The sequence below is a fragment of the Kitasatospora arboriphila genome (assembly GCF_039528095.1).
GTDB classification, from domain to species: Bacteria; Actinomycetota; Actinomycetes; order Streptomycetales; family Streptomycetaceae; genus Kitasatospora; species Kitasatospora arboriphila.
Window position 1 is genome coordinate 178997 of the sequence record NZ_BAAALD010000001.1, and the last position, 53478, is coordinate 232474.

The following is a 53478-nucleotide window of genomic DNA, read 5'->3' on the forward strand; positions in this document are numbered from 1 at the left end:
AAGCCGCCGGGGCAGAGCCCCGGCGGCTTCGACCTGTTACGCCTCCTGCAACTGTGCTTCCGGCGCCGCGTCCGCGGCCACATCCCCAGCCTTCCTGCGGCGGTGCAGGAACGGAGGTGTCAGGTTGTCCAGGTTCTTGTCCTTGAGCCGGAGCGTGGGCTGTTCCACCAGGTACCACGAGCAGGCGGCCATGCCGAGGGCAACGGCGGTCGACAGCGCCACGTAGGGCCAGAAGCCCCACCGTGTCCCGTGGAACAGCACGAGGGTCTGCTGCACAGGGAAGGCGTAGATGTAGAGCCCGTACGAGAAGTCGGCCTTCGCCCCGATCCGGGTCAGCGGGGAAGGCGTTCTGACGGCTGTCCAGACGATCAGGTAGGCCAGTGCGGGCAGTCCGATGAGCGTGAAGCCGCCGAACCGCATCGATCCACCGAAGAGCACTGCGCAGACGGCCGCGATCGCCCAGTGAATCGGCAGCCGCTCCCGGTACAGCTCGGCCGCTGCGCCCAGGCCGAACATGAACATCAGCGGAAGCAGGTTGTTCAAGGAGAGCCAGCCGATCAGCGGCAGGATGTAGGCGCCGTGGCCGGTCTCCGCATAGATGTTCGCCCGCAGGTGAGGGGCTTTCACGGCGAGGGACGCCATGAACAGCAAGGCGCCGGCCAGCATCACCAGGACGACGGCCCGGTTGCGGCGCAGAATGCCCAGCGCCGCCAACCCGCCGACCACGAGGTAGCAGAAGACCTCCGACGAGAGGGACCACAGCGAGCCGTCGAACGCCTTCGGATACGGGTTGTCGGCCAGCAGCCCCGACAGCCCGAACTGGTTCATCGCCAGTGCGCAGTTCTTGCGGAGGTACCTCCAAGGTCCCTCCGGGTGCGTGAAGTAGTCGTGCAGCGACATCCCGGAACGCCATGCGACGATCGGGCCGATCACCAGCACGGTCACCAGGAGGCAGGCCCAGAAACCCGGCAGGATCCGGACGGCGCGTGCCCAGAGGAACCGCCGCAGGTCGGTGCGCATGGCGCTGCGGGTGATGAGGAGGCCCGACAACAGGAAGAAGCCGGCGACGCACAGGGCACCCAGGTCCACCTGGTGACGGCTCAGCGACTTCAGCGGTTCGGGCTGATGGAAACCGAGCGGCCTGGCGTGCTCGATGATGACGCCGACCGAGAAGACGAGCCGCAGGAGTCCGAAACCGTTCCGGCGGCCCGACCACACGTCGGCCAGCGTGGGGAGTGACGAGAGGCGCGCTCTCACAGCGAGGGCGGACATGAACAGGTCTCTTCCGATCGTGGGTTGAGGTCGGTCGCGCCGGCGGACTGGCGCGGTGCGTCGTACCGCACAGAGCACCGCGGGGCCGTGCAGGAGCGGGGTCGCCTCACCCCGCCGTCACCGCCGAACCATGAGGGTGACCGTAACATCGCGCAGTTGAACGATTCGTTCGACCTCGTAGGCCTGGTTCAGCGCGTCGATCTCCGGCTTGATCAGCTTGATGTCGGGTCCGTCCAGCCGACGGTCCGTGCGCTCCGGAACCGAGCCCAGGGTGACGACCCACAGCCGGGGCTCGTCGCCGAGACACTCGGCGCTGTTGCTGCACTCCAGCGTCCACAGATCGCGGCGGTGCGCGGCGCTCTCCGCCAGGAAGACGTCGCGCATGTCGAGGGACCGGGGAAGCGCGTACCGCACCCCGGCATCCAGGTAGTGGTCGAACCACGGCCCGCGCGAGTAGACGATTCCGTCTCCGGGGCGCTGGCCCTGCGCGATCACGTCACCTGCCCCCATGAAGTCGGGCGTCGACGGCGACCCGCCGTACGGCACGGCCATCGGATAGCTGTACCAGCTGTGCGAATCCGCCTGCCGCACGAAACGCTGGTCGGGAACTCCCAGCGCGGTGACTAGGACGAGGGCACCCACGGTCAGCAACCGGGGCCTGAGTGCTGCCGCGCCCGCACCGGCCAGCACTGCCCAGGCCGGAACGGTGAAGAAGAGGTACCGGTTCAGCCAGTAGGAGATCTCGCCGTGGGAGACCACCCACAGCACGACCAGCGGGAGGACGGTCAGCAGCGCGGCCTCGACGGCGGGCCTCCGCCGGCGCTGCAGCAGCGGGAGGAGCGCCAGCACCAGCAGGACGAGACTGACCGGCGCGGAGTAGAACAGCTCGGGCCACATCCGCCACGTCTTGGCGAACGTGGGCCGCTCGATCCAGCCCAACTGCCGGTGGAGCTGCCGCTGACCGATCAGAACGAGGGGCAGCAGGCTCGCCGCTGAAGCCGTGACCGAGACCAGCCACCGGAGCGGCAGGCGCCCGTCCCGTCCGTCCCGCCAGCGCAGCAGCACAACGGCCGCATGTCCCGACAGGAAGGTCAGTGAGGCGAGGTGGAACGCCCCGGCGGCGGTGAGGCAGCAGGCGTAGCCGAGCCACCTCGGCCAGGTCGGCCGTTCCAGGGAGCGGAACAGGAACAGCGTGGCGGCCGCGACGGCGCCCGCCACCAGGGCGTACGAGCGAACCTCCTGCGCATATCTGCTGACGGCGGGGACCACCGCGAACAACAGGCCTGCGGTGAGCCCGGAGCGGGGTCCGAAGAGCCGCTGCCCGGTGAGTGCCACGCAGACGGCGGCTCCGGTGACCGCCAGCACTCCCGGCATGCGCATGCTCGTGAGCGAATCGCCGAACACCCGGATCCATTCGTGGATCAGGAGGTAGTACGTGCCGTGGACGGCGTCCACGTTGTGCAGCATGCCGAGCAGGTCCCGGGTGCTGCGCGAGGCCGAGGCCCAGGTCGCCAGCTCGTCCTGCCACATTCCCGGGCGGCTCGCCCCGTACGTACCCAGGGCGAAGGTGAGGAGGGCGGGAACGAACCAGGAGCTCCACAGCAGCCGGGCGGAGCGGGCACGCGCCCCCCGGGAGTTCCTCCGGGACCGTGCGTCGGTGGGATCCGGCGGAGCTGTGCGGACCGGCCCGCGGGCGGCCGCGTGAACAGGGCGAGTCATGGGTGGCCCAACGGTGGGAGCGGGTGTGCGTGCTGCATCGTACCGGTGAGCGAATCTTCTGCAGCAGGGGCGAGCGAGTGGGCCGGGCCGGCTCGGAGCGGCCTCCCGATTGGCGTTCCGCCTGCTCTGTGTGGCAGTATGTCCAAGTTGCTCGGTTGAGTGCCGATGCTGCGCGCCTCCCGCCGGGAGGACCGGAAGCGAGTCCCACGTACTCGTCGTTCCCGTGATGGCCGTTCATGCGTCCGCGTTCACTGCTTCTGCGGTGGGCGTGTGGGCGCAGTGGTGTGTAAGCGACACCGCGGCAGCTGCGGGGCGGACGTACGGGAATCTTCCGGGAAGCGTGGGCGGGGCCTCGACCCGGCGCCTGGTGGGTGCAAGACCTCACCGACCGAGAGCGGAACCGAAGAGGGAGACCTCTTTGGTTTTTTGCAAGCGGTAGGGCGACACGCCCGACCGCGGGGGTCGGAGAGGGTAACCACCCGGAGGCGCCGCCGGACCAGTCCGCTCGGACGAAGCCGGTCGTGGAAGCAGCAGACCACAGAAGGACTACTGAGTAGCCATGGCGGGACAGAAGATCCGCATCCGGCTCAAGGCCTACGACCACGAGGTCATCGACTCCTCGGCGAAGAAGATCGTCGAGACGGTGATCCGTACTGGTGCGCAGGTCGCGGGCCCGGTGCCGCTGCCCACTGAGAAGAACGTGTACTGCGTCATCCGCTCGCCGCACAAGTACAAGGACTCGCGCGAGCACTTCGAGATGCGTACTCACAAGCGTCTGATCGACATCCTCGACCCCACGCCGAAGACGGTTGACTCGCTCATGCGTCTCGACCTGCCGGCCGGTGTCGACATCGAGATCAAGCTCTGAGAGGCACACCGAAGATGGCTAAGCAGATTAAGGGCATCCTGGGCGAGAAGCTCGGCATGACCCAGGTCTGGGACGAGAACAACCGGATCGTTCCGGTGACCGTCGTCAAGGCTGGGCCGAATGTCGTGACCCAGGTCCACACCGCCGACAGCCCGGCCGGCTACGACGCCGTCCAGATCGGCTTCGGCGAGATCGACCCCCGCAAGGTGAACAAGCCCCTCGCGGGTCACTTCGCCAAGGCCGGTGTCACCCCGCGCCGCCACCTGGTCGAGCTGCGTACCTCGGACGCGTCCGAGTACACCCTGGGCCAGGAGATCACCGCCGAGCTGTTCGAGGCGGGTGTCAAGGTCGACGTGACCGGCACCTCCAAGGGCAAGGGCTTCGCCGGTGTCATGAAGCGTCACAACTTCAAGGGCCTCGGCGCCGGTCACGGCACCCAGCGCAAGCACCGCTCGCCCGGTTCCATCGGTGGCTGCGCCACCCCGGGCCGCGTGTTCAAGGGCCTGCGCATGGCGGGTCGGATGGGCCACGAGCGTGTGACCACCCAGAACCTGACCGTGCACGCGGTCGACGCGGAGAAGGGCCTGCTCCTCATCAAGGGCGCCGTCCCGGGCCCGAACGGCGGCCTCGTCCTCGTCCGCACCGCGGCGAAGGGGCTGTGAAGGATATGACCACCATTGACATCCTGTCGCCGGCCGGCGACAAGGCCGGCAGCCTCGAGCTGCCCGCCGAGATCTTCGACGCCAAGGTCAGCATCCCGCTGATGCACCAGGTCGTCGTCGCGCAGCTCGCCGCTGCCCGCCAGGGCACGCACAAGGTGAAGCGCCGCGGCGAGGTCCGTGGTGGCGGCAAGAAGCCGTACCGCCAGAAGGGCACCGGCCGCGCCCGTCAGGGCTCGACCCGTGCGCCGCAGTTCGCCGGCGGTGGCGTCGTGCACGGTCCCGTGCCGCGCGACTACTCGCAGCGGACCCCGAAGAAGATGATCGCCGCCGCCCTCCGCGGTGCGCTCACCGACCGGGCCCGCCACGAGCGCATCCACGTGATCACCGCGGTGACCGCGACCGATGCGCCGTCGACCAAGGCCGCCAAGAGCCTGTTCGGCAAGATCTCCGAGCGCAAGAACGTCCTCCTGGTCGTCGAGCGCGAGGACGAGCTGGGCCTCAAGTCCGCTCGCAACCTGCCGAACGTGCACATCCTGGACGCCGGCCAGCTGAACACCTACGACGTGCTCGTCTCCGACGATGTGGTCTTCACCCAGGCAGCCTTCGAGCGTTTCGTGGCCGGTCCGGTCGCGTCCGCCAAGGCCGTTGCTGCTGAGGGCGAGCTCGAAGGGAGCGCCGCCTGATGGCTGCCGAGATCACGAGCAAGACGTACACGGACCCCCGTGACGTCCTGGTCAAGCCGGTCATCTCCGAGAAGAGCTACTCGCTCCTCGACGAGAACAAGTACACGTTCGTCGTGTCGCCGGACGCCAACAAGACCCAGATCAAGCAGGCCGTCGAGGCGGTCTTCTCGGTCAAGGTCGAGGCCGTCAACACGCTCAACCGTCAGGGCAAGCGCAAGCGCTCCAAGACGGGCTTTGGCAAGCGCAAGGACACCAAGCGCGCCATCGTGACGCTGGCCGAGGGCAACCGCATCGACATCTTCGGTGGTCCGGTCTCCGCCTGACGGAGAACGTGATCGTCGTTAAGGACGAGGACGAAAATGGGTATCCGCAAGTACAAGCCGACTACGCCGGGCCGCCGCGGCTCCAGCGTGGCCGACTTCGTCGAAATCACGCGGTCCACGCCGGAGAAGTCGCTGGTTCGCCCGCTGCACAGCAAGGGCGGCCGTAACAACGCCGGTCGTGTCACCGCCCGCCACCAGGGTGGCGGTCACAAGCGCGCCTACCGCGTGATCGACTTCCGTCGTCACGACAAGGACGGCGTGCCGGCCAAGGTCGCTCACATCGAGTACGACCCCAACCGCACCGCGCGCATCGCGCTCCTGCACTACGCGGACGGCGAGAAGCGCTACATCATCGCCCCCCGCGGCGTCGCGCAGGGTGACCGGATCGAGAACGGCCCCGGGGCCGACATCAAGCCGGGCAACAACCTGCCGCTGCGCAACATCCCGGTCGGTACCACCATCCACGCGGTGGAGCTGCGTCCCGGTGGCGGTGCCAAGATGGCCCGCTCCGCCGGTTCCGGCATCCAGCTGCTCGCCCGTGAGGGCCGCATGGCGCACCTGCGCATGCCCTCCGGTGAGATCCGTCTGGTTGACGCGCGCTGCCGCGCGACCGTCGGCGAGGTCGGCAACGCCGAGCAGTCGAACATCAACTGGGGCAAGGCCGGCCGTATGCGCTGGAAGGGCGTCCGCCCGACCGTGCGTGGTGTCGCCATGAACCCGATCGACCACCCGCACGGTGGTGGTGAGGGTAAGACCTCCGGTGGTCGCCACCCGGTCTCGCCGTGGGGCAAGCCCGAGGGCCGTACCCGTCGCCCGAACAAGGCGTCGGACAAGCTCATCGTGCGCCGCCGCAAGACCAACAAGAAGCGCTAGGAGCAGGTCAGATGCCGCGCAGTCTCAAGAAGGGCCCCTTCATCGACGTCCACCTTCAGAAGAAGGTGGACGTGCAGAACGAGGCGGGCACGCAGAACGTCATCAAGACCTGGTCCCGTCGTTCCGTGATCTCCCCGGCCATGCTCGGCCACACGATCGCGGTTCACGATGGCCGTAAGCACGTCCCGGTGTTCGTCACCGAGTCGATGGTCGGCCACAAGCTCGGCGAGTTCGCTCCCACGCGCACCTTCAAGGGGCACGTGAAGGAAGACCGCAAGTCGAAGCGTCGCTAGTCGCTCCGCGGGCTTGAGCTCAGCGCCAGACAGACTTAAGTGACTTACTCCATTAAGGGGACAACCATGGAAGCCAGGGCCCAGGCGCGGTACATCCGCGTCACGCCCATGAAGGCCCGCCGCGTGGTGGACCTCATCCGCGGCCTTCCGGCCACGGAGGCCCAGGCCGTCCTGCGTTTCGCTCCGCAGGCAGCCACCGTGCCGGTCGGCAAGGTGCTCGACAGCGCCATCGCCAACGCCGCGCACAACTACAACCACTCCAACGTGGACGACCTCTACATCTCCGAGGCGTACGTTGACGAGGGCCCGACCCTGAAGCGGTTCCGTCCGCGCGCCCAGGGCCGTGCCTACCGGATCCGCAAGCGGACCAGCCACATCACCGTGGTCGTCAGCAGCAAGGAAGGGACCCGGTAATGGGCCAGAAGGTTAACCCGCACGGGTTCCGCCTCGGCATCAGCACGGACTTCAAGTCCCGCTGGTACGCCGACAAGCTGTACAAGGACTACGTCAAGGAAGACGTCGCCATTCGTCGCATGATGACGAAGGGCATGGAGCGCGCCGGCATCTCCAAGGTCGAGATCGAGCGCACCCGCGACCGCGTCCGCGTCGACATCCACACCGCTCGCCCCGGCATCGTCATCGGCCGGCGCGGCACCGAGGCCGACCGCATCCGCGGCGACCTCGAGAAGCTGACCGGCAAGCAGGTCCAGCTGAACATCCTCGAGGTCAAGAACCCCGAGCTGGACGCCCAGCTCGTGGCTCAGGGCGTCGCGGAGCAGCTGTCCTCCCGCGTCTCCTTCCGCCGTGCCATGCGCAAGTCGATGCAGGGCACCATGAAGTCCGGCGCCAAGGGCATCAAGGTCCAGTGCTCCGGTCGTCTCGGCGGCGCCGAGATGAGCCGTTCGGAGTTCTACCGCGAGGGTCGCGTGCCGCTGCACACCCTCCGTGCGAACGTCGACTACGGCTTCTTCGAGGCCAAGACCACCTTCGGCCGCATCGGCGTGAAGGTCTGGATCTACAAGGGCGACGTCAAGAACATCGCCGAGGTCCGCGCTGAGAACGCCGCTGCCCGCTCGGGCAACCGCCCGGCCCGTCCCGAGGGTGGTCGTCCCGCCCGCGGTGGCGAGCGCCGTGGTGGCGAGCGCGGTGGCCGCGGCCGTCGTCCCGCCGCTGCTGAGGCCCCCGCGGCCGCTGCGGTCGAGGCTCCGGCTGCCGAGAACACCGGAACGGAGGCCTGACCCCCATGCTGATCCCCCGTAGGGTCAAGCACCGCAAGCAGCACCACCCGAAGCGTCGCGGCGCTTCGAAGGGCGGCACCGAGCTGGCGTTCGGCCAGTTCGGCATCCAGGCCGTGACCCCGGCCTACGTGACGAACCGTCAGATCGAGTCCGCTCGTATCGCGATCACCCGTCACATCCGCCGTGGCGGCAAGGTCTGGATCAACATCTACCCGGACCGCCCGCTCACCAAGAAGCCGGCCGAGACCCGCATGGGTTCCGGTAAGGGTTCGCCGGAGTGGTGGATCGCGAACGTGCACCCGGGTCGGGTCATGTTCGAGCTGTCGTACCCGAACGAGAAGGTTGCTCGCGAGGCGCTCACCCGTGCCGCGCACAAGCTGCCGATGAAGTGCCGGATCGTCCGGCGCGAGGACGGTGAGAGCTGATGTCGGCCGCTACCAAGGCTGCTGAGCTTCGTCAGCTGGACAACGAGGGCCTCGTTGCCAAGCTGCGTGAGGCCAAGGAGGAGCTGTTCAACCTCCGCTTCCAGGCGGCGACCGGGCAGCTCGACAACCACGGCCGGCTGAAGCTGGTCCGTAAGGACATCGCGCGGATCTACACCCTGATGCGCGAGCGCGAGCTGGGCATCGAGACGGTGGAGAACGCCTGATGACTGAGAACACCAACGAGACGCGCGGTTTCCGCAAGACCCGTGAGGGTCTCGTCGTCAGCGACAAGATGGACAAGACCGTCGTCGTCGCCGTCGAGGACCGCGTCAAGCACGCGCTGTACGGCAAGGTCATCCGCCGTACGAACAAGCTGAAGGCGCACGACGAGCAGAACGCGTGCGGTGTCGGCGACCGTGTCCTCCTCATGGAGACCCGGCCGCTGTCCGCGACGAAGCGCTGGCGCGTCGTCGAGATCCTCGAGAAGGCCAAGTAACGAAGCCGATGAGGTACGGCCGTATGTGCACCAGGCCCCGCAGGGGCGCAGGTGTGAGCAGCGGCCGGCCCGTCGACTCTCGTTGACGATCAGGAGAAAGCTGTGATCCAGCAGGAGTCGCGACTGCGTGTCGCCGACAACACGGGTGCCAAGGAGATTCTCTGCATCCGCGTTCTCGGTGGCTCCGGTCGCCGCTACGCCGGTATCGGGGACGTCATCGTCGCCACCGTCAAGGACGCGATCCCCGGCGGTTCGGTGAAGAAGGGTGACGTCGTCAAGTGCGTCATCGTCCGCACCGTGAAGGAGCGCCGTCGTCCGGACGGTTCCTACATCCGGTTCGACGAGAACGCCGCCGTCGTCCTCAAGAACACCGAGGGTGACCCCCGCGGTACCCGCATCTTCGGCCCCGTGGGCCGCGAGCTGCGCGACAAGAAGTTCATGAAGATCATCTCGCTGGCGCCGGAGGTGCTCTAATCTCATGGCGAACAGCATGAAGATCAAGAAGGGTGACCTGGTCCAGGTCATCACCGGCAAGGACAAGGGCAAGCAGGGCAAGGTCATCCAGGCCATCCCCGCTGAGAACAAGGTCCTCGTCGAGGGTGTCAACCGGGTCAAGAAGCACACCAAGCCGGGCCCGGGCACCCAGGGCGGCATCGTGACCGTCGAGGCCCCGGTGCACGTCTCCAACGTCCAGCTGGTCGTGGAGAAGGACGGCAAGAAGGTCGTCACCCGCGTCGGCTACCGCTTCGACGACCAGGGCAACAAGATCCGCGTTGCCAAGCGGACCGGTGAGGACATCTGATGTCTGAGACGACTGTTGAGAAGGTGGCCCCCCGCCTCAAGGAGCGTTACAACTCCGAGGTCAAGGGCCAGCTGCAGGAGCAGTTCTCGTACGAGAACGTCATGCTGATCCCCGGCCTGGTCAAGGTCGTGGTCAACATGGGTGTCGGCGAGGCCGCCCGTGACAGCAAGCTGATCGAGGGCGCGATCAAGGACCTGACCGCGATCACCGGTCAGAAGCCGGCCGTGACCAAGGCCCGCAAGTCGATCGCGCAGTTCAAGCTGCGCGAGGGCCAGCCGATCGGCGCCCACGTCACCCTCCGTGGTGACCGCATGTGGGAGTTCGTGGACCGTCTGGTGTCGCTGGCCCTGCCGCGCATCCGCGACTTCCGCGGCCTCTCCCCGAAGCAGTTCGACGGCCGTGGCAACTACACCTTCGGTCTGACCGAGCAGGTCATGTTCCACGAGATCGACCAGGACAAGGTCGACCGTCAGCGCGGTATGGACATCACCGTCGTGACCACCGCTCAGACCGACGATGAGGGCCGGGCGCTCCTGCGCGCTCTGGGCTTCCCGTTCAAGGAGGCGTGAGCCATGGCGAAGAAGGCCCTGATCGCAAAGGCCGAGCGTAAGCCGAAGTTCGGCGTCCGGGCGTACACCCGGTGCCAGCGCTGCGGTCGTCCGCACTCGGTGTACCGCAAGTTCGGCCTGTGCCGTGTCTGCCTCCGTGAGATGGCACACCGCGGCGAGCTGCCGGGCGTGACCAAGAGCTCCTGGTAGTCCAGGCGCCCTAGGCACACCACTGCGAAGCAGCGTGCCCGACTCCACCGCTTTTTGGGCTTCCGAGAGGATTCCCGTAAGGTGGTGGGGTCGGGCCCCTGCCGCGGCATCTCCACAGGTGCTCGCGGCTCTCTTGTGAGGGCTCGCACCCATGTCTTACTACGTCGCAGGTCCCCTGCGCTTGTGCCCCTTTCGCACTCCCCGGAGTGCGCGGAGGGGGACCTGGCGCGGAGAAACCACGGCGAGAGAGGCCTGAGGCCACCATGACCATGACCGACCCGATCGCAGACATGCTCACTCGTCTGCGTAACGCGAACTCGGCGTACCACGACTCCGTCGTGATGCCGTCGAGCAAGATCAAGGCGCACGTCGCCGAGATCCTGCAGCAGGAGGGTTACATCTCCTCCTACAAGGTTGAGGACCCGACCGAGGGCGAGGTCGGCAAGAAGCTGACCATCGAGCTCAAGTTCGGCCCCAACCGTGAGCGCTCCATCGCCGGCATCAAGCGCATCAGCAAGCCGGGTCTGCGCGTTTACGCAAAGTCCACCAACCTGCCGAAGGTGCTCGGCGGCCTGGGCGTGGCGATCATCTCCACGTCCTCCGGTCTCCTCACCGACAAGCAGGCCGCCAAGAAGGGCGTAGGCGGAGAAGTTCTCGCCTACGTCTGGTAATTCGGGAAACGGAGGTACAGCAATGTCGCGTATTGGACGGCTGCCCATCCCGGTTCCCGCCGGCGTGGACGTCACCATCGATGGCCAGGCGGTCTCGGTGAAGGGCCCCAAGGGCACCCTCACCCACGTCGTCGCCGCGCCGATCGAGATCAGCAAGGGCGAGGACGGCACCCTGGTCGTCTCCCGCCCGAACGACGAGCGTCAGTCGAAGGCCCTGCACGGCCTGTCGCGGACGCTGGTGGCGAACATGATCACCGGCGTGACCGCGGGCTACCGCAAGTCGCTGGAGATCAGCGGTGTTGGTTACCGAGTCGCCGCGAAGGGCTCCGCGATGGAGTTCTCGCTCGGCTACAGCCACCCGATCCTGGTCGAGGCCCCGGAGGGCATCTCCTTCGTGGTCGAGTCGCCCACCAAGTTCCACGTGGACGGCACTGACAAGCAGAAGGTCGGCGAGGTCGCTGCCAAGATCCGCAAGCTGCGCAAGCCCGACCCGTACAAGGCCAAGGGCGTCAAGTACGCGGGCGAGGTCATCCGCCGCAAGGTCGGAAAGAGTGGTAAGTAAGCGATGAGCGTCTCTGTCAAGATCGGCAAGGGCAACGCCTACAAGAACGCCGCCCGCAAGCGCCGCGCCATCCGCGTTCGCAAGCGCGTCACCGGCACCGAGGTGCGTCCGCGCCTCGTCGTGACCCGCTCGAACCGCCACATGGTCGCCCAGGTCATCGACGACGCCAAGGGTCACACCCTGGCGTCGGCGTCCACCCTCGACGTGTCCATCCGCGGCACCGAGGGCGACAAGACCGAGCTGGCCAAGAAGGTCGGAAGCCTGGTCGCCGAGCGCGCCAAGGCCGCCGGCGTCGAGACGGTCGTCTTCGACCGTGCGGGCAACCGGTACGCCGGCCGCATCGCCGCCCTGGCGGACGCGGCCCGCGAGGCCGGGCTCGACTTCTAAGCCCGCTCGTCGACTCTGTCGACGGACGTAAACGAGAGAGGTAATTCCAATGGCTGGACCCCAGCGCCGCGGTAGCGGCGCCGGCGGCGGCACCGGCGGCGAGCGGCGTGACCGTAAGCGTGACGACCGGGGCAACGCCCCCGCCGTCGAGAAGACCGCTTACGTCGAGCGCGTCGTCGCGATCAACCGTGTCGCCAAGGTTGTCAAGGGTGGTCGTCGCTTCAGCTTCACCGCGCTGGTCGTGGTGGGCGACGGTGACGGCACCGTGGGTGTCGGTTACGGCAAGGCGAAGGAGGTTCCGGCCGCCATCGCCAAGGGCGTTGAGGAGGCCAAGAAGAACTTCTTCAAGGTCCCCCGTATCCAGGGCACCATCCCGCACCCCGTCCAGGGCGAGAAGGCCGCCGGCGTCGTGCTGCTGAAGCCGGCGTCCCCCGGTACCGGTGTCATCGCCGGTGGCCCGGTGCGTGCCGTCCTGGAGTGCGCCGGCGTTCACGACATCCTGTCGAAGTCGCTCGGCTCGGACAACGCGATCAACATCGTGCACGCCACCGTGGCCGCTCTGAAGGGCCTCGTGCGCCCCGAGGAGATCGCCGCCCGTCGTGGCCTGCCCCTGGAGGACGTGGCTCCGGCTGCTCTGCTCCGGGCCCGTGCGGCTGGGGTGAGCGCCTGATGGCTCGCCTCAAGGTCACCCAGACCAAGTCGTACATCGGTAGCAAGCAGAACCACCGTGACACCCTGCGTTCGCTCGGCCTCAAGCGGCTGAACGACACCGTGGTGAAGGAGGACCGCCCGGAGATCCGCGGCATGGTCCACACCGTTCGTCACCTCGTCACGGTCGAGGAGGTGGACTGACATGGCGGACTCGCCGATCAAGATCCACAACCTGCGGCCCGCCCCCGGCGCCAAGACCGAGAAGACCCGTGTGGGTCGCGGTGAGGGTTCCAAGGGTAAGACCGCCGGTCGTGGTACCAAGGGCACCAAGGCCCGTTACCAGGTTCCGCAGCGCTTCGAGGGTGGCCAGATGCCGCTCCACATGCGCCTGCCGAAGCTGAAGGGCTTCAAGAACCCGGCCCACAAGCAGTTCCAGGTCGTGAACCTGGACAAGCTGGCCGAGCTCTACCCGCAGGGTGGCGAGGTCACCGTGGCCGACCTGGTCGCCAAGGGTGCCGTCCGCAAGAACGAGCTCGTCAAGGTCCTCGGCCAGGGCGAGGTCTCGGTCGCGCTGCAGGTGACGGTCGACGCCGTCTCCGGCTCGGCCGCCGAGAAGATCGCCGCCGCCGGCGGCTCCGTCACCGAGCTCCTCTGAACTCGTTGACCTAAGTGGGCCCGTACCTCTCTCGGGAGGTGCGGGCCCACTGCTTTTCCCCGTTCGTCCGTCGACCCGCCGGGTCGGCGTGGATCTGACGTGTGCTCAACACCGGCCAAAACCGGGCATCCCGGCCGGTCGGCCGGTACCGGCGCCGGGACTCGCTTCTCGACCGTTGCCGCACACTGTTAGAGTCCGTTGGGTTCCCTTGTAGGCTGCGGGTCAGGCGTGCCTGTGCAGTCGTCCGGCAGCCGACAAGAGCCCCACACCCCCCCCATCAGGACCGACCCTCCCGCCGTCAACGTGCGGGAGGCGCAGGAGGCACCGTGCTCAGTGCGTTCGCGCGGGCGTTCCAGACGCCCGACCTGCGCAAGAAGCTGCTGTTCACGCTGGGCATCATGGTGCTGTTCCGGCTGGGCGCACACGTCCCGATCCCGGGCGTCAACTTCGTCGCCGTCAACCAGTGCATCAAGGACACCTCGTCCAGTGGCATCTTCGGCCTGGTGAACCTGTTCAGCGGCAATGCGCTGCTGCAGCTGACGATCTTCGCGCTCGGCATCATGCCGTACATCACGGCCAGCATCATCCTCCAGCTCCTCACCGTCGTGATCCCGCGGCTCGAGGCGCTGAAGAAGGAGGGCCAGGCGGGTACGGCGAAGATCACGCAGTACACCCGCTACCTGACCATCGCGCTCGCCGTGCTCCAGGGCACCGGCATCGTCGCGACGGCCTCCAGCGGCGCGCTGTTCTCCGGCTGCTCGGTCGCCAACGAGGTCGTGCCGGACACCAGCGTCTTCCGGGTGGCCGTGATGGTCATCACCATGACCGCCGGCACCACGGTGATCATGTGGCTCGGCGAGCTCATCACCGACCGCGGCATCGGCAACGGCATGTCGATCCTGATCTTCACCTCCATCGCGGCCGGCTTCCCCGGCTCGATGTGGGCGATCAAGCAGTCCGGCAAGATCGGCGGCGGCTGGGTCGAGTTCTTCAGCGTCATCGCGATCGGCATCGTGGTGGTCTGCCTGGTCATCTTCGTCGAGCAGGCCCAGCGCCGGATCCCGGTGCAGTACGCCAAGCGCATGATCGGCCGCCGCGCCTTCGGCGGCACCTCGACCTACATCCCGCTCAAGGTCAACCAGGCCGGTGTGATCCCGGTCATCTTCGCCTCGTCGCTGCTCTACATCCCCGCGCTGGTGGTGCAGCTCACCAACAGCAAGTCCGGATGGGCGAACTGGATCAGTGGCCACTTCGTCAAGGGTGACCACCCGATCTACATGGCGACCTACTTCGTCCTGATTGTCTTCTTCGCGTTCTTCTACGTGGCCATCTCCTTCAACCCCGAAGAAGTTGCGGACAACATGAAGAAGTATGGTGGGTTCATCCCGGGCATCCGGGCGGGCCGACCGACGGCCGAGTACCTGAACTACGTGCTCACCCGCATCACGTGGCCGGGATCGTTCTACCTGGGCCTTATCGCGCTGATCCCGATGATCGCCCTGGTTGCCTTCAACGCGAACCAGAACTTCCCGTTCGGCGGCACCAGCGTGCTCATCGTCGTCGGCGTCGGACTCGAAACTGTGAAGCAGATCGAGAGCCAGCTCCAGCAGCGCAATTACGAAGGGTTCCTCCGCTGATGCGTATCGTCCTCGTCGGACCTCCCGGGGCCGGGAAGGGTACTCAGGCGCACGTGCTCGCCAAGACCCTGTCCATCCCGCACATCTCCACTGGCGACCTGTTCCGCGCCAACATCAGCCAGGGCACCCCGCTGGGGCTCGAGGCCAAGGCGTACATGGACGCGGGTCGGCTGGTGCCGGACGAGGTCACCATCGGCATGGCAAAGGACCGGATGCTGCAGCCGGACGCCGCGGGCGGCTTCCTGCTCGACGGCTTCCCGCGCAACCTGGGCCAGGCCAAGGCTCTGGACGAGATCCTCGCCGAGGAGGGCATCGTCCTCAACGGCGTGCTCGACCTGGAGGTCCCCGAGGACGAGGTCGTCAAGCGCATCGCCGGTCGCCGGCTGTGCCGCAACGACGGCAGCCACGTGTTCCACGTGGTGTACAACCCGCCGAAGGCCGAGGACGTCTGCGACGAGTGCGGCGGCGAGCTGTACCAGCGCTCGGACGACACCGAGGAGGCCGTGCGGGTCCGCCTGGAGGAGTACCACTCCAAGACGGAGCCGATCATCGGCTACTACGCCGACCAGGGCCTGCTGGTCACCATCTCCGCCCTCGGCAAGGTGAACGAGGTGACGGAGCGCGCGATCGGCGCCCTGGAGCAGAAGAAGTCCGCCTGAGACGGTCCGCAACGGCCGGGAAGCCCCGCGACGGGGCTTCCCGGCCGTTGCGGCGTCGTACGGTGGTAACGAGTGCACGGCCGCCCGGCAAGGACCGGGCGGCGTCCGACAGTGGAAGGCGTGACCAGATGGTGGAGATCAAGACCCCCGAGCAGATCGCGAAGATGCGGGCGGCCGGGCTGGTCGTCGCCGAGGCGCTCAAGGCCTGCCGGGAGGCGGTCGCCCCGGGCATCACCACCCAGGAGCTGAACGACATCGCCGACAAGGTCATCACCGACCACGGCGCGACCTCCAACTTCCGCGCCCACCACGGCGGCCTCTGGTTCCCCGGTGTGATCTGCGCCTCGGTCAACGACGAGATCGTCCACGGCATCCCGGGGGAGCGGGTGCTGCAGGAGGGCGACCTGATCTCCATCGACTGCGGCGCCATCCTCGACGGCTGGCACGGCGACGCGGCGATCACCGTCGCGGTCGGCGAGACCGCGGCGGAGCACCTCCAGCTGAGCCGGGTCACCGAGGGCTCGATGTGGGCCGGCATCGCCCAGATGAAGAAGGGCAACCGGCTGGTCGACGTCTCCCGCTCGATCGAGTCGTTCATCCGCCGCCAGCCGCTGCCCCCCAAGGGCAAGTGGGGCATCGTCGAGGGCTACGGCGGCCACGGCATCGGCACCGCGATGCACATGGAGCCGCACGTGCTGAACTACGTGGCCGGCCGCGGCAAGGGCCCGAAGCTGATCCCGGGCACCGTGCTGGCGATCGAGCCGATGGTGACGCTCGGCACCCCGCACTCCGCCGTGCTGGAGGACGACTGGACGGTCGTCACCACCGACAAGAGCTGGGCCTCGCACTGGGAGCACTCGGTGGCCGTCACCGAGCAGGGCCCGCTGGTGCTCACCGCCTTCGACGGAGGCCGCGCGGAGCTGGCCAAGTTGGGCGTCACCGCGGCCCCGGACCCGCTGGCCTGACCCGGACGGACAGGAGCGAAGGACCCGGAGGTTTCGCCCTCCGGGTCCTTCGCCCTATTTTTGTCTGCTGACAGCCGTACGAGGAGAAGAGAGAACAGTGCTCAAGGGCTTCCGTGACTTCATGATGCGCGGGAACGTCGTCGACATGGCCGTCGGTGTGGTCATCGGTGCGGCGTTCACCGCCGTCGTGACCGGCTTCGTCACGGCGTTCCTCACCCCGCTGGTGGGCGTGGTGGTCGGCGCCGCGGGCGACTTCGCCAGCTACAGCGCGCACATCGGCGGCGTGACCTTCCCGTACGGGCAGTTCCTCAACGTCCTGATCGCCTTCGTGCTGACCGCCGCCGTGCTGTACTTCTGCGTCGTGCTGCCGGTGACCAAGGCCACCGCCCGCTACATGCCGAAGAAGCCGAAGACCCCGAAGCGTCCCTGCCCCGAGTGCCTGACCGAGATCCCCGAGGCCGCCCGCCGCTGCGCGGCCTGCACCGCGGTGGTCCAGCCGGTCGTTCCGGTGCCCGCCCAGTACTGAGGGTGACCGGCCGAGCCGTTTTGGCGTCCGCTTGGAGCCTGTCGTAGACTGATGCGTCGGCTCACTCGTAGCGTGCTTCGGCACGCCCTCTTCCCAAGCAGGAATCCCGCGAGGGCTCTTTCAGGCAGGGGTGGGGTGGACCCAGGCTCGCACGAGCGTGCCGCATGCGGTAGCCGGCCCCGGAAGGTGGATCTCGCAGTTCATGGCAAAGAAGCAAGGCGCCATTGAGATCGAGGGCACCGTGATCGAGTCTCTTCCGAACGCCATGTTCAAGGTCGAGCTGCAGAACGGTCACAAGGTCCTCGCGCACATCAGCGGCAAGATGCGGATGCACTACATCCGTATCCTCCCGGACGACCGGGTCGTGGTGGAGCTGAGCCCCTACGACCTGACGCGTGGTCGGATCGTCTACCGCTACAAGTAAGCAAACCGTCAGATCTAGACCCGGAGAACCTGAACATGAAGGTCAAGCCGAGCGTCAAGAAGATCTGCGACAAGTGCAAGGTGATCCGCCGCCACGGCCGGGTCATGGTGATCTGCGACAACCTGCGCCACAAGCAGCGCCAGGGCTGATCTCTCCCAGCATTTCTCGTAGTACTTCGCGCGACGCGCACAACGTCATACGCGGGCTGCCCGATCCGACCCCCTGAGGGACGGACTGCCACCCCCGGTCAGAGGCCGGGGCTCCCTCGCCGAGAGGCGACGGAGTAGGCGGCACGCAAGACCTCTGAAGAACCACAGGAGCCATGAATGGCACGCCTCGCCGGCGTTGATCTCCCCCGCGAGAAGCGGATCGAGATCGCCCTCACGTACGTGTACGGCATCGGCCGCACCCGCGCCCAGCAGACCCTCGCCGAGACCGGTGTGAGCCCCGACGTCCGGGTTCGCGACATCTCCGAGGAAGACCTCATCAAGCTGCGCGAGTACATCGACGCCAACTACAAGGTGGAGGGTGACCTCCGCCGTGAGGTCGCCGCCGACATCCGCCGCAAGGTCGAGATCGGCTGCTACGAGGGCCTGCGCCACCGTCGCGGCCTGCCCGTCCGCGGCCAGCGCACCCACACCAACGCGCGTACCCGCAAGGGCCCGCGTCGCGCGATTGCCGGCAAGAAGAAGCCGGGCAAGAAGTAGTCCGTCCCGTAACCGGACATCCCTCCGGCCCGCGGGTTAGCGGACCGACCACCTCATCAGGAGAACAGACTTATGCCCCCCAAGGGTCGTCAGGCTGCCGGCGCGAAGAAGATCCGCCGCAAGGAGAAGAAGAACGTCGCTCACGGGCACGCCCACATCAAGAGCACGTTCAACAACACCATCGTTTCGATCACCGACCCCTCGGGCAACGTGATCTCCTGGGCCTCTGCCGGCCACGTCGGCTTCAAGGGCTCGCGCAAGTCCACCCCGTTCGCCGCGCAGATGGCCGCCGAGGCCGCCGCGCGTCGTGCGCAGGAGCACGGCATGCGCAAGGTCGACGTCTTCGTCAAGGGTCCGGGCTCCGGCCGTGAGACCGCGATCCGCTCCCTCCAGGCCACCGGCCTCGAGGTCGGCTCGATCCAGGACGTCACCCCCACCCCGCACAACGGCTGCCGTCCGCCGAAGCGCCGCCGCGTCTGACGCTGCGCCTTCGGGCACGCCTTCGGGCACACGGCAGGCCCCCACGGGTCCGCAGTAGTACGTGCGTCGGCCTCCCGCCTGGTGCGGGAGGCCGTACGCTTGAGTCCATCGGCATCAAATAGTGGGTGCCGAAGACAACTGGAGGAACACCTCTCATGCTGATCGCTCAGCGTCCCTCGCTGACCGAAGAGGTCGTCGACGAATTCCGCTCGCGGTTCGTGATCGAGCCGCTGGAGCCGGGCTTCGGCTACACCCTCGGCAACTCGCTCCGCCGCACCCTCCTCTCCTCGATCCCCGGTGCCGCTGTCACCAGCATCCGGATCGACGGCGTCCTGCACGAGTTCACCACCGTGCCTGGCGTCAAGGAGGACGTGACCGACCTCATCCTCAACATCAAGCAGCTGGTCGTCTCCTCGGAGCACGACGAGCCGGTCGTGATGTACCTGCGCAAGCAGGGCCCGGGTGTGGTCACCGCCGCCGACATCGCCCCGCCGGCGGGTGTCGAGGTGCACAACCCCGAGCTCGTCCTCGCCACGCTCAACGGCAAGGGCAAGCTGGAGATGGAGCTGACCGTCGAGCGCGGTCGCGGCTACGTCTCCGCCGTCCAGAACAAGGCCTCCGGCCAGGAGATCGGCCGCATCCCGGTCGACTCGATCTACAGCCCCGTGCTGAAGGTCACCTACAAGGTCGAGGCCACCCGAGTCGAGCAGCGGACCGACTTCGACAAGCTCATCGTCGACGTCGAGACCAAGCCCGCCATGCGTCCCCGCGACGCCATGGCCTCGGCCGGCAAGACCCTGGTGGAGCTGTTCGGCCTCGCCCGCGAGCTGAACATCGACGCCGAGGGCATCGACATGGGCCCGTCCCCGACGGACGCCGCCCTGGCCGCCGACCTGGCGCTGCCGATCGAGGAGCTGGAGCTCACCGTCCGCTCCTACAACTGCCTCAAGCGCGAGGGCATCCACACCGTGGGTGAGCTCGTCGCCCGCTCGGAGGCCGACCTGCTCGACATCCGCAACTTCGGTGCGAAGTCGATCGACGAGGTCAAGGCGAAGCTGGCCGGCATGGGCCTGGCCCTCAAGGACAGCCCGCCCGGGTTCGACCCGACCGCCGCCGCCGACGCCTTCGGCGCCGACGACCTGGACGACCAGGGCTACGCGGAGACCGAGCAGTACTAAGAAGAATTCGGGACGGGGGCGGCCCTTCGCGGACCGCCCCCGCCACCGTGCAAGTCGTACGGGCACGGTGCCCGTACGCCCGCTGCGGTACCTGGTACGGCCGCAGTCGGAGATACGAGGAGTCATTCCATGCCGCGTCCCACCAAGGGTGCCCGCCTCGGCGGCGGTCCGCACCACGAGCCCCTGCTGCTCGCCGGTCTGGCCCGTGAGCTGTTCCAGTACGGCCGCATCACCACCACCGAGGCCAAGGCCCGCCGCCTGCGCCCGCTGGCGGAGAAGCTGATCACCAAGGCGAAGAAGGGCGACATCCACAACCGTCGCCTGGTGCGCAAGACCATCACCGACGTCTCGGTGCTGCACACCCTCTTCACCGAGATCGCGCCGCGCTTCGAGAACCGTCCCGGCGGTTACACCCGCATCACCAAGATCGGCACCCGTCGCGGCGACAACGCCCCGATGGCCGTGATCGAGCTGGTCGAGGGCGAGATCGCCACCAAGGCCACCGTCGCCGAGGCCGAGGCCGCCGCCAAGCGCGCGGTCAAGGAGGCCGAGGAGGCCAAGGTCGAGGAGACCAAGGCCGACGAGGCCGAGGCCGCGGAGACCACCGAGGCCTGACGCCCCCAAGGTGTCACCCGGGCCCGCCCTCCCCATCCGTGGGGAGGGCGGGCCCGAGCACTTCCCGCAGGCAGCCCTCCCAGGAGAACGAAGTGGCCAACGACTGTGCCGAGCAGCCCCCCGTCAAGGACGGCCCGGCCGAGGGCTTCCGCCGGATCCGGCTCGACCTCGCCTACCACGGCGCGGACTTCTCCGGCTGGGCCCGCCAGCGGGGGCGGCGCACCGTCCAGGAGGAGATCGAGAACGCCCTGCAGATCGTCACCCGCAGCGCCATCGGCTTCCCGCTGACCGTGGCCGGCCGCACCGACGCCGGTGTGCACGCCCGCGGCCAGGTCGCCCACGTCGACCTCCCCGAACAGCTGTGGGCCGAGCACGGCGAGAAGCTGCTCCGCCGCCTCGCCGGCCGGCTCCCCGCCGACGTCCGCGTCTACCGGATCTCCGAGGCCCCGCACGGCTTCGACGCCCGCTTCGCCGCGGTCTGGCGCCGCTACGCCTACCGGGTCGCCGACCACCCCGGCGGCGTCGACCCGCTGCTGCGCGGCCACGTCCTGTGGCACGACCGCCCGGTCGACGTCGACAGGATGAACGAGGCCGCCCGGCTGCTGCTCGGCGAGCACGACTTCGCCGCGTACTGCAAGAAGCGCGAGGGCGCCACCACCATCCGCACCCTGCTCGAACTCCACTGGGAGCGGGTGCCGATCGACGCCTACGCCGCCCAGGAGGGCAGCCTCGCCGTCGCGACGGTGCGCGCCGACGCCTTCTGCCACAACATGGTCCGCTCGCTGGTCGGCGCCATGCTGCTGGTCGGCGACGGCCACCGGCCGGTCGACTTCCCCGGCCAGGTCCTCGCCGGCCGGGTCCGCAACTCCGCGGTCAACGTCGTCCGCCCGCACGGCCTCACCCTGGAGGAGGTCGGCTACCCCGCCGACGGCGAGCTCGCCGAACGCAACCGCCTCGCCCGCCGGATGCGGACCCTGCCCGGCCAGGCGTGACGCCGGTGCGGCGGTGAACGTCACGCCGGCCCGGCGGTAAAACGGTTTGGGGCCCGGCGCGCCCGCTTGGCACAATCCGACGCATGGGACACGTCGAGATTTCGCACCTTGAGTACTACCTGCCGGACGGGCGGGTGCTGTTCGACGACGCGTCCTTCCGGGTCGGCGAGGGCACCGCGGTCGCGCTGGTCGGCGCCAACGGCGCCGGCAAGACCACCCTGCTCCGCATGATCGCCGGCGACGTGCAGCCGCACGGCGGCACCGTCACCGTCACCGGCGGCCTCGGCGTGATGCGCCAGTTCGTCGGCACCACCGGCCGCGAGGACCACCGGGAGACCCCCGGCGCCCTGCCCGCCGACGCCTCCGTCCGCGACCTGCTGGTCTCCGTCGCCCCCGAGCGGATCGCCACCGCCGCCCGCGCGGTGGACGCCGCCGAGCTCGCCATGCTCGCCCAGGACGACGAGAAGACCCAGATGCGCTACGCCCAGGCGCTCGCCGACTGGGCGGACGCCGACGGCTACGACTACGAGACGGTCTGGGACGTCTGCACCGCCGCCGCCCTCGGCATGCCCTTCGACCGCGCCCAGTTCCGCGGCCTGAACACCCTCTCCGGCGGCGAGCAGAAGCGGCTCGTCCTGGAGGCGCTGCTCCGCGGCCCCGAGGAGGTCCTGCTGCTCGACGAGCCGGACAACTACCTCGACGTGCCCGGCAAGCGCTGGCTGGAGGAGGCCATCAAGGCCACCAACAAGACCGTGCTCTTCATCTCGCACGACCGCGAGCTGCTCTCCCGCACCGCCGAGAAGATCATCAGCGTCGAGACCGGCGCGGCCGGCAGCAGCGTCTGGGTGCACGGCGGCGGCTTCGACTCCTTCCACGACGCCCGCCGCGCCCGCTTCGAGCGCTTCGAGGAGCTGCGCCGCCGCTGGGACGAGGAGCACGCCAAGCTCAAGAAGCTCGTCGTCACCCTGCGCCAGGCGGCCGCGGTCAGCCACGAGATGGCCTCCCGGTACGCCGCCGCGCAGACCAGGCTCAAGAAGTTCGAGGACGCCGGCCCGCCCGAGGCGCCGCCGCGCGAGCAGTCGATCACCATGCGCCTCAAGGGCGGCCGCACCGGCGTGCGCGCCTTCACCGTGAAGGGCCTGGAGCTCAGCGGCCTGATGAAGCCCTTCGACCTGGAGGTCTTCTACGGCGAGCGGGTCGCGGTGCTCGGCTCGAACGGCTCCGGCAAGTCGCACTTCCTTCGGCTGCTGGCCGGCGACGGCACGGTGAAGCACGAGGGCGACTGGAAGCTCGGCGCCCGCGTGGTGCCCGGCCACTTCCGGCAGACCCACGCCCACCCGGAGCTGTTCGGCCGCACGATCCGCACCGTCCTGGAGGAGGAGCACGCCCTCGGCCGCGGTGCCGCGATGGCCGCGCTGCGCCGCTACGAGCTCGACCGCCAGGAGGAGCAGAAGTTCGAGTCGCTCTCCGGCGGCCAGCAGGCCCGGCTGATGATCCTCAAGCTGGAGCTGTCCGGCGTGACGGCGCTGCTGCTCGACGAGCCCACCGACAACCTGGACCTGGAGAGCGCCGAGGCGCTGCAGCAGGGCCTGGAGGCGTTCGACGGCACCGTGCTGTGCGTCACCCACGACCGCTGGTTCGCCCGCAGCTTCGACCGCTACCTGGTGTTCGGCTCGGACGGCCGGGTCTACGAGTCGCCGGAGCCGGTCTGGGACGAGACCCGGGTGGTGCGCGACCGCTGAGGCGTTTTGACCCCCCGCGGGGCGCCCGGTAAGCTGGCGACTTGTTGTGCGTATTGGCTCGCTCTATCTCACGTGAGAGGTCGGTACGCCGGAGACATCTGGCCGACGATCAGCGGCTCCCCTTGAATTGCGTCCAAGGTGGGTCGAGCTGTTCTCATCGTCCGGTGCTCCTGTCAGGACCCACTCACTGAAAAGCGAAGGCTACGACCGTGCGTACGTACAGCCCCAAGCCCGGCGACGTCCAGCGTCAGTGGCACGTGATCGACGCGACCGACGTCGTGCTCGGCCGCCTGGCCTCCCAGGCCGCCAACCTCCTGCGGGGCAAGCACAAGGCGATCTACGCGCCGCACGTTGACACTGGTGACTTCGTCATCATCATCAACGCCGACAAGGTGCACCTGTCGGGCAACAAGAAGACCCAGAAGATGGCCTACCGCCACAGCGGCTTCCCGGGCGGTCTCCGCTCGGTGCGCTACGACGACCTCCTGGACAAGAACCCGGAGAAGGCCGTCGAGAAGGCCATCAAGGGCATGATCCCGAAGAACAGCCTCGGCCGTCAGATGCTCTCGAAGCTCAAGGTCTACTCGGGCGACCAGCACCCGCACGCTGCCCAGCAGCCGGTGCCGTTCGAGATCACCCAGGTCGCGCAGTAATTCCGGCCGCAAGACCCCATCACTGAGTAGCGAGAGCTGAGGAACACCGTGGCCGAGACTGCCATCGAGAACACCCTCGAGGTCGACTTCGACGAGAACGTCGAGGAGTACACCTCGGAGACCGAGTACACCACCGAGTCGCTGGCCGGCCGCTTCGGCGAGGCCACCCCCGGCGCCGGCCTCGGCCGCCGCAAGGAGGCGATCGCCCGCGTGCGCATCGTCCCGGGCACCGGCCAGTGGAAGATCAACGGTCGCACCCTGGAGAACTACTTCCCCAACAAGGTGCACCAGCAGACCGTCAACGAGCCGTTCAAGCTCCTGGAGCTCGACGGCCGCTACGACGTCGTGGCCCGCATCGCGGGTGGCGGCGTCTCCGGTCAGGCCTACGCGCTGCGCCTCGGCGTGGCCCGTGCCCTCAACGAGGCGGACGTGGACAACAACCGCGGCCCGCTCAAGAAGGCCGGCTTCCTGACCCGTGACGCCCGCGCCGTCGAGCGCAAGAAGGCCGGTCTCAAGAAGGCCCGCAAGGCGCCGCAGTACAGCAAGCGCTAATTGCACCCCGGGGGTGCGTGCCGCTCCGGTGGTGCGCACCCCCGGTGCAACCCGTACGCCCCGGAGTACCTCGTGTACTCCGGGGCGTCGTGCTCTCCCGCCCGGTGCGGACGGCGGGAGGGTGAAGAAACAACGAGCAGGGCGAAAAGGACGGGAACAGTGGGACGACTCTTCGGTACGGACGGGGTACGCGGCGTGGCCAACGAGGGCCTGACCGCCGAACTGGCCCTCGGCCTGTCGGTCGCTGCGGCACACGTGCTCGGCGACGCCGGCGCCTTCGAGGGACACCGGCCGGTGGCCGTGGTCGGGCGCGACCCGCGCGCCTCCGGAGAGTTCCTGGAGGCCGCCGTCATCGCGGGCCTGGCCAGCGCCGGCGTGGACGTGCTGCGGGTCGGCGTGCTGCCCACCCCGGCCGTCGCCTACCTCACCGGCGCGCTCGGCGCGGACTTCGGCGTCATGCTGTCCGCCAGCCACAACGCCATGCCCGACAACGGCATCAAGTTCCTCGCCCGCGGCGGCCACAAGCTGGACGACGCCATCGAGGACGCCATCGAGGAGCACTACCGCCGCTACGGTGTCGGCGGCAGCGAGGACTGGAAGCGCCCCACCGGCGCCGCCGTCGGCCGCGTCCGCCGGTACACCGAGGGCTTCGACAAGTACGTCGCCCACCTCGTCGCCGTCCTCCCGAACCGGCTCGACGGCGTCCGCGTGGTGATCGACGGCGCCCACGGCGCGGCCGCCCGGGTCGCCCCCGAGGCCTTCGCCCGCGCCGGCGCCGAGGTCGTCTACACCCTGGGCGCCGAGCCCGACGGCCTGAACATCAACGACGGCGTCGGCTCCACCCATCTGGACAAGCTCCGCGCCGCCATGAAGGAGCACCGCGCCGACCTCGGCATCGCCCTGGACGGCGACGCCGACCGCTGCCTGGCCGCCGACGCGGACGGCAACGAGGTCGACGGCGACCAGATCATCGCCGTCCTGGCCGTCGCCATGAAGGAGGCGGGCACGCTGCGCGGCAACACCGCCGTCGTCACGGTGATGTCCAACCTGGGCTTCAAGCTGGCCATGGAGCGCGAGGGCATCGACCTGGTGCAGACCGCGGTCGGCGACCGCTACGTGCTGGAGGCGATGAAGCAGCACGGCTTCGCGCTCGGCGGCGAGCAGTCCGGCCACGTCATCCTGCTCGACCACGCCACGACCGGCGACGGCACCCTCACCGGCCTGATGCTGGGCGCGCGACTGGCCGCCACCAAGCAGCCGCTGGCCGACCTCGCCACCGTGATGACCCGTCTGCCGCAGGTCCTGATCAACGTCAAGGGCGTCGACCGGAGCCGGGTCGCCAGCTGCGCCGAGCTGACCGCCGCGGTCGCCGAGGCCGAGGCCGAACTCGGCACCACCGGCCGGGTGCTGCTGCGCCCGTCCGGCACCGAGCCGCTCGTCCGCGTCATGGTCGAGGCCGCCGACGAGGCCCGCGCGAAGGCCGTCGCCGAGCGGCTCGCCGCAGTGGTGAAGACCCACCTGGGCTGACCGGGCCGTCCCGATCCGGCAAGCGAACGGCCACGGTTCGGTTCCGGTATGACAAATGCTTGATCTGGCGCCGGCTCAGTCGTGGTGTCCGATCACGTTGCCGATATCATCTGCTCGCACGAGTGGAAAGGGGCGGAGGCTCAGATGACCGATGGGGAACAGCAGGCACATGTGGCGGGTGCGCCGCAGACGGGCCAGCCTGTACCGCAGCCCGGCAGTTCGGCACCGGGCTACGGCTACCCACCGGCCCAGCCGGGTGCCGTGCCCTTCCCGCAGCAGCACGGGGCTCCCGGAGTCCCCGGCCCCGCCGCCACTCCGCCGCCCCGTCAGGGCGGCCCGGGCTACGGGCAGTTCCCGACGTTCGCCCAGCCGGGACAGCCACAGGGACGGTACGGGCCGAGCACGTTCCGGGCCTCCGACATAGACGAGCCGGACTGGTCGGCGCTGGCCGAGCAGAACGAGGCGGAGCAGCGCCGTCGCCGCAAGCGGATGTTCGCGATCGGCGGCGGCTCGGCCGCGGTGCTCGTGGTGGGCGGCATCGTGGCCGCCTCGCTCTACCTGACCGACGGGTCGGCGAGGGTGGAGGCCGATCCGTCGGCCTCGCCCTCGGTGTCGTCCAGCGCCTCGGACAAGGCCAGCCCGTCCGCCGGGCAGAGCACCAAGCGTGCGGCCAAGCCCGAGGACATACTCGGCCGGGGCAGCACGGACAAGGCTCCGCTCACCGTCGAGACGCTCTTCCCGAGCGCCACCATCACGGTGCAGGGCCGGTCGTATACCCGCAGCGCGGTGGACTTCAGCGGGGCGTGCGGCGACGTGACGACCAACGGCCTCGGCCCGCTGCTGCGGGACCAGCTGTGCCGCGGTCTCTACCGGGCCACCTACACCTCCGACAAGTCGGTCGTGACCATCGGTGTCGCGGTCTTCGACGACAAGGTGCAGGCGAGCAAGCTCGACGGCGCGTTCAAGGGCAACGTGCAGCCGCTGGTCAAGGACCAGACCCCGAAGTTCTGCTCGGACGCGGGCGCCTGTGCGATCACCCATGACTCGCTCGGGCGCTACCTGCACACCACGATCACCGGAAGCAAGGACGGCAGCCCCGTCTCGGGCACCGACAAGGACGCCAAGCAGGCCGGCGCGGACGTGACCTCCTCGCTCCGGGCCACCCTGCTCGCCCGCGGTGCCGAGGCCGCCAAGAAGGCCGGCTGAAGCCCCGGCTGACGGAGTATTCGATGGAGTGGGGGAGGCGGACGGCCGTCGAGGCCGTCGTCGATCGACTGCGCGGGGTGGCGCCGCCGACCCGGCGGAGGCTGCTGGCCGCCGGTGCGGTGGTGCTGGCGCTGGCCGTGGTCCTCGGGTTGCTCCTGCGCGGCGAGGACCGGTCCGCGGCCGCCTCCGGTTCCGTCGGGGTCGGCCCGCTGCCGACCGCGGCGGACGGGGCGGGCGCCACGGGCTACGGGACGCCCGCCACGATGGCGGGGCTGCGCAAGCCCGACGGGCTGCACTTCGGCGTGAGCACCCCGGGTTCGCCGAACGAACCGGAGACCGAGAACGTCTCCGCCTCGGCCGGCCGCCGGCCCACCGTCCAGGAGTACTTCGTCAACTGGGACGAGGAGTTCTCGGCGGACCGGGTGACCTCCTCGTACCACCTCGGCGCGGTCCCGCTGCTCACCTGGCAGCCGTCGGCGGGCAAGGACCAGGGTGACGACCAGCCCGCCTACGCGCTCCGCAGGATCGCCTCGGGTGCCCACGACGGCTACGTGCGGCGGTTCGCGGACGCCGTGCGGGAGGTCCGCCAGCCCGTCGTCATCCGCTTCGCGCACGAGATGAACGCCGACTGGTACCCCTGGGCCGAGCAGCGCAGCGGGAACCGCCAGGGCGACTACGTCGCCGCCTGGCGCCACGTCCACGACGTCTTCGCGTCCCGGGGGGTCACCAACGTCCTCTGGTTCTGGTGCCCGAACATCCACCGCGGCACGGACAAGCACGAACTCGCCCGCTACTTCCCCGGTGACCAGTACGTGGACTGGATCGGCATGGACGGGTACAGCGAGAGCGAGAAGCGCGCCGACGAGGTCTTCGACGAGACCTACGCCGACCTGGTGTCCCTCTCGCAGAAGCCGATCTTCATCGGCGAGACCGGCGTCCGGCCCAACGTCAACAAGGCCCTGTGGACGGTCGACTTCTTCCGCTGGATCAAGGCCCACCCGCGGGTCGTCGGCTTCTCCTGGTTCCAGCACAGCGACGAGGAGGGCGGCCGCTACGACTGGCGGTTCACCACCTCGCCCGGAAGCGTCAAGGCCTTCCAGGACGGCCTCGCCGACCAGCGGCTGGTGCCCTGGCCGATGCGCTGAGGCCGCGCGGGCGGCCGGGGCCGCCCGCGCCGCCGCTCAGTCGTTGCTCGGAGCGGGCTGGACGCGCTCCAGCAGCAGGACCTTGATCTTGTGGAGCTCCCGGGTGCTGCTGACCTTGAACTGCTCCTGCAGGACGGTCCTGGTACCGGCCGCCATCTGGGCGAACGGGTTCGGCCCCGCGGCGGTGCTGACCAGCCAGAGCCGGTCCGAGTAGCGCGCGCACTCCGACGGGTCGTCGCACTCGGTGCCCTGGAAGCGCCCCAGGTCCTCCGGGTAGTACTGCAGCATCACGTCGGTGGGGGCCGGACGGTCGCGGAGCTCGTAGGCGAAGGCCCGTCGGGCGTTGAGCTGGCTGTTGAAGACCATGCCGTCACCGGGCTTCGCCTCGGCGGCGAGCAGCGCCGCCGCACCGCGGTAGTCGGGCTCGGCGACCGGGTTGTTCCGGATCGCCGCCATGGCCGACCGGTCGAGGACGGTGATGCCGGCCAGCAGGGTGGCCGCCAGGACGACGGCGACACCGCCGAGGGCGGTGTTGCGGCGCAGCGGGGAGAGGATCCAGGCGGTGCCGGCCGCCGCCAGGACCACGACGGGGGCGGCGGTGAAGAGCAGGTAGCGGTCGAGGAACAGGTGCAGCCGGTCGGCGGTGGCGAAGGTCAGCAGCGGCGGCAGCAGCGCCCAGACGGCCAGCAGCCCGACGTGGCGCCGCGCGGCCCAGAGACCGAGCAGGGCGAGGGCCAGGACGACGGCCGCCGCCGGCCAGGAGCCGAGCAGGTCCCTCGGGAGCTGCACGAGGTCGTCGCGGGTGGGGTTGTTCCAGGCGATCTGCTTGCTCTGGCTGTTGCCGCGCAGGACCAGGACGCTGATGCCGGCCAGGCCGAGGAGGGTGGCGAGCAGCCAGTTCAGTGCGACCGCTGCCCGCCGACTGCGGATCCAGGAGGTGAGGACGGCCGCTGCGTGGGCCGGTAGGACGAGCAGGCAGACCAGGTGGGCGGCACCGGCGAGGGTCAGGGTGACGCCGTACCAGGCCCATGCGGCCCCCGACCTGCCGTCGAGGCAGCGCAGCAGCAGGACGCCGGCCAGCAGGGAGAGCAGGACGGCGAAGGCGTAGGGCCTGGCCTCCTGGCCGTAGCGGGCGACCGCGGGCAGCAGCGCGAAGGCGGTGCCCGCACCCGCGCCGGTGAGCGAGGCGGAGAGGTCGGAGCCGCCGGCCGCCCGGTGGACCCGTCGGGCGAGCAGCGCGACGAGCGAGGCCGAGACCGCGATCGCGATGGCGGACGGCGTGCGCAGCGAGGCGGGGGAGTCGCCGAACGCCGGTGTCCACGCCCGCAGTAGCAGGTAGTAGGGCGCGATCACCGCGTCGATGTTGCTGAGCAGGGCGCGGAAGTCCGCGGTGTTCAGGGTGGCGGCCCACCAGCTGGCGTGCTCGTCGCGCCACATCTGCCGCGCGCCGATGCCGTCGAGGCAGCGGTACGAGGCGACGAGCGCGGGGAGGAGGACCGCGAGGACGCCCGCCGCGCGATGTCCCCGGCCCGACGGCCCGGTCTCCTCGTCGGTCGTGGCGGCGGGCCGCTCCGGCCCGGAGGGCGGTAGCGGCCTCTCCGCGGGCCGGAGGGCCGTCCGGAGCTGGTGAGGTTGCGTGCTCACTGTCGTTCCTTGGGTCCGTGGCGGGTGACGCCGGGTCAGTCGAGTCCGTCGGCGAGTTTGATCTGGCGGATGCCGTTGGAGAAGGCCCGCAGGGCCGCGGTGGTCTCGTCGAAACGCCAGTTGGCCTTGGCGCCCTGGTCCGCGTTGCGCTGGAACCAGATGAAGCCGATGACGTCCGGCTGCTTCGCCAGCCAGGCGAAGAAGTCGCTCGTCCAGGCGGGTTTGTAGGCGCTGCTGGTCTCGCGGCCGGTCTCGGTGATGAGGACGGGCTTCTTGGTGACGCCGCGCAGGGCGTCGAGGGTCGGGCCGAACGTCTCGTCCGCGGTGCGCTCGGAGTTCGTCCCGTAGCCCACCATCCCGGCCCAGTCCACGTAGTCGTCGCCCGGATAGAGCGCGGCGAGGTCGACGTCGGGCACCGGACGGAGGATGTTCGGGCTCCACACCCAGATGACGTTGGTCGCGCCCTCCTGGGCGAAGATGTCGTGGACGTGCCGCCAGGCCTGCACGTACTGGCCGCGCCGGTTGCCGTTCTTCTGCTCGGACCAGGGGTACCAGGTGCCGTTCATCTCGTGCGCGAACCGGATGGCGAGGGGCCAGCGCTGCTGGGCGACGCCCCGGGCGAACGCGTGGATGTACGCGTCGTGGGTGCCGTCGATGATCGTGGAGAGGCGGTACTCGGGCTGGTCGTCGCCGCCCGCCTCCTCACCGGCCCAGGGCTCCCACGCGAGGACGGGCAGGGTGCCGTGGTCGTAGGCGGCCTTCACGGCGGCCGGGTCGAAGTCCGCGTTCCACCGCACGAAGTACTCGGACATGGTCGGCCAGGCGCCGGAGGACTGCTTGATCCGCTGCAGCTCGGCCCCGGACCAGGGGGATTCCACGGTGCTGACGCCGAAGTACTTGCCGTTCGGCTTGGCGAAGACGGCGCGGTCCGGCATCGGGTGCGCCTTCTTCTCCGGCCGCAGCAGCTCCTCGAGGGCCGGCACGCCGGCGCTCTGTCCGAGACCCGCGTAGCGCGGCCCCCCGGCCTGCGCCGCGAGGGCGGACATCACGCCGTAGGTGAGCACGCAGAGCAGGGCGAGGTTGCCCGCCATCCACACGCGGAGGCGGATGCCGGAGCCGCGCTGCCACCAGCGGGGCTTCCTGCGGCGAGTAGCGGCCCGCTTAGACACTCATCATCACCGCGCCCACGAGCATGGCACTGCCCAGGAGATAGGGGATCGCGACCTTGGGGCTGCGGGCGCGCTCGCCGGCGAAGCTGTCGTCGCGGGTGCCCCACGAGGCGTTGTGCCCCATGCGGAAGAACCCGAGGAGACGGACCGGAAGCAGCACGAAGGTGTTGATCAGCATGAAGGCCGGAAGGTACAGCATGTCCTTGGACCGGTAGGCGAAGTGCCGGCCGAACCGGACGGCCAGCGACACCGCGGAGAGCAGCGCGGCGAGGACGAGGACGAGGAGCGTGGACTTCCACTGCTCCACCGGCAGGGGCAGGTCGTTGTACAGGCTCGGGCCGCTGCGGTGCCAGGCGGCGACCGCCCAGGACGAGAAGCTGCCGAGCAGGACGAAGGGGATCAGGATGTCCACCAGGTAGAAGAGGGCGAGCATCCGGGCGCGCCGCAGCATCCACGGCAGCATCCGCAGCGTGTTGTACTGCGAACCCCGGGCCCAGCGGTACTGCTGCTTGGCGAGCTTGCGGAGTTCCAACGGAGCGTCGGTGTACACCAGCGAGGTCGACTGGTAGACGGTCCGGTACCCCTGCTTGAGCGTGTAGTTGGTGAGCGTCCGGTCGTCGCTCACCTCCAGGAACACACCGAGGAACTTCTCGCCGAGGAAGTCGTCCATGCAGTCGAGGAGGATCTGCCGCCGGAAGGCGATGGTGCGCCCGGGGAGGCAGCCGACGGTGCCCAGGACGCTCATGGCGGGCAGCGAGTACTGGCAGCGCACGCTCTCCAGCCAGTCGGCCCAGCGGGTGAGCAGGGACCGGCCCGGGTCGAGGATGCGCTGGCGCGTGGTCACGCCGCCGACCTCCGGGTCGCGGAACGGCTTGACCAGCTCGCTGAGCGTGGTGGGCGTCCAGACGGTGTCGGAGTCGACGAGCACGGCGATCTCGCCGGTGCAGACCTCCAGGCCGACCCGCAGCGCGTTCCGCTTCCCGGGGGTCTCGGTCCAGCGCCAGTAGACGCCGAGCTCGTCACAGACCTTTTCGAGCGTTTCGTTGCGCTTCCCGTTGATCACCACGACCATCTCGGTCGGCTGCTGTTCGATGATGCGGTCGAGCACCGAGTAGAAGAGGTCGGCCGGCTCGTCCACCACCGGGATGATCACCGAGGTGGTCGTGGTATGGGGCCTCAGCCAGGGCTGGTAACGACGGGTCAATATCAGCCGGGTGAGCCACAGCAGCCATACCACTGCCATGAAGACGGCGAACGGATAGACCGCTCGGACGGTCCACCACTGCCGGATCTCTAGTAGGAAGGCGAGCATCTGAGGACGGTTCCGTGTCCGATCGGGCGCAGGCGTGGAACAGGGCGCCCTGATACTACGGGTAGCCAGAAGTCGCCATTCCCGGCATATCGCCAGCTAACGGATGCAGGTGCGTCAGATCTCCCACCAATCGCGACACATTCGTGACGCCGGACCGGTCCGAGCGGATCGAACGGGCTCAGAGCTTGCGGAGCCGGGCCCGGCGGACCTTGTGGTCCTGGCCCTTCTGGAGGATCAGGGTGGCCCGGCCGCGGGTGGGCAGCACGTTCTCCAGCAGGTTGGGCTTGTTGATGGTGCGCCAGACCTGGCGGCCGTAGTCCATCGCCTCCTCCTCGGGGACCTCGGTGAAGCGCTGGAAGTAGGAGTTCGGGTCCTGGAAGGCCGTTTCGCGGAGCTTGCGGAAGCGGTCCAGGTACCAGCGTTCGATGTCGTCGGTGCGCGCGTCGACGTAGATGGAGAAGTCGAAGTAGTCGGCGACGGCGAGCCGGGTGCGGCCGTCGGTGCCGGGGAGGGCGGGCTGAAGGACGTTCAGGCCCTCGACGATGAGGATGTCCGGGCGTTCCACCGTCAGCCGCTCGTCCGGCACGATGTCGTACACCAGGTGCGAGTAGACCGGGGCGGTGACCCTGTCCTTGCCCGCCTTCACGTCGGCGACGAACCGCATCAGCGCCCGCCGGTCGTACGACTCGGGGAAGCCCTTGCGGGCCATCAGGCCGCGCCGGCGCAGTTCGGCGTTGGGCAGCAGGAAGCCGTCGGTGGTGACCAGTTCGACCCGCGGGTGCTCGGGCCAGCGGGCCAGCAGCGCCTGCAGCAGCCGGGCGGTCGTCGACTTGCCGACCGCGACCGAGCCGGCCACGCCGATGACGAACGGGGTCCGGGTGCGTTCGGTGTCCGGTGTGTCCAGGAAGGTGCCCACCGCGCCGCGCAGCTCGTGCGTCGCGTGGATGTACAGGTTCAGCAGCCGGGACAGCGGCAGGTAGACGTCCCTGACCTCGTCCAGGTCCAGTGCGGTGCCCAGGCCGCGCAGTCGCTCGACCTCGTCGGCGGTCAGGGGCAGCGGGGTGCGCTCGCGCAGCGCGCTCCACTCGGCCCGGTCCAGATCCACGTACGGGGAGGGGGTGGGCGCCTGGGCGGCGCCCCTCGTACAGAGTTCGGTCAGCACATCCCCCATTGTGGTCCGTCCGGGCGCGGCGGGATGCTGTGGCATCGGTCACGCGCGGTGTCGGCAAGGCGTGACCGGGGTGAGCGGTGAGCGTGACCTGGGTGAACGAAACGCCGCATATGCTGGCACGCATGTGCGGAATCGTTGGATATGTGGGGTCCCAGTCGGCCCTCGACGTAGTGATCGCAGGCCTGCAGCGGCTGGAGTACCGGGGGTACGACTCCGCCGGTGTGGCCGTGCAGACCCAGGGGCTCGACGGGCAGTGGAGCCTCGCCACCGACAAGCGGGCCGGCAAGCTCGCCAACCTCCAGAAGTCCCTTGCCGAGACCCCGCTGCCGGCGGGCACCAGCGGCATCGGCCACACCCGGTGGGCCACCCACGGCGGCCCCACGGACGCCAATGCCCACCCCCACCTCGACGACGACCGCAAGGTCGCCGTCGTCCACAACGGCATCATCGAGAACTTCGCGACCCTGCGGGCGGAGATCGCCGAGCGCGGCCACACCCTGCGCTCCGAGACCGACACCGAGGTCGTCGCCCACCTGCTCGGCGAGGCCTACCAGGGCGACCTCGCCGAGGCCATGCGGACGGTCTGCCGGCAGCTGGACGGCGCCTTCACCCTCGTCGCCACCCACGCCGACGCCCCCGACGTGGTGGTCGGCGCCCGCCGGAACTCCCCGCTGGTCGTCGGCCGCGGCGAGGGCGAGAACTTCCTCGCCTCCGACGTCGCCGCCTTCATCGCGCACACCCGCGAGGCGATCGAGCTCGGCCAGGACCAGGTCGTCGAGCTGCGCCGCGACGGCGTCACGGTGACCGACTTCCACGGCAACCCGGCCGAGGTCCGCGAGTACCACGTGGACTGGGACGCCTCCGCCGCCGAGAAGGGCGGCTACGACTACTTCATGCTCAAGGAGATCGCCGAGCAGCCGAAGGCCGTCGCCGACACCCTCCTCGGCCGGATCGGCACCGACGGCCGGCTGACCCTCGACGAGCTGCGCATCCCCGACCAGGTGCTGCGCGAGGTCGACAAGGTCGTCATCGTGGCCTGCGGCACCGCCTTCCACGCCGGCATGATCGCCAAGTACGCGATCGAGCACTGGACCCGCATCCCCTGCGAGGTCGAGGTCGCCTCGGAGTTCCGCTACCGCGACCCGATCATGGACGACCGCACCCTGGTCATCGCCATCTCGCAGTCCGGCGAGACCATGGACACCCTGATGGCGCTGCGGCACGCCCGCGAGCAGGGCGCCAAGGTGCTGGCGATCTGCAACACCAACGGCTCCACCATCCCGCGCGAGTCCGACGCGGTGCTGTACACCCACGCCGGCCCGGAGGTCGCGGTCGCCTCGACCAAGGCGTTCCTGACCCAGCTGGTCGCCTGCTACCTGGTCGCGCTGTACCTCGGCCAGGTCCGCGGCACCAAGTGGGGCGACGAGATCTTCACCATCATCCGCGAGCTCGGCGACGCGCCGAAGCAGGTGGAGCAGGTGCTGGAGACCATGGAGCCCGTCCGCGAGCTGGCCCGTTCGCTGGCCGACGCCCGCTCGGTGCTCTTCCTCGGCCGCCACGTGGGCTTCCCGGTCGCCCTGGAGGGCGCGCTGAAGCTCAAGGAGCTGGCGTACATGCACGCCGAGGGCTTCGCCGCCGGCGAGCTCAAGCACGGCCCGATCGCGCTGATCGAGGAGGGCCTGCCGGTCGTCGTGGTCGTCCCGTCGCCGCGCGGCCGGTCGATCCTGCACGACAAGATCGTCTCCAACATCCAGGAGATCCGCGCCCGCGGCGCCCGCACCATCGTCATCGCCGAGGAGGGCGACGAGGCCGTCGTCCCGTACGCGGACCACCTGATCCGCATCCCGGCGACCCCGACGCTGCTGCAGCCGCTGGTCTCCACCGTCCCGCTGCAGGTCTTCGCCTGCGAGCTGGCCACCGCCAAGGGCCACGAGGTCGACCAGCCCCGCAACCTGGCGAAGTCGGTCACCGTCGAGTAGCCGGACCCGCTCCGCCCGGAGCCCCTGTGGTGGCGTGCGCTACCGCAGGGGCTCCGTGTCGAGCGCGAACGAGAACGGGGCGGGCAGGTCGAGGGGCTTGCCGAAGGCCGCCTGGGTGTGGACGGTGTAGTCCCCGTCCGCGGGGTCGGTGAACAGGGTGGCGCTTCGGTAGCTGCGGTCGATCAGCAGGTAGCAAGGGATGCCGGAAGCCGCGTAGCCGCGGCGCTTGGCCTCGCGATCCCTGGCCGGGTTGCCGGAGGTGATCTCGAAAACCAGTAGGACCCCTGCCGGCGATGCCCAGGGCTCGGCATCCTCGAAGTGCCCCACCGGGCTGATGGTGCCGTCCGGGATGAACCGGCCGCCGGGTGTGATCAGACCCTTCGTCCCGGCCAGGTCCACGTCGACCGCGGCCTTGCGGATGAACTGCCTGACGAGCAGGGCGAACACGGTTTCGTGGGACCCGTCCGGCGGCGGTGTCACGACGATCTCCCCCCCGATGAGCTCGGCCTTGAAGCCCGGCGGGGTCTCCAGCTCCAGGAACGCACGGAGCAGGTCGTCCGCGGGCGGCGGGTGCTCGACAGCCGGCATGGCGACCATGGCCCTTCTCCCTCCTGCCGATCGGCGCCGGGGCACACGGTAGGCGTACGGATCGGTACCGGAGGGGGCTCGAAGCGGTTCTCACTCGAAAGTGTGCCGTACAGTCCCCGGCAGCGGCCGGTGTCGGAGAAGGAGTCCACGGGTGATCATCGGGGTCGGGATCGACGTCGCGGAGATCGCGCGGTTCGGGGAGTCGCTGGAGCGCACCCCGCACCTCGCGGACCGGCTCTTCACCGAGGCCGAGCTGACGCTGCCGTCCGGGGCACGTCGGGGCACCGCCTCGCTCGCGGCGCGGTTCGCCGCCAAGGAGGCGCTGGCCAAGGCGCTGGGCGCGCCGTCCGGGCTGCGGTGGACGGACGCCGAGGTGCACACCGAGGACTCCGGCCGGCCGGTGCTGAAGGTCACCGGCACGGTCGCCGAGCGGGCCGCCGCCCTCGGCGTCCGGTCGTGGCACGTGTCGCTGAGCCACGACGCGGGCGTAGCGTCGGCGGTAGTGATCGCCGAGGGCTAGCGCGAGCGGCCCCGGGACGCCCCAACGCCACGGGAGGCCGCCGATGCGCCGCGCACACACCGTCGAACAGGTCCGGTCCGCCGAGGCCGACCTGATGGCCCGGCTGCCGGAGGGCACGCTGATGCAGCGCGCCGCCGCCGGCCTCGCCGCGACCTGCGCGCGGCTGCTCCCGCGGGTGTACGGCAGCCGGGTGCTGGTGCTGGCGGGCAGCGGGGACAACGGTGGTGACGCCCTGTACGCCGCTGCCCGGCTGGCCCGCCGCGGCGCCCGGGTGTCCGCGGTGCTGCTCTCGCCGGAGAAGGCGCACGCCGCCGGTCTCGCCGCGCTGCTCGCCGCCGGCGGACGGGTGACGGCGGATCAGGGCGAGTTCGAGCGGGCCGACCTGGTGCTGGACGGCATCGTCGGGATCGGCGGCCGCGGCGGGCTGCGGCCCGAGGCGCAGCCGTTCGCGGCGCTGCCGCGGCGCGGCCGGGTGGTCGCGGTGGACGTGCCGAGCGGCGTCGACCCGGACACCGGCGAGGTGCCGGGCGTGGCCCTGCGGGCGGACGTGACGGTCTGCTTCGGCACCTACAAGCCCGGGTTGCTGATCGACCCCGGCGCGTCGTACGCGGGGGTGCTGCAGCTGGTCGGGATCGGCCTGGAGCTGCCGCCGGCGCCGGTCGCCGTGCTGCAGCACGCGGACGCGGCGGCGCTGCTGCCGCTGCCCGGCGCGGAGAGTGACAAGTACCGGCGCGGCGTGGTCGGCGTCGCGGCCGGTTCGGCGCGCTACCCGGGGGCGGCGGTGCTGGCCGTGGCCGGGGCGCTGCGCGGCGGGGCGGGCGCCGTCCGCTACGCGGGGACGGCCGCGGCCGAGGTGGTGCGGCGCTTCCCGGAGGCGCTGGTGACCGCCGGCGGGCCCGCGGAGGCCGGCCGGGTGCAGGCCTGGGTGGTCGGCCCCGGCTCCGGCGAGGGCGTGCGGGAGCTGCTGCCCGAGGTGCTGGCGGCGGACGTGCCGGTGCTGGTCGACGCGGACGGGCTGGCCGAGCTCGCCCGGCTCGGCCCGGACGCGCTCGCCGGCCGGTCCGCGCCCACCCTGCTCACCCCGCACACCGGGGAGGAGGCCCGGCTGCTGGCCGGCGCGGAGGGCGGTGCGCCGCCCGCCGCGGACGGCCTCGCGGCGGCGCGGCGGGCGACCGCGCGGCGGCTCGCCGCGGCCTACCGGGCGACGGTGCTGCTCAAGGGCTCCACCACGGTGGTCGCCGAGCCGGACGGCACCGTCCGGGTGAATCCGACCGGCACCTCCTGGCTGGCCACGGCGGGCAGCGGCGACGTGCTGTCCGGCCTCGCGGGATCGCTCATGGCGGCCGGCCTCGGCCCGCTGGACGCCGGCGCCGTCGCCGCCCACCTGCACGGGCTGGCCGGCCGGACGGCCGCCGCGGGTGCCCCGGCCGCCGCGCTGGACGTCGCGGAGGCGCTGCCCGAGGCCTGGCGGACGGTGCGTTCGGCGGGCGCCGGGCGCTGACACCGGCCGCGCCGCCCGGGCGGCGGGAGGGTACCGTTCCGCGGAACCGAATGCTCCGTTTCACGCGTCTCCCACTGATGACCGCCGGGCCCGGCCGGGGTCGTGAGCCGGGCAGCGGCGCCGGTCTGGGAGACTGATAGGCGATGACAACTGCGAAGACGACCGGAACTCCCGCCCTCACCCACGGGGTCCGCGCCGAGGCGGCCATCGACCTGGCCGCCCTGCGGGAGAACCTCGCCGCGCTGGGGGCCCGTACCGATGCCGCGCTGATGGCCGTGGTCAAGGCGGACGCCTACGGCCACGGCGCGCTGCCGTGCGCCCGCGAGGCGGTCGCCGCGGGCGTGCGCTGGCTGGGCACCGCCACCCCCGAGGAGGCGCTCGCCCTGCGCGCCGCGGGCATCCGCCCCGAGCAGGCCCGCATCCTGTGCTGGCTGTGGACCCCGGGCGGCCCCTGGGCCCAGGCGCTGCGCTCGCACGTCGACGTCTCCGTCAGCGGCCGCTGGGCACTCGACGAGCTGCTCGCCGCCGTCCGCGAGACGGGCGTGCCCGGCCGCGTCCACCTCAAGGCCGACACCGGCCTCGGCCGCAACGGCTGCCAGCCGCACGACTGGCCCGAGCTGGTCGCCGCCGCCCTGCGCGCCCAGGCCGAGGGCCTGATCGAGGTCGTCGGCCTCTGGTCGCACTTCGCCGCCGCCGACGAGCCCGGCCACCCCTCCGTCCAGGTCCAGCTGGACGGCTTCGCCTCCGCCGTCGCGCACGCCGAGGCGCAGGGCGTGCGGCCCGAGGTCCGGCACCTGGCGAACTCGCCGGCCACCCTGCTGCTGCCGCAGTCGCACTACGACCTCGTCCGGCCCGGCCTCGCCATGTACGGCCTCTCCCCGGTGCCGGACATCGGCACCCCCGCCGACTTCGGGCTGCGCCCCGTGATGTCGCTCACGGCCCGGCTCGCCCTGGTCAAGACCGTCCCCGGCGGGCACGGGGTCAGCTACGGCCACCACTACACGACGCCCGGCGACACCACCCTCGGCCTGGTGCCGGTCGGCTACGCGGACGGCATCCCGCGGCACGCCTCCAACACCGGCCCCGTCCAGATCTCCGGCAAGTGGCACACCGTCGCGGGCCGGGTCGCGATGGACCAGTTCGTCGTCGACCTCGGGGGCGACACCCCGCCGGTCGGCGAGGAGGTCCTGCTCTTCGGCAGCGGCGAGCGCGGCGAGCCCACCGCCGAGGACTGGGGCCGCGCCTGCGGCACCCTCTCGTACGAGATCGTCACCCGGATCGGCTCCCGGGTGCCGCGCCGCTACGTGGGCGCGGGGGACGGGTCGGGCCTCTGATGGCGGAGGGCGCCGACGGGAATCCGGTCGCCGCGGTGGCCAAGGCCGCCGGGGCGGCCTCCGGCGGCGTGAGCAGGGCCGGCCTGATCGGCATATCGCTCGGCGTGGTCGCGGCCGGTGCCGCCGCCGGCGTCGCCGTCGAGCGCCTCACCGTCGGCCGCTCGATGCGCCGCCGCGCCCGCGAGGAGCTGGACGCCGCCGCCCCGTACGGCTCGCTGCGCGGCCGCCCGCGCACCGTCACCGCCCCCGACGGCACCGAGCTGTACGTCGAGCTCGACGGCACCGGCTGGGACGAGGCGGTGCCCGGACCGGCCGGGCGGCCCGAGCAGCCCGAGGACGAGGGCCAGCGCCGCCGCGCCTGGTTCACCCGGCGCAGCGGCGCCGCCGGCGTCGACCGCACCGGACTGCCCGGCCTGCTCGGCGGCACCGGCGCCCTGGCCCGGGCCGGCCGGCCCGCCGAGGCGGCCCCCGCCGACACCCCGACACCGCTGACCGTCGTCTTCTGCCACGGCTACTGCCTCAACCAGGACAGCTGGCACTTCCAGCGCGCCGCGTTCCGCGAGGGCCTGCGGCTGGTCTTCTGGGACCAGCGAAGCCACGGCCGCTCCGAGCGCTCCCGCTCCTACCTGGCCGGCGAGCCCGCCTCCATCGACCAGCTCGGCGGCGACCTCAAGGCCGTCCTCGACGCCGTCGCCCCCGAGGGCCCGGTCGTGCTGGTCGGCCACTCCATGGGCGGCATGACCGTGATGGCCCTCGCCGACCAGCACCCGGAGCTGTTCCGCGAACGGGTCGCCGGGGTCGGCCTGGTCGGCACCCTGGCCGGCGACTGGAACTCCGTCACCCTCGGCCTGCCCGCGGCCGGCGCCCGGCTGCTGCGCAAGCTCGCCCCCGCCACCGTCCGGCTGCTCGGCCGCCAGGTCGAACTCGTCGAGGCCACCCGCCGGATCGGCGCCGACGTCGCCGCGGTCTTCTACCGCCGCTTCTCCTTCGGCTCCAAGGACGTCGACCCGCAGGTCGTCCGGTTCGCCGAACAGCTCCTCGACGCCACCCCGATCGACGTGGTCGCCGAGTTCTACCCGGCCTTCGGCCTGCACGACAAGAAGGCCGCGCTGGCCGCCCTCGACGGCGTCCCCGTCCTCGTCCTGGCCGGGACGGAGGACCTGCTCACCCCGCCCGCGCACAGCGAGGAGATCGCCCGGGCACTGCCCGGCGCTGAGCTGGTCGTCCTCCCCGAGACCGGACACCTGCTGATGCTGGAACGGCCCGCCGAGGTCGACCGGTACCTGGCCGGGCTGCTGCGGCGCGCCGCCGGACACGCCGGCGTCCCCGCCCCGCCCGACCCGAGCCCCCACCCCTGACCGCGGCCCCGCCGCCACCCGGAAGGACACCGACACCCCCATGGGCAACCAGCTCACCCTCACCGTCGCCACCCCCGAGCGGATGGGCCGGCTCGGGAAGGGCCTCGCCGCGCTGCTGCGCCCCGGCGACCTGGTACTGCTGCACGGGGAGCTCGGCGCGGGCAAGACCACGCTCACCCGGGGCCTCGGCGAGGGCCTCGGCGTGCGCGGCGCGGTCACCTCGCCGACCTTCGTGATCGCCCGCGTCCACCCGCCGCTCGGCGGCGGCCCGGCCCTCGTCCACGTGGACGCCTACCGGCTCGGCGGCGGACTGGACGAGATGGAGGACCTCGACCTGGACGTGTCCTTGCCCGAGTCGGTGGTCGTCGTCGAGTGGGGCGAGGGCAAGGTCGAGCAGCTCAGCGAGGACCGCCTGGAGGTCCGGATCCACCGGGCGATCGGCGGCGCCGCGGAGGAGGCCGACGACCTCGACCCGCGCCGGGTCACCGTGACCGGCCTCGGCGGCCGCTGGGACGGCGTCGACCTCGCCGTCCTCGACCGGGGCTGATCCCGCCGGCGCCCCCGCACCTCCCCGCCCGCGACACCCCGACACTTCCCGACACGGCGTCGGGAAGGTGTTGCGGCCCGGCCTGCCCTCGTGATGGGATGGGAACTGCGGTTAGGTCTGCCTAACTAGGGAGGCGCCCCGATGGCGAGCACCACCCCCGCTGCGGCACCCACGCCGCAGGACCGTCCCGACGACACCGCGGCCCGGCCCGGCGAGGTCCCGATGCGCGCCCTGCTGGCCTCCTGCGCGTCCGCCGCCGCCGTCTCCACCCCGCCCGCGCGCCCGCAGCCCGCGGCGCAGGACCACCCGGAGCCCACCGCGCCGCCGCGCGCGGCCTGACACCGCACCGCCGCCCGCGCGGGACGGCACCGGCCGGAGCCCCGGCCCGGGCCGCTGCTCCGCGACGGCGGCTGCTCAGCGACGGCAACTGCTCCGCGAGGGCTGCTACTCCGCGAGGGCTGCTACTCCGCGACGAAGACCCGGGTACCGGTCGGCGCGAAGTCCCACAGCACCTGCCCGTCCGCCCGGGACGAGCGGATCCCGCCGGTGCGCAGGCCCGCGTCCGGCGGCGCCGTCGAGCCGTCCACCGCCGAACCGAAGCCGAACACCACCTCACCCTGCTCGGTGAACCGCACCACGTGCTCGATCTGCCGGTGATCGGTGCCCTTTCCGGTCGCCGTCCGGCTGTACACGCTGTAGCTGCCCGGAGTGGGCTCCACCGAGCCCGGCGTCACCGCGAACGAGGCCTGCAGCTGCGGGTCCTTCCGCGGGTCGACCAGCCACACCCGGTGCTGCGAGACCGAGTACACCACCCGGTAGCCCGTCCCCGACGAGGCGGGCAGCGCCGGCATCGACGCGGTCGGGGCCGGCGCGGTCGGCGACGGGTCGGCGGTCGCGCCGGCCGCCGCCCGGGCCTCCTCGGCCCGCGACTGCGCCCCCTCCGCCTGGACGGCCAGGAGCGCCACCACCGCCACGGCCCCCGCCGTCAGCCCGGCGACCACCAGGCCCGGAACCGTCCTCACCACGCACGCTCCCACCGCTCGCTGCCCGTGTCCGCCCCATCGTGCCAGGTCCGCGCCCGCCCGATGGCGCGATCCGATGGTGTGTTCCCACCCCCGGCCGCCGCCGCAGATACCGCCGCGGCCGTCCACCCCGCACCGCCGGGGCGACGGCCCCGGCCGACCCTCTAACCTTGATGCCGTGCTGCTGCTCGCGTTCGACACCGCAACCCCCGCCGTCACCGCCGCCGTCCACGACGGCACGGCCGTCCTCGCCGAGTCCTACGAGGTCGATGCCAGACGGCACGGCGAGCTGCTCCTGCCCACCATCGGCGACGTGCTGCGCACCGCCGGCGTCGACAAGCGCGAGCTCACCGCGATCGCGGTCGGCGTGGGCCCCGGCCCGTACACCGGCCTGCGGGTCGGCCTGGTCACCGCCGCCGCCCTCGGCCACGCGCTCGGCCTGCCCGTGCACGGCGTCTGCACCCTCGACGCGATCGCCCACCAGGCCCGCCGCGAGGGGCTGACCGGCCCGTTCACCGCCGCCACCGACGCCCGCCGCAAGGAGGTCTACTGGGCCGCCTACGACGAGGACGGCACCCGGACGGAGGGCCCCGCCGTCGACCGCCCCGGCGACCTGACCCCGCCGCAGCGCTCGGTCGGCGCCGGCGCCCTGCTCTACCCCGAGACCTTCCCCGGCGCGACCGGCCCCGAGCACGTCTCGGCCGGCGCCCTCGCCGACTTCGCCGCCGCCGAACTCGCCGCCGGCCGCGACCTGCTGCCCAACGCCCCGCTCTACCTGCGCCGCCCCGACGCCCAGGTCCCGGCCGGGTACAAGGCGGTGCTCCCCGCATGACCCGCCGGCCCGCCGCGGAGAGGGGCGTGGGATGGACGTGATCCTCCGCCCGATGCGGTGGTGGGACATCGAACCGGTCATGGACCTCGAACTGCGGCTGTTCCCCGAGGACGCCTGGTCGCCCGCCATGTACTGGTCCGAACTGGCCGAGGCCCACCCCGGCGGCACCCGCCACTACACCGTCGCCACCACCGAGGACGACCGCATCGTCGGCTACGCCGGCCTGATGGCCGTCGGCACCGAGGGCGACGTCCAGACCATCGCCGTCGACGAGCGCCTGCAGGGCGCCGGCCTCGGCACCGCGCTGCTCACCGACCTCGTCGAGGAGTCCGCCCGCCGCGGCTGCGCCGAACTGCTGCTGGAGGTCCGGGTCGACAACCTGCGCGCCCAGCGGCTGTACGAGCGGTTCGGCTTCCAGCCGGTCGGCGTCCGCCGCGGCTACTACCAGCCCGCGAACGTCGACGCGCTCGTCATGCGCCTCGACCATCCCACGCACGATTCGAAGGACCCGAAGAATGGCTGACGAACCGCTCGTCCTCGGCATCGAGACCTCCTGCGACGAGACCGGCGTCGGCATCGTCCACGGCACCACCCTGCTCGCCGACGCGGTCGCCTCCAGCGTCAACGACCACGCCCGCTACGGCGGCGTCGTCCCCGAGATCGCCAGCCGCGCCCACCTGGAGGCGATGGTCCCGACCATCCAGCGGGCCCTCGACACCGCCGGGATCAAGGCCACCGACCTCGACGGCATCGCCGTCACCGCCGGCCCCGGCCTCGCCGGCGCCCTGCTCGTCGGCGTCTCCGCCGCCAAGGCCTACGCCTGGGCCCTCGACAAGCCGCTGTACGGCGTCAACCACCTCGCCTCGCACATCTGCGTCGACCAGCTGGAGCACGGCCGGCTGCCCGAGCCGACCATGGCGCTGCTGGTCTCCGGCGGCCACTCCTCGCTGCTGCTCTCCTCCGACATCACCAGCGACGTCCGACCGCTCGGCGCCACCATCGACGACGCCGCCGGCGAGGCCTTCGACAAGGTCGCCCGGGTGCTCGGCCTCGGCTTCCCCGGCGGCCCGCACGTCGACCGCACCGCCCGCGACGGCGACGGGAAGGCCATCGCCTTCCCGCGCGGCCTCAGCGCCTCGAACGACCCCGCCTACGACTTCTCCTTCTCCGGTCTGAAGACCGCCGTCGCCCGCTGGGTCGAGGCGAAGCGCCGGGCCGGCGAGGAGGTCCCGGTCGCCGACGTCGCCGCGTCCTTCCAGGAGGCCGTCACCGACGTGCTCACCCGCAAGGCCGTCCGCGCCTGCAAGGACAACGGCGTCGACCACCTCATGATCGGCGGCGGCGTCGCCGCCAACTCCCGGCTGCGGGAGATGGCCCAGCAGCGCTGCGACCGGGCCGGCATCGTGCTCCGGGTGCCCCGCCCGGGCCTGTGCACCGACAACGGCGCCATGGTCGCCGCGCTCGGCTCCGAGATGGTCCGCCGGGACCGCACCCCCTCCGCCTTCGACCTGTCCGCGGACTCCTCGCTGCCGGTCACCGAGGTGCACGTCCCGCACACCGAGTTCCACGCGCACGCGCACGAGTCGCTGCGGTGACCCGCGCCCTCATGTGGGAGGCCCGCGCCGCCGAGGGGCGGGCCGCCGAACTGGAGCGGTGGGTGCGCGAGGAGGTGCTGCCCGGCCTGCGCGCCGCCGCCCCCGACCGCCTCGAACTGCTCACCGCCGAGGGCGACCGGGTGCTGCTCATCACCTGGTGGACGGGCGAGCCGGCGCACCTCCCCGATCCGCCGGACGGGTTGACCGCGCGACCCGTCCACCGCTGGTCGTTCACCCGTGCGCACGTCGAGTAGCGTGCCCTCCTGAGAGAACGCTGGACCCGGTGCGCACCGCCGCCGGGCCGGGTGGGGGGAGCGCACGTTGCCGAAGAGGTCCATGTCCTGTGCCGCGGGGGCGGCCGTCCTGCTGGTGGCACTCACCGCCTGCGGCAGCGGCGCACAGCACCGGGGGGCCCAGGCGCCGCCCTCACGGCCCGCCTCCTCCGCACCCGGCACCACCGCCGCGGCCGCGCCCGCCGCCCAGGACCGGCCGGCCGCGTGGGCCAAGTGGGGCCTCAAGCCGCTGCCCGCGGCCCCGGCCGCCCCCGCCGACAAGCCGGTCAAGCTGACCGCCACCGGGCCCGTCCCGGTCTTCAGCGAGGTGCGGACCACCGACAAGGTCGTCTTCATCACCATCGACGACGGCGCCGAGAAGGACCCGAAGTTCGTCGAGATGGCCACCGACCTCAAGGTGCCGTTCTCGATGTTCCTGACCCGGGACATCGTCCGCGGCGACTACGGCTACTTCAAGCCGCTGCAGGCCCTCGGCAACCGCATCCACAACCACTCCGTCGACCACCCCGCGATGAGCCGGCTCTCGCCCGAGCGCCAGAAGTCCGAGGTCTGCGAGGCCCAGACCGCGCTCACCGAGCAGTACGGCACCGCCCCGACGCTCTTCCGCCCGCCGTACGGCGACGGCGCGCACACCCCGTCGCTGGGCGCCGCCGTCCGCGCCTGCGGCCCGCGCGCCGTGGTGCTCTGGCGCGAGTCCATGCAGATCCACGACATGCAGTACCAGGCCGCCGACAAGAAGCTCCGCCCCGGCGACATCATCCTCGCCCACTTCCGCGGCCCCAAGGACCTCAAGGGCGAGACGATGACCACGATGTTCGGCGAACTGCTGGCCCGCATCCAGGAGCAGGGCTTCGCCGTCGGCCGCCTGGAGGACTACATCGCGGCCGGCTGACCCAGCATCATCAGCGGGCCGTCGTCCGTCCGGCTCAGGATCACCGTCACCTCGTGCGGGCCGCTCGGCTTCAACTGCCGGCGCAGCTCCTCCGGGGTGATGGCGATCCCGCGCTTCTTGATCACGACCGTGCCGGCGCCGCGCTCGCGCAGCAGCGCCTTCAGCCGCTTCACGTTGTACGGCTGCACCTCGCCGATCTCGTACGCGTGGGCGAAGGGGGTCGGCACCAGCTCGTCCGCCGTCACGTACGCGATCTGCGGGTCGACCAGCCGGCCGCCCACGCTGCGCGCCACGTCCGCCACCAGGCCGGCCCGGATCACCGCGCCGTCCGGCTCGTACAGGTAGCGGCCGACCGGGCCGGCCCCGGCCCGGTCACCGGTGCCCGAGAGGCTGCCGCCACCCGGCAGCACCGTCGCCCGGTACGGCGCCGCCGCCCCGGTGCCGAACCAGATCACCGCCTCCTTCACCTCGCCGTGGTCGGAGACCCACTCCGCCTCCGCGCCCTCCGGCACCAGCTCGTGCGGGATCCCCGGGGCGACCTTCAGCGCCCCGAACGGCGTCCGCCGCGCCGCCTCCAGCGCCCAGGACAGCGGCGGGGAGTAGGCCTCCGGGTCGAAGACCCGCCCGCGCGCGGTGCGCCGCGCCGGATCGGTGAACACCGCGTCGAAGCCGTCGGTGTCCACCTCGGTGACGTCCGCGCAGCGCACCTCCACCAGCCCGGCGAGGCCGAGCGCCGCCGCGTTGGCCGCGGCCACCGCGCAGGTCAGCGGATCCCGGTCCACCGCCAGCACCGACACCCCGGCCCGGGCCAGCGCGATCGCGTCCCCGCCGATGCCGCAGCACAGGTCCGCCAGCCGCCGCACGCCCAGACCCGCGAACCGGGCCGCCCGCCACTCGGCGACGCTGCGCCGGGTGGCCTGCTCGACGCCGTTCGGGGTGAAGAACATGAGGTCGGCGTCCGCGCCGAACTTGGCCCGCGCGCGCTGCCGCAGCCGGGCCTGCTCGAAGGCGGCCCGCACCAGCTCCGCCGGGTGGTCCCGGCGCAGCCGGGTGGCCAGCGCCAGCTCCCGGTCGGGGGTGAACTCCCGCAGTTCGGCGAGCAGCGCCCGCCCCTCGTCGGTCAGCAGCGCCCGGAACGATTCGATCTCCACCCGGTCATTCTCTCCCGGGTCTCCCCGGGTCCCGCCGGGTCCCGCCGGGTCCGGGGCGCGGCCGCCGCTCAGTGGCCGAGCACGGACAGCGCGCCGGCGACCAGCGCCGGTCCGACGACCACCAGGGCCACCGGTGCGATCCGGTACCCGCGGCGCACGCTCACCGCGATCGCGGTGAGCGGCACGGCCACCGCGGCGGCCAACACGCCGATGCACGCCGCCACCACGCCGATGCCGCTGTCCGGGGTGGCCAGCGCGAACAGCAGGACGATCAGGGCGTACACCGCGCCGGTGCCGAGCGCCGTCTCGACGGCGAGCAGCCAGGCGGTGTGCAGGAGGTCCCGGGTGACGGAGGGTCGGATCGCGGTCATGCAGCCATCGTCCCAGCCGCGCCGGTGCCGCACATGAGTACGACTACTCACCCGCACCCGGGGACACCGGGCGACTGGCGTTGGCACTCTGGTTGACTGAGTGCTAACGGCGGCCTATGGTCGTTCCTGGCACTCCCCCCGGGGGAGTGCCAACGCGACGGAGCGCGCCTGACCCCCGCGACGGCAGGCCTGCGGACATCGCCCTTCCCTGTTAGACAACCCCGTAATCTCCGAAGGGGAGCTCGGACGTGACCACCAGCAGCAAGGTTGCCATCAAGCCGCTCGAGGACCGCATCGTGGTCCAGCCGCTCGACGCCGAGACCACCACGGCCTCCGGCCTGGTTATCCCGGACACCGCCAAGGAGAAGCCCCAGGAGGGCGTCGTCCTGGCCGTCGGCCCGGGCCGCTTCGAGGACGGCCAGCGCCTGCCGCTCGACGTCGCCGTCGGTGACATCGTCCTGTACTCCAAGTACGGCGGCACCGAGGTCAAGTACCAGGGCGAGGAGTACCTCGTCCTCTCGGCCCGCGACGTTCTCGCCATCATCGAGAAGTAAGCCGTAACGGCCCGCCCCGGAACCGCGTCAGCACTGACCCGGGCCGGGGCGTGCTTGTTGGTCCATACCGTAAGACCCTGAGGAAACGGGAACATGGCGAAGATCCTGCAGTTCGACGAGGACGCCCGCCGCTCGCTGGAGCGCGGTGTCAACAAGCTGGCCGACACGGTCAAGGTGACCATCGGCCCCAAGGGCCGCAACGTCGTCATCGACAAGAAGTTCGGCGCCCCCACCATCACCAACGACGGTGTGACCATCGCCCGCGAGGTCGAGCTCGACGACCCGTACGAGAACCTCGGCGCGCAGCTGGTCAAGGAGGTCGCCACCAAGACCAACGACGTCGCGGGCGACGGCACCACCACCGCCACCGTGCTCGCCCAGGCCCTGGTCAACGAGGGCCTGCGCAACGTCGCCGCCGGCGCCGGCCCGGCCGCCCTGAAGAAGGGCATCGACAAGGCCGTCGCCGCCGTCTCCGAGCACCTGCTCTCGGTGGCCCGCGAGATCGAGGGCAAGGACGACGTCGCCGCCGTCGCGTCCCTCTCCGCCCAGGACACCCAGGTCGGCGAGCTCATCGCCGAGGCGATCGACAAGGTCGGCAAGGACGGTGTCATCACCGTCGAGGAGTCCAACACCTTCGGCGTCGAGCTCGAGTTCACCGAGGGCATGCAGTTCGACAAGGGCTACCTGTCGCCGTACTTCGTGACCGACGCGGAGCGCCAGGAGGCGGTCCTCGACGACCCGTACATCCTGATCAACCAGGGCAAGATCTCCTCCATCCAGGAGCTCCTGCCGCTGCTGGAGAAGATCCTGCAGGGCGGCTCCCGCCCGCTGCTGATCATCGCCGAGGACGTCGACGGCGAGGCGCTGTCCACCCTGGTGGTCAACAAGATCCGCGGCACCTTCAACGCGGTGGCCGTCAAGGCCCCCGGCTTCGGCGACCGCCGCAAGGCGATCCTCGGCGACATCGCCGTCCTCACCGGCGCGACCGTCATCTCCGAGGAGGTCGGCCTCAAGCTCGACCAGGCCGGCCTGGACGTGCTCGGCACCGCCCGCCGCATCACCGTCACCAAGGACGAGACCATCCTCGTCGACGGTGCCGGCGACTCCGAGGCCGTGGCCGGCCGCGTCGGCCAGATCAAGGCCGAGATCGCCTCCACCGACTCCGACTGGGACCGCGAGAAGCTGCAGGAGCGCCTGGCCAAGCTGGCCGGCGGCGTCTGCGTCATCAAGGTCGGCGCCGCCACCGAGGTGGAGCTGAAGGAGCGCAAGCACCGCCTCGAGGACGCCATCTCGGCGACCCGCGCCGCGGTCGAGGAGGGCATCGTCGCCGGTGGCGGCGCCTCCCTCGTGCACGCCGCCAAGGTCCTCGACGGCGGCCTGGGCCTGTCCGGCGACGAGGCCACCGGTGTCGCGGTCGTCCGCAAGGCGCTGGCCGAGCCGCTGCGCTGGATCGCCCAGAACGCCGGCCTGGAGGGCTACGTCATCACCTCCAAGGTCGCCGACCTGGAGACCGGCCACGGCTACAACGCCGCCACCGGCGAGTACGGCGACCTGGTGAAGGCCGGCGTCATCGACCCGGTCAAGGTCACCCGCTCGGCCCTGGAGAACGCCGCCTCCATCGCCTCCCTGCTCCTCACCACCGAGACCCTCGTGGTGGAGAAGAAGGAGGAGGAGGCCGACAACGGTCACGGCCACTCGCACGGCGGCCACGGCCACTCCCACTGACGCGAGTCGCTCCCCGGAGGCCCGGCTCCTCCCGCCCACCCGGCGGGAGGAGCCGGGCCTCCGGCGTTCCCGGGAAGAGCGACCCCTCAGGGGCGCGGGGAACTGTGCGATCCGGGACGGGCCCACCCGGCGCGGACGGGCAAGGACAGCACGGGCGCGCGGGGGCATGCCGGCCGGGGCCGGAGGAGGACCGCGCGAAGGGGCAAGGACCCGTACCCGGGCATCCCTGCCGGGGCCGTGGCGCCGCACGGGGGAAGCGGCGGGGGTGCTGCCCCTGCGCCTCGCGCAGTGCGCCGCGCGCCTGCGGGGGATTCCCCCGGCGTCGGGGGGCGTCCCGGGTGATCCGTTCGCTTCCGGCAGGGTCAAAGGGTGGCTTATAACTGAGCCATGATCGAGGCCCGCCACCTCCGAGTGCTCCGCGCTGTCGCCCGCACCGGTTCCTTCTCCGCCGCCGCGCGCGAGCTGGGCTGCACCCAGCCCGCCGTGAGCCAGCAGATGAAGGCCCTGGAGAAGTCGGTGGCCACCCCGCTGGTGGTCCGCTCCGGCAAGGGCATGCAGCTCAGCGAGGCCGGCGAGGTGCTGCTGAAGCACGCCTCCGGCATCCTGGCGGGCCTGTCCGCCGCGGAGGAGGAGGTCGCGGCGATCGCCGGCCTCCGCTCGGGCCGGGTGCGCCTGGTGTCCTTCCCGACGGCGAGCTCCACGCTGGTGCCGAAGGCGGTGGCCCAGCTCCGGGCGGCGCGCCCGGGCATGCGCGTGTCGCTGGTCGAGGCCGAGCCGCCGGAGTCCCCGGCGATGGTGCGGGCGGGGGAGTGCGAGGTGGCGCTGGCGTTCCGCTACCCGGACTCGCAGGGCGGTGCCGCGGTGGTGCCGTCCCCGCACGCCTCGGCCCGCGAGGCCAGGGCCGAGGCGGCGCTGGAGGCCGCGGCGTCCGCGGCCGCGACCGACTGGTCCGACCTGGTGGTGCAGCCGCTGCTGGACGACCCGATGGTGGTGCTGGTGCCGGCCGGGCACCGGCTCGCGGGCCGGGACGGCGTCCCGGTGGGGGTGGGCGAGCTGGCGGACGAGCAGTGGATCGCGGGCTGTCCGCAGTGCCGGGGCCACCTGGTGGAGCTGTGCGCGGGTGCCGGCTTCCAGCCCCGGATCGACTTCGCGACCGACGACTACCCCGCGGTGGTGGGCCTGGTGGCGGCCGGGCTGGGGGTGGCGGTGCTGCCGGGCATGGCGCTGGACGCGGTGCGGCGCGACGGGGTGGCGGTGGTGCCGCTGGAGACGGCCGCGGGCGAGCCGGTGCGCCGGGAGGTGGTCGCGCTGACCCTGCCGGACCTGGCGGGGGTGCCCGCGGTGGGGCTGATGCTGGATCAGCTGGCGGCAGCGGCCGCCGCCCGCTGATCGGTCGACGGCCGTCCGTCCTGGTCGCCGCTGAAACGTTTCTTCATGGCCGGTCCGGCCGGATCCCGCTGCGCCGAGCCCTGGCCGCGCGTCACTGCCGGACGTTCGCCGGCATCGCCAGCGGCACCTCGGCCAGCTGCCTGTTCCGCGAGCGGCCCAGCAGCTCCTCGCGCTCGTCCTCGGTCAGTCCGCCCCACACGCCGTACGGCTCCCGGACGGCCAGGGCGTGTGCCGCGCACTCGGCCCGCACGGGGCACCGCATGCAGACCTCCTTGGCACTGGCCTCGCGCGAGCTGCGCGCGGCCCCGCGCTCGCCCTCGGGGTGGAAGAAGAGAGAACTGTCGACGCCGCGGCAGGCGGCGGAGAGCTGCCAGTCCCAGAGGTCTGCGTTGGGGCCGGGGAGGCGGGAGAAATCTGCCATGGCTCATTCCCTTCAATGACTCAGGACTCGGGCTCGGATCGACGCGGTTGCAAAAAGGTCTCGGGGCCCGCCCGCTGCGGCGAGGCTGCTCGGGGCCGGTACGGACACCTGGAAATATGACTTACGGCTCCCAACAGGACAAGTCACCCACACACCGACACAACAGTCAATGACCGTATAGAAGCTATAAAAACGGACAAACGGGGCATGGTGGTGGTCAGGCTCCGCGTGGCAATCGGGTGGCAGTGCGCCGGTCGTCCCCGGGTACGGGCCCGGGACGTCGGGTGCGCGCGCCATGCGGACCGCGCGTCCGCTGCACGAATCTGCGGCGTGTGCACCGCGAGGCGCATGATCCGTGATGGGTCGGCCACGTACAGTGGTGGCGATGGCCCCGAAGGCCGTAACTCATTCGAGTGACGGTCGTTGGATGTACGGAGGCGGTTAGCAAGCGCTGGACGTCGGGAACGATCGCGGTGGCATCGGCGATCAGAACGGGGTCCGTCGCCAGTCGGCCGTGTCGGAGAGGTTTCGTACCAGCCAGGAGGCTCAACGTGACGCGGATCAGCTGCGGAGGACGGTCATGACATCCGTACTCGTCTGCGACGATTCCCCGCTCGCCCGGGAGGCGCTTCGCCGAGCGGTCGCGACCGTGCCCGGCGTCGACCGGGTGACCACTGCGACGAACGGTGAGGAGGTCCTCCGCCGCTGGGTGGCCGACCGCTCCGATCTCGTTCTGATGGACGTCCGGATGCCCGGCCTCGGCGGGGTGGAGACGGTCCGGCGGCTGCTGTCCGCCGACCCGGGCGCCCGCATCATCATGCTCACCGTCGCCGAGGACCTGGACGGCGTGGCGCTCGCGGTCGCCGCCGGCGCCCGCGGCTACCTGCACAAGGACGCCTCGCGCGCCGAACTGCGGGCCACCGTCACCCAGGCGCTCGCGGACCCGACGTGGCGGCTCGCGCCGCGTCGGCTGCGCAGCCCCGACATGGGGGCGGCGCCGACGCTGACGGCCCGTGAGATCCAGGTGCTGGAGGGCATGAGCCACGGCCGGAGCAACGCGGAGATCGGCCGCGAGCTGTTCCTCTCCGAGGACACGGTCAAGACGCACGCCCGGCGCCTGTTCAAGAAGCTCGGCGCGTCGGACCGCGCGCACGCCGTGGCGCTCGGCTTCCGCTGGGGCCTGGTCCGCTGACGGGGCGGCCGCGCCGCGGCTCCCCGGGCCCGGACGTGTGACGTCGTGGTCCCGAGGCTGCACCATGGAGGAGTGGAGCACCTCGGGAACCAGCGGACGGGTACTGCGGAGACGAGTGCAGCCGCAGCAGGAACGACGGGCACAGGGGCGGGAGGCGGTGCGGTGGGTACGGCGATCACGCATAACGTTCCGATGCACAACTCCGGACGCGGTGCCGCGTTCGCCGGAACGACCAGGCACCATGGACCGATGCGTGACGACGAGGCCGGCGCCCCCGGCGAGGCCCGGCCCGACCCGGCTCCGCCCAGCGGTCCGGGCGATGCGTCGTACGCGGACACCGGCGCACCGCGCCGGCCCGTGCTCGGCAGCGGGGCGTCGCCCCAGCTGAACGAGGTCGTGGCCGCCGCCGTCGCCGGCGAGGGCCCGGCCGTGGACGCCCTGCTCGCCTACGTCCACCCGCTGGCGCTGCGCTACTGCCGGGGCCGGCTCGTCCGGCTGCCCGGCGGCGCCCGGCACCACGTGGACGACGTGGTGCAGGAGGTCTGCGTGGCGGTGCTCTGCGCACTGCCGCG

General features: G+C 71.1%; 66 protein-coding genes (1 of these 66 running past the window's edge). 55 read left to right on the forward strand and 11 right to left on the reverse strand.

Features of this window, described 5'->3' with window-relative positions; all coding sequences use genetic code 11:
• Positions 1–36: 36 nt before the first annotated feature.
• Both ABD353_RS00815 and ABD353_RS00820 read right to left on the reverse strand, forming a co-directional pair.
• Complete coding sequence (locus ABD353_RS00815; protein WP_344621474.1) at positions 37–1272, reverse strand: acyltransferase family protein; 1236 nt, start codon at positions 1270–1272, stop codon at positions 37–39.
• A 117-nt stretch (positions 1273–1389) separates the two neighbouring features.
• Positions 1390–2802, reverse strand: a complete 1413-nt coding sequence (locus tag ABD353_RS00820) for a glycosyltransferase family 39 protein (protein WP_344621475.1) — start codon at positions 2800–2802, stop codon at positions 1390–1392.
• A 748-nt stretch (positions 2803–3550) separates the two neighbouring features.
• On the opposite strand from ABD353_RS00820, the gene rpsJ reads away from it, so the two are divergent.
• The 38 genes from rpsJ to ABD353_RS01010 all read left to right on the forward strand — a co-directional run bounded on the left by rpsJ (position 3551) and on the right by ABD353_RS01010 (position 28346).
• Positions 3551–3859 carry a 30S ribosomal protein S10 gene (gene rpsJ, locus ABD353_RS00825; protein WP_012785157.1) on the forward strand — a complete coding sequence of 103 codons (309 nt, stop codon included), beginning with the start codon at positions 3551–3553 and terminating at the stop codon, positions 3857–3859.
• Positions 3860–3873: 14 nt separating this feature from the next.
• Positions 3874–4521 (forward strand): 50S ribosomal protein L3, encoded by a 648-nt coding sequence (gene rplC / locus ABD353_RS00830; RefSeq protein WP_030263524.1) that lies wholly within the window; start codon positions 3874–3876, stop codon positions 4519–4521.
• A 5-nt stretch (positions 4522–4526) separates the two neighbouring features.
• Positions 4527–5204, forward strand: coding sequence for a 50S ribosomal protein L4 (rplD, locus tag ABD353_RS00835; protein ID WP_344621476.1), 678 nt, complete (start codon positions 4527–4529; stop codon positions 5202–5204).
• Positions 5204–5527: a 50S ribosomal protein L23 gene (rplW, locus tag ABD353_RS00840; protein ID WP_030263514.1), complete on the forward strand. Its 324-nt coding sequence runs from the start codon at positions 5204–5206 to the stop codon at positions 5525–5527. Before rplD ends, rplW begins: the two co-directional genes overlap by 1 nt.
• A 36-nt stretch (positions 5528–5563) precedes the next feature.
• The gene (gene rplB / locus ABD353_RS00845) at positions 5564–6400 is read left to right on the forward strand and encodes a 50S ribosomal protein L2 (protein WP_030263511.1); all 837 of its coding nucleotides are present in this window, start codon (positions 5564–5566) and stop codon (positions 6398–6400) included.
• 11 nt (positions 6401–6411) lie between these two features.
• Complete coding sequence (gene rpsS, locus ABD353_RS00850; RefSeq protein WP_344621477.1) at positions 6412–6693, forward strand: 30S ribosomal protein S19; 282 nt, start codon at positions 6412–6414, stop codon at positions 6691–6693.
• A gap of 66 nt (positions 6694–6759) precedes the next feature.
• Positions 6760–7107, forward strand: coding sequence for a 50S ribosomal protein L22 (rplV, locus tag ABD353_RS00855; RefSeq protein WP_095874452.1), 348 nt, complete (start codon positions 6760–6762; stop codon positions 7105–7107).
• Positions 7107–7931 carry a 30S ribosomal protein S3 gene (rpsC, locus tag ABD353_RS00860; RefSeq protein ID WP_030280775.1) on the forward strand — a complete coding sequence of 275 codons (825 nt, stop codon included), beginning with the start codon at positions 7107–7109 and terminating at the stop codon, positions 7929–7931. Before rplV ends, rpsC begins: the two co-directional genes overlap by 1 nt.
• Before the next feature lie 5 nt (positions 7932–7936).
• Positions 7937–8356 (forward strand): 50S ribosomal protein L16, encoded by a 420-nt coding sequence (gene rplP, locus ABD353_RS00865; RefSeq protein WP_030300385.1) that lies wholly within the window; start codon positions 7937–7939, stop codon positions 8354–8356.
• A complete protein-coding gene (gene rpmC / locus ABD353_RS00870; RefSeq protein ID WP_030263491.1) occupies positions 8356–8580 on the forward strand; it encodes a 50S ribosomal protein L29 in 225 nt (74 codons plus the stop codon). Before rplP ends, rpmC begins: the two co-directional genes overlap by 1 nt.
• Positions 8580–8852 carry a 30S ribosomal protein S17 gene (gene rpsQ / locus ABD353_RS00875; protein ID WP_014136278.1) on the forward strand — a complete coding sequence of 91 codons (273 nt, stop codon included), beginning with the start codon at positions 8580–8582 and terminating at the stop codon, positions 8850–8852. Before rpmC ends, rpsQ begins: the two co-directional genes overlap by 1 nt.
• 102 nt (positions 8853–8954) lie before the next feature.
• Positions 8955–9326, forward strand: coding sequence for a 50S ribosomal protein L14 (gene rplN / locus ABD353_RS00880; RefSeq protein WP_145790774.1), 372 nt, complete (start codon positions 8955–8957; stop codon positions 9324–9326).
• Between the two features lie 16 nt (positions 9327–9342).
• Complete coding sequence (gene rplX, locus ABD353_RS00885) at positions 9343–9654, forward strand: 50S ribosomal protein L24 (protein ID WP_033214113.1); 312 nt, start codon at positions 9343–9345, stop codon at positions 9652–9654.
• A complete protein-coding gene (rplE, locus tag ABD353_RS00890; RefSeq protein ID WP_030263480.1) occupies positions 9654–10223 on the forward strand; it encodes a 50S ribosomal protein L5 in 570 nt (189 codons plus the stop codon). The genes rplX and rplE overlap by 1 nt, the downstream gene beginning before the upstream one ends.
• Positions 10224–10226: 3 nt before the next feature.
• Positions 10227–10412, forward strand: coding sequence for a type Z 30S ribosomal protein S14 (locus ABD353_RS00895; protein ID WP_030263476.1), 186 nt, complete (start codon positions 10227–10229; stop codon positions 10410–10412).
• A 263-nt stretch (positions 10413–10675) separates the two neighbouring features.
• Positions 10676–11083, forward strand: a complete 408-nt coding sequence (rpsH, locus tag ABD353_RS00900; RefSeq protein WP_030263474.1) for a 30S ribosomal protein S8 — start codon at positions 10676–10678, stop codon at positions 11081–11083.
• Between the two features lie 22 nt (positions 11084–11105).
• Positions 11106–11645 carry a 50S ribosomal protein L6 gene (rplF, locus tag ABD353_RS00905; protein WP_344621478.1) on the forward strand — a complete coding sequence of 180 codons (540 nt, stop codon included), beginning with the start codon at positions 11106–11108 and terminating at the stop codon, positions 11643–11645.
• 3 nt (positions 11646–11648) lie between these two features.
• Positions 11649–12032: a 50S ribosomal protein L18 gene (gene rplR, locus ABD353_RS00910; RefSeq protein ID WP_030263465.1), complete on the forward strand. Its 384-nt coding sequence runs from the start codon at positions 11649–11651 to the stop codon at positions 12030–12032.
• Positions 12033–12081: 49 nt separating this feature from the next.
• Positions 12082–12702, forward strand: coding sequence for a 30S ribosomal protein S5 (rpsE, locus tag ABD353_RS00915; RefSeq protein WP_263104954.1), 621 nt, complete (start codon positions 12082–12084; stop codon positions 12700–12702).
• Entirely contained in the window at positions 12702–12884 is a 183-nt protein-coding gene (gene rpmD, locus ABD353_RS00920) for a 50S ribosomal protein L30 (protein ID WP_014136270.1), read from the forward strand. The genes rpsE and rpmD overlap by 1 nt, the downstream gene beginning before the upstream one ends.
• 1 nt (position 12885) lies before the next feature.
• Positions 12886–13338: a 50S ribosomal protein L15 gene (gene rplO / locus ABD353_RS00925; RefSeq protein WP_095874457.1), complete on the forward strand. Its 453-nt coding sequence runs from the start codon at positions 12886–12888 to the stop codon at positions 13336–13338.
• A gap of 326 nt (positions 13339–13664) precedes the next feature.
• Positions 13665–14975 (forward strand): preprotein translocase subunit SecY, encoded by a 1311-nt coding sequence (secY, locus tag ABD353_RS00930; RefSeq protein ID WP_344621479.1) that lies wholly within the window; start codon positions 13665–13667, stop codon positions 14973–14975.
• A complete protein-coding gene (locus ABD353_RS00935; RefSeq protein ID WP_344621480.1) occupies positions 14975–15634 on the forward strand; it encodes an adenylate kinase in 660 nt (219 codons plus the stop codon). The genes secY and ABD353_RS00935 overlap by 1 nt, the downstream gene beginning before the upstream one ends.
• A 128-nt stretch (positions 15635–15762) precedes the next feature.
• Complete coding sequence (map, locus tag ABD353_RS00940) at positions 15763–16599, forward strand: type I methionyl aminopeptidase (protein WP_344621481.1); 837 nt, start codon at positions 15763–15765, stop codon at positions 16597–16599.
• Positions 16600–16696: 97 nt separating this feature from the next.
• The gene (mscL, locus tag ABD353_RS00945) at positions 16697–17125 is read left to right on the forward strand and encodes a large conductance mechanosensitive channel protein MscL (RefSeq protein WP_344621482.1); all 429 of its coding nucleotides are present in this window, start codon (positions 16697–16699) and stop codon (positions 17123–17125) included.
• A 202-nt stretch (positions 17126–17327) separates the two neighbouring features.
• Positions 17328–17549, forward strand: a complete 222-nt coding sequence (infA, locus tag ABD353_RS00950) for a translation initiation factor IF-1 (RefSeq protein ID WP_003956442.1) — start codon at positions 17328–17330, stop codon at positions 17547–17549.
• A 35-nt stretch (positions 17550–17584) separates the two neighbouring features.
• A complete protein-coding gene (gene rpmJ / locus ABD353_RS00955; RefSeq protein WP_003956441.1) occupies positions 17585–17698 on the forward strand; it encodes a 50S ribosomal protein L36 in 114 nt (37 codons plus the stop codon).
• Positions 17699–17875: 177 nt separating this feature from the next.
• Complete coding sequence (gene rpsM, locus ABD353_RS00960) at positions 17876–18256, forward strand: 30S ribosomal protein S13 (protein WP_030263448.1); 381 nt, start codon at positions 17876–17878, stop codon at positions 18254–18256.
• A gap of 72 nt (positions 18257–18328) precedes the next feature.
• Complete coding sequence (rpsK, locus tag ABD353_RS00965; RefSeq protein ID WP_014136257.1) at positions 18329–18736, forward strand: 30S ribosomal protein S11; 408 nt, start codon at positions 18329–18331, stop codon at positions 18734–18736.
• A 155-nt stretch (positions 18737–18891) separates the two neighbouring features.
• Positions 18892–19914, forward strand: a complete 1023-nt coding sequence (locus ABD353_RS00970) for a DNA-directed RNA polymerase subunit alpha (RefSeq protein WP_030263446.1) — start codon at positions 18892–18894, stop codon at positions 19912–19914.
• Positions 19915–20043: 129 nt separating this feature from the next.
• Positions 20044–20529: a 50S ribosomal protein L17 gene (gene rplQ / locus ABD353_RS00975; RefSeq protein ID WP_263104959.1), complete on the forward strand. Its 486-nt coding sequence runs from the start codon at positions 20044–20046 to the stop codon at positions 20527–20529.
• Positions 20530–20621: 92 nt separating this feature from the next.
• On the forward strand, positions 20622–21521 hold the full coding sequence (truA, locus tag ABD353_RS00980) for a tRNA pseudouridine(38-40) synthase TruA (RefSeq protein ID WP_344621483.1): 900 nt from the start codon (positions 20622–20624) through the stop codon (positions 21519–21521).
• A gap of 83 nt (positions 21522–21604) precedes the next feature.
• A complete protein-coding gene (locus ABD353_RS00985; protein WP_344621484.1) occupies positions 21605–23263 on the forward strand; it encodes an ABC-F family ATP-binding cassette domain-containing protein in 1659 nt (552 codons plus the stop codon).
• A gap of 209 nt (positions 23264–23472) precedes the next feature.
• Positions 23473–23916, forward strand: coding sequence for a 50S ribosomal protein L13 (rplM, locus tag ABD353_RS00990; protein WP_030263432.1), 444 nt, complete (start codon positions 23473–23475; stop codon positions 23914–23916).
• Positions 23917–23964: 48 nt separating this feature from the next.
• Positions 23965–24468, forward strand: a complete 504-nt coding sequence (rpsI, locus tag ABD353_RS00995; protein ID WP_263104963.1) for a 30S ribosomal protein S9 — start codon at positions 23965–23967, stop codon at positions 24466–24468.
• Between the two features lie 159 nt (positions 24469–24627).
• Positions 24628–25995, forward strand: a complete 1368-nt coding sequence (glmM, locus tag ABD353_RS01000; RefSeq protein ID WP_344621485.1) for a phosphoglucosamine mutase — start codon at positions 24628–24630, stop codon at positions 25993–25995.
• A gap of 144 nt (positions 25996–26139) precedes the next feature.
• Positions 26140–27201 (forward strand): hypothetical protein, encoded by a 1062-nt coding sequence (locus ABD353_RS01005; RefSeq protein ID WP_344621486.1) that lies wholly within the window; start codon positions 26140–26142, stop codon positions 27199–27201.
• A gap of 23 nt (positions 27202–27224) precedes the next feature.
• On the forward strand, positions 27225–28346 hold the full coding sequence (locus ABD353_RS01010; RefSeq protein WP_344621487.1) for a glycoside hydrolase family 26 protein: 1122 nt from the start codon (positions 27225–27227) through the stop codon (positions 28344–28346).
• A 36-nt stretch (positions 28347–28382) separates the two neighbouring features.
• Here ABD353_RS01010 and ABD353_RS01015 read toward each other — a convergent pair whose 3' ends face one another.
• From ABD353_RS01015 to coaA, 4 genes are all read right to left on the reverse strand, one after another.
• Positions 28383–29990: a glycosyltransferase family 39 protein gene (locus tag ABD353_RS01015; RefSeq protein ID WP_344621488.1), complete on the reverse strand. Its 1608-nt coding sequence runs from the start codon at positions 29988–29990 to the stop codon at positions 28383–28385.
• Positions 29991–30025: 35 nt separating this feature from the next.
• Entirely contained in the window at positions 30026–31159 is a 1134-nt protein-coding gene (locus ABD353_RS01020; RefSeq protein WP_344621489.1) for a glycoside hydrolase family 26 protein, read from the reverse strand.
• Positions 31152–32471, reverse strand: a complete 1320-nt coding sequence (locus ABD353_RS01025) for a glycosyltransferase family 2 protein (RefSeq protein WP_344621490.1) — start codon at positions 32469–32471, stop codon at positions 31152–31154. Before ABD353_RS01025 ends, ABD353_RS01020 begins: the two co-directional genes overlap by 8 nt.
• 178 nt (positions 32472–32649) lie before the next feature.
• A complete protein-coding gene (gene coaA, locus ABD353_RS01030; RefSeq protein WP_344621491.1) occupies positions 32650–33642 on the reverse strand; it encodes a type I pantothenate kinase in 993 nt (330 codons plus the stop codon).
• A 122-nt stretch (positions 33643–33764) separates the two neighbouring features.
• Here coaA and glmS point away from each other — a divergent pair, with 122 nt between their 5' ends.
• Positions 33765–35621 carry a glutamine--fructose-6-phosphate transaminase (isomerizing) gene (gene glmS / locus ABD353_RS01035; protein ID WP_344621492.1) on the forward strand — a complete coding sequence of 619 codons (1857 nt, stop codon included), beginning with the start codon at positions 33765–33767 and terminating at the stop codon, positions 35619–35621.
• Between the two features lie 39 nt (positions 35622–35660).
• Here glmS and ABD353_RS01040 read toward each other — a convergent pair whose 3' ends face one another.
• The gene (locus ABD353_RS01040) at positions 35661–36218 is read right to left on the reverse strand and encodes a Uma2 family endonuclease (RefSeq protein WP_344621493.1); all 558 of its coding nucleotides are present in this window, start codon (positions 36216–36218) and stop codon (positions 35661–35663) included.
• Positions 36219–36360: 142 nt separating this feature from the next.
• Here ABD353_RS01040 and ABD353_RS01045 point away from each other — a divergent pair, with 142 nt between their 5' ends.
• From ABD353_RS01045 to ABD353_RS01070, 6 genes are all read left to right on the forward strand, one after another.
• On the forward strand, positions 36361–36729 hold the full coding sequence (locus ABD353_RS01045; RefSeq protein WP_344621494.1) for a holo-ACP synthase: 369 nt from the start codon (positions 36361–36363) through the stop codon (positions 36727–36729).
• Positions 36730–36772: 43 nt separating this feature from the next.
• A complete protein-coding gene (locus ABD353_RS01050; RefSeq protein ID WP_344621495.1) occupies positions 36773–38230 on the forward strand; it encodes an NAD(P)H-hydrate dehydratase in 1458 nt (485 codons plus the stop codon).
• A 143-nt stretch (positions 38231–38373) separates the two neighbouring features.
• On the forward strand, positions 38374–39564 hold the full coding sequence (gene alr, locus ABD353_RS01055; protein WP_344621496.1) for an alanine racemase: 1191 nt from the start codon (positions 38374–38376) through the stop codon (positions 39562–39564).
• Positions 39564–40922, forward strand: coding sequence for an alpha/beta fold hydrolase (locus ABD353_RS01060; RefSeq protein ID WP_344621497.1), 1359 nt, complete (start codon positions 39564–39566; stop codon positions 40920–40922). Before alr ends, ABD353_RS01060 begins: the two co-directional genes overlap by 1 nt.
• 40 nt (positions 40923–40962) lie before the next feature.
• Positions 40963–41469, forward strand: a complete 507-nt coding sequence (gene tsaE / locus ABD353_RS01065; RefSeq protein ID WP_344621498.1) for a tRNA (adenosine(37)-N6)-threonylcarbamoyltransferase complex ATPase subunit type 1 TsaE — start codon at positions 40963–40965, stop codon at positions 41467–41469.
• A 141-nt stretch (positions 41470–41610) separates the two neighbouring features.
• A complete protein-coding gene (locus ABD353_RS01070) occupies positions 41611–41808 on the forward strand; it encodes a hypothetical protein (protein ID WP_344621499.1) in 198 nt (65 codons plus the stop codon).
• A 122-nt stretch (positions 41809–41930) separates the two neighbouring features.
• Here the strand turns inward: ABD353_RS01070 and ABD353_RS01075 are convergent, their stop codons facing one another.
• Entirely contained in the window at positions 41931–42491 is a 561-nt protein-coding gene (locus tag ABD353_RS01075; protein WP_344621500.1) for a hypothetical protein, read from the reverse strand.
• A gap of 178 nt (positions 42492–42669) precedes the next feature.
• On the opposite strand from ABD353_RS01075, the gene tsaB reads away from it, so the two are divergent.
• From tsaB to ABD353_RS01100, 5 genes are all read left to right on the forward strand, one after another.
• Positions 42670–43323: a tRNA (adenosine(37)-N6)-threonylcarbamoyltransferase complex dimerization subunit type 1 TsaB gene (gene tsaB / locus ABD353_RS01080; RefSeq protein WP_344621501.1), complete on the forward strand. Its 654-nt coding sequence runs from the start codon at positions 42670–42672 to the stop codon at positions 43321–43323.
• Between the two features lie 31 nt (positions 43324–43354).
• The gene (gene rimI, locus ABD353_RS01085; protein ID WP_344621502.1) at positions 43355–43846 is read left to right on the forward strand and encodes a ribosomal protein S18-alanine N-acetyltransferase; all 492 of its coding nucleotides are present in this window, start codon (positions 43355–43357) and stop codon (positions 43844–43846) included.
• Positions 43839–44918, forward strand: coding sequence for a tRNA (adenosine(37)-N6)-threonylcarbamoyltransferase complex transferase subunit TsaD (gene tsaD / locus ABD353_RS01090; RefSeq protein ID WP_344621503.1), 1080 nt, complete (start codon positions 43839–43841; stop codon positions 44916–44918). Before rimI ends, tsaD begins: the two co-directional genes overlap by 8 nt.
• A complete protein-coding gene (locus tag ABD353_RS01095; RefSeq protein ID WP_344621504.1) occupies positions 44915–45172 on the forward strand; it encodes a hypothetical protein in 258 nt (85 codons plus the stop codon). Before tsaD ends, ABD353_RS01095 begins: the two co-directional genes overlap by 4 nt.
• Positions 45173–45254: 82 nt before the next feature.
• Positions 45255–46103, forward strand: coding sequence for a polysaccharide deacetylase family protein (locus ABD353_RS01100; RefSeq protein WP_344621505.1), 849 nt, complete (start codon positions 45255–45257; stop codon positions 46101–46103).
• On the opposite strand, the gene ABD353_RS01105 is transcribed toward ABD353_RS01100, so the two are convergent.
• Together ABD353_RS01105 and ABD353_RS01110 are read right to left on the reverse strand one after the other, a co-directional pair.
• On the reverse strand, positions 46085–47254 hold the full coding sequence (locus tag ABD353_RS01105) for a THUMP-like domain-containing protein (RefSeq protein WP_344621506.1): 1170 nt from the start codon (positions 47252–47254) through the stop codon (positions 46085–46087). The two genes, ABD353_RS01100 and ABD353_RS01105, sit on opposite strands and share 19 nt — an antisense overlap.
• A 68-nt stretch (positions 47255–47322) precedes the next feature.
• Positions 47323–47625: a hypothetical protein gene (locus ABD353_RS01110; RefSeq protein ID WP_344621507.1), complete on the reverse strand. Its 303-nt coding sequence runs from the start codon at positions 47623–47625 to the stop codon at positions 47323–47325.
• Positions 47626–47873: 248 nt separating this feature from the next.
• Between ABD353_RS01110 and groES the strand changes: the two genes are divergently transcribed.
• The 3 genes from groES (at position 47874) to ABD353_RS01125 (ending at position 51293) form a co-directional block, all read left to right on the forward strand.
• Entirely contained in the window at positions 47874–48179 is a 306-nt protein-coding gene (gene groES, locus ABD353_RS01115) for a co-chaperone GroES (protein ID WP_014136232.1), read from the forward strand.
• Between the two features lie 93 nt (positions 48180–48272).
• Positions 48273–49904 (forward strand): chaperonin GroEL, encoded by a 1632-nt coding sequence (gene groL, locus ABD353_RS01120; RefSeq protein ID WP_263104981.1) that lies wholly within the window; start codon positions 48273–48275, stop codon positions 49902–49904.
• Between the two features lie 387 nt (positions 49905–50291).
• Positions 50292–51293: a LysR family transcriptional regulator gene (locus ABD353_RS01125; RefSeq protein WP_344621508.1), complete on the forward strand. Its 1002-nt coding sequence runs from the start codon at positions 50292–50294 to the stop codon at positions 51291–51293.
• Positions 51294–51384: 91 nt separating this feature from the next.
• Here ABD353_RS01125 and ABD353_RS01130 read toward each other — a convergent pair whose 3' ends face one another.
• Complete coding sequence (locus ABD353_RS01130) at positions 51385–51714, reverse strand: WhiB family transcriptional regulator (protein WP_030263366.1); 330 nt, start codon at positions 51712–51714, stop codon at positions 51385–51387.
• 580 nt (positions 51715–52294) lie between these two features.
• On the opposite strand from ABD353_RS01130, the gene ABD353_RS01135 reads away from it, so the two are divergent.
• Positions 52295–52906, forward strand: a complete 612-nt coding sequence (locus tag ABD353_RS01135) for a response regulator transcription factor (RefSeq protein ID WP_014136228.1) — start codon at positions 52295–52297, stop codon at positions 52904–52906.
• A gap of 249 nt (positions 52907–53155) precedes the next feature.
• Positions 53156–53478, forward strand: the 5' portion of a protein-coding gene (gene shbA, locus ABD353_RS01140) for an RNA polymerase sigma factor ShbA (protein ID WP_344621509.1). It continues 370 nt past the right edge of the window; 323 of the gene's 693 nt are visible here — the first part of the coding sequence; the start codon lies at positions 53156–53158; its stop codon lies beyond the right edge, outside the window.

Coding starts and splice junctions, on each gene's coding strand:
- ABD353_RS00815 (WP_344621474.1), bottom strand. CDS start 1,272: ATGTCCGCCCTCGCTGTGAGAGCGCGCCTCTCGTCACTCCCCACGCTG.
- rplQ (WP_263104959.1), top strand. CDS start 20,044: ATGCCGCGTCCCACCAAGGGTGCCCGCCTCGGCGGCGGTCCGCACCAC.
- ABD353_RS01135 (WP_014136228.1), top strand. CDS start 52,295: ATGACATCCGTACTCGTCTGCGACGATTCCCCGCTCGCCCGGGAGGCG.
- ABD353_RS01060 (WP_344621497.1), top strand. CDS start 39,564: ATGGCGGAGGGCGCCGACGGGAATCCGGTCGCCGCGGTGGCCAAGGCC.
- rpsC (WP_030280775.1), top strand. CDS start 7,107: ATGGGCCAGAAGGTTAACCCGCACGGGTTCCGCCTCGGCATCAGCACG.
- rplV (WP_095874452.1), top strand. CDS start 6,760: ATGGAAGCCAGGGCCCAGGCGCGGTACATCCGCGTCACGCCCATGAAG.
- ABD353_RS00985 (WP_344621484.1), top strand. CDS start 21,605: ATGGGACACGTCGAGATTTCGCACCTTGAGTACTACCTGCCGGACGGG.
- rplP (WP_030300385.1), top strand. CDS start 7,937: ATGCTGATCCCCCGTAGGGTCAAGCACCGCAAGCAGCACCACCCGAAG.
- ABD353_RS00970 (WP_030263446.1), top strand. CDS start 18,892: ATGCTGATCGCTCAGCGTCCCTCGCTGACCGAAGAGGTCGTCGACGAA.
- rpmJ (WP_003956441.1), top strand. CDS start 17,585: ATGAAGGTCAAGCCGAGCGTCAAGAAGATCTGCGACAAGTGCAAGGTG.
- ABD353_RS01130 (WP_030263366.1), bottom strand. CDS start 51,714: ATGGCAGATTTCTCCCGCCTCCCCGGCCCCAACGCAGACCTCTGGGAC.
- rpsE (WP_263104954.1), top strand. CDS start 12,082: ATGGCTGGACCCCAGCGCCGCGGTAGCGGCGCCGGCGGCGGCACCGGC.
- rplO (WP_095874457.1), top strand. CDS start 12,886: ATGGCGGACTCGCCGATCAAGATCCACAACCTGCGGCCCGCCCCCGGC.
- rplC (WP_030263524.1), top strand. CDS start 3,874: ATGGCTAAGCAGATTAAGGGCATCCTGGGCGAGAAGCTCGGCATGACC.
- coaA (WP_344621491.1), bottom strand. CDS start 33,642: ATGGGGGATGTGCTGACCGAACTCTGTACGAGGGGCGCCGCCCAGGCG.
- rplE (WP_030263480.1), top strand. CDS start 9,654: ATGTCTGAGACGACTGTTGAGAAGGTGGCCCCCCGCCTCAAGGAGCGT.
- ABD353_RS00935 (WP_344621480.1), top strand. CDS start 14,975: ATGCGTATCGTCCTCGTCGGACCTCCCGGGGCCGGGAAGGGTACTCAG.
- infA (WP_003956442.1), top strand. CDS start 17,328: ATGGCAAAGAAGCAAGGCGCCATTGAGATCGAGGGCACCGTGATCGAG.
- ABD353_RS01125 (WP_344621508.1), top strand. CDS start 50,292: ATGATCGAGGCCCGCCACCTCCGAGTGCTCCGCGCTGTCGCCCGCACC.
- rpsM (WP_030263448.1), top strand. CDS start 17,876: ATGGCACGCCTCGCCGGCGTTGATCTCCCCCGCGAGAAGCGGATCGAG.
- rpsJ (WP_012785157.1), top strand. CDS start 3,551: ATGGCGGGACAGAAGATCCGCATCCGGCTCAAGGCCTACGACCACGAG.
- rplB (WP_030263511.1), top strand. CDS start 5,564: ATGGGTATCCGCAAGTACAAGCCGACTACGCCGGGCCGCCGCGGCTCC.
- rpsQ (WP_014136278.1), top strand. CDS start 8,580: ATGACTGAGAACACCAACGAGACGCGCGGTTTCCGCAAGACCCGTGAG.
- ABD353_RS00820 (WP_344621475.1), bottom strand. CDS start 2,802: ATGTGGCAGGACGAGCTGGCGACCTGGGCCTCGGCCTCGCGCAGCACC.
- rpsK (WP_014136257.1), top strand. CDS start 18,329: ATGCCCCCCAAGGGTCGTCAGGCTGCCGGCGCGAAGAAGATCCGCCGC.
- rplR (WP_030263465.1), top strand. CDS start 11,649: ATGAGCGTCTCTGTCAAGATCGGCAAGGGCAACGCCTACAAGAACGCC.
- tsaE (WP_344621498.1), top strand. CDS start 40,963: ATGGGCAACCAGCTCACCCTCACCGTCGCCACCCCCGAGCGGATGGGC.
- rpmC (WP_030263491.1), top strand. CDS start 8,356: ATGTCGGCCGCTACCAAGGCTGCTGAGCTTCGTCAGCTGGACAACGAG.
- alr (WP_344621496.1), top strand. CDS start 38,374: ATGACAACTGCGAAGACGACCGGAACTCCCGCCCTCACCCACGGGGTC.
- rplW (WP_030263514.1), top strand. CDS start 5,204: ATGGCTGCCGAGATCACGAGCAAGACGTACACGGACCCCCGTGACGTC.
- rimI (WP_344621502.1), top strand. CDS start 43,355: ATGGACGTGATCCTCCGCCCGATGCGGTGGTGGGACATCGAACCGGTC.
- ABD353_RS01100 (WP_344621505.1), top strand. CDS start 45,255: ATGTCCTGTGCCGCGGGGGCGGCCGTCCTGCTGGTGGCACTCACCGCC.
- ABD353_RS00895 (WP_030263476.1), top strand. CDS start 10,227: ATGGCGAAGAAGGCCCTGATCGCAAAGGCCGAGCGTAAGCCGAAGTTC.
- tsaD (WP_344621503.1), top strand. CDS start 43,839: ATGGCTGACGAACCGCTCGTCCTCGGCATCGAGACCTCCTGCGACGAG.
- ABD353_RS01025 (WP_344621490.1), bottom strand. CDS start 32,471: ATGCTCGCCTTCCTACTAGAGATCCGGCAGTGGTGGACCGTCCGAGCG.
- rpmD (WP_014136270.1), top strand. CDS start 12,702: ATGGCTCGCCTCAAGGTCACCCAGACCAAGTCGTACATCGGTAGCAAG.
- rplD (WP_344621476.1), top strand. CDS start 4,527: ATGACCACCATTGACATCCTGTCGCCGGCCGGCGACAAGGCCGGCAGC.
- rplF (WP_344621478.1), top strand. CDS start 11,106: ATGTCGCGTATTGGACGGCTGCCCATCCCGGTTCCCGCCGGCGTGGAC.
- groL (WP_263104981.1), top strand. CDS start 48,273: ATGGCGAAGATCCTGCAGTTCGACGAGGACGCCCGCCGCTCGCTGGAG.
- ABD353_RS01050 (WP_344621495.1), top strand. CDS start 36,773: ATGCGCCGCGCACACACCGTCGAACAGGTCCGGTCCGCCGAGGCCGAC.
- map (WP_344621481.1), top strand. CDS start 15,763: ATGGTGGAGATCAAGACCCCCGAGCAGATCGCGAAGATGCGGGCGGCC.
- rpsH (WP_030263474.1), top strand. CDS start 10,676: ATGACCATGACCGACCCGATCGCAGACATGCTCACTCGTCTGCGTAAC.
- ABD353_RS01040 (WP_344621493.1), bottom strand. CDS start 36,218: ATGGTCGCCATGCCGGCTGTCGAGCACCCGCCGCCCGCGGACGACCTG.
- rpsS (WP_344621477.1), top strand. CDS start 6,412: ATGCCGCGCAGTCTCAAGAAGGGCCCCTTCATCGACGTCCACCTTCAG.
- ABD353_RS01070 (WP_344621499.1), top strand. CDS start 41,611: ATGGCGAGCACCACCCCCGCTGCGGCACCCACGCCGCAGGACCGTCCC.
- ABD353_RS01010 (WP_344621487.1), top strand. CDS start 27,225: ATGGAGTGGGGGAGGCGGACGGCCGTCGAGGCCGTCGTCGATCGACTG.
- ABD353_RS01110 (WP_344621507.1), bottom strand. CDS start 47,625: ATGACCGCGATCCGACCCTCCGTCACCCGGGACCTCCTGCACACCGCC.
- glmS (WP_344621492.1), top strand. CDS start 33,765: ATGTGCGGAATCGTTGGATATGTGGGGTCCCAGTCGGCCCTCGACGTA.
- rplX (WP_033214113.1), top strand. CDS start 9,343: ATGAAGATCAAGAAGGGTGACCTGGTCCAGGTCATCACCGGCAAGGAC.
- ABD353_RS01005 (WP_344621486.1), top strand. CDS start 26,140: ATGACCGATGGGGAACAGCAGGCACATGTGGCGGGTGCGCCGCAGACG.